At 68.3% G+C, this 56,132-nt stretch carries 50 protein-coding genes, 1 tRNA gene, 1 pseudogene and 1 riboswitch (1 of these 53 running past the window's edge); of the genes and pseudogenes, 27 read left to right on the top strand and 25 right to left on the bottom strand.

The window, feature by feature from the left end; genetic code table 11:
• The 4 genes from QZ500_RS09375 to QZ500_RS09360 form a co-directional block, all read right to left on the bottom strand.
• Positions 1-667 carry the 5' portion of a glycine zipper 2TM domain-containing protein gene (locus QZ500_RS09375; RefSeq protein WP_295854193.1) on the bottom strand. The gene continues 212 nt to the left of window position 1, outside the view, so 667 of the gene's 879 nt are visible here — the first part of the coding sequence; it begins with the start codon at positions 665-667; the stop codon falls past the left edge of the window.
• 165 nt (positions 668-832) lie between these two features.
• On the bottom strand, positions 833-3,565 hold the full coding sequence (gene metH, locus QZ500_RS09370) for a methionine synthase (protein ID WP_295854190.1): 2,733 nt from the start codon (positions 3,563-3,565) through the stop codon (positions 833-835).
• A gap of 8 nt (positions 3,566-3,573) precedes the next feature.
• On the bottom strand, positions 3,574-3,990 hold the full coding sequence (locus tag QZ500_RS09365; protein ID WP_295854187.1) for a type II toxin-antitoxin system VapC family toxin: 417 nt from the start codon (positions 3,988-3,990) through the stop codon (positions 3,574-3,576).
• Positions 3,987-4,241, bottom strand: coding sequence for a plasmid stabilization protein (locus QZ500_RS09360; protein ID WP_295854184.1), 255 nt, complete (start codon positions 4,239-4,241; stop codon positions 3,987-3,989). The genes QZ500_RS09365 and QZ500_RS09360 overlap by 4 nt, the downstream gene beginning before the upstream one ends.
• Positions 4,242-4,440: 199 nt before the next feature.
• Here QZ500_RS09360 and QZ500_RS09355 point away from each other — a divergent pair, with 199 nt between their 5' ends.
• Positions 4,441-5,571 (top strand): alanine--glyoxylate aminotransferase family protein, encoded by a 1,131-nt coding sequence (locus QZ500_RS09355; protein WP_295854181.1) that lies wholly within the window; start codon positions 4,441-4,443, stop codon positions 5,569-5,571.
• Between the two features lie 506 nt (positions 5,572-6,077).
• Here QZ500_RS09355 and QZ500_RS09350 read toward each other — a convergent pair.
• From QZ500_RS09350 to dinG, 6 genes and pseudogenes are all read right to left on the bottom strand, one after another.
• Positions 6,078-7,592, bottom strand: a complete 1,515-nt coding sequence (locus tag QZ500_RS09350; RefSeq protein WP_295854180.1) for a CoA-acylating methylmalonate-semialdehyde dehydrogenase — start codon at positions 7,590-7,592, stop codon at positions 6,078-6,080.
• A gap of 236 nt (positions 7,593-7,828) precedes the next feature.
• Positions 7,829-8,287 (bottom strand): hemerythrin domain-containing protein, encoded by a 459-nt coding sequence (locus tag QZ500_RS09345; protein WP_295854177.1) that lies wholly within the window; start codon positions 8,285-8,287, stop codon positions 7,829-7,831.
• Between the two features lie 285 nt (positions 8,288-8,572).
• A complete protein-coding gene (locus tag QZ500_RS09340; protein WP_295854174.1) occupies positions 8,573-10,093 on the bottom strand; it encodes a PepSY domain-containing protein in 1,521 nt (506 codons plus the stop codon).
• Entirely contained in the window at positions 10,093-12,228 is a 2,136-nt protein-coding gene (locus QZ500_RS09335; RefSeq protein ID WP_295854171.1) for a TonB-dependent receptor, read from the bottom strand. The genes QZ500_RS09340 and QZ500_RS09335 overlap by 1 nt, the downstream gene beginning before the upstream one ends.
• A 79-nt stretch (positions 12,229-12,307) precedes the next feature.
• Positions 12,308-12,530, bottom strand: a riboswitch (cobalamin riboswitch).
• Between the two features lie 119 nt (positions 12,531-12,649).
• A pseudogene (locus QZ500_RS09330) lies at positions 12,650-13,811 on the bottom strand (IS5 family transposase).
• 265 nt (positions 13,812-14,076) lie between these two features.
• Positions 14,077-16,308: an ATP-dependent DNA helicase DinG gene (gene dinG / locus QZ500_RS09325; protein ID WP_295854168.1), complete on the bottom strand. Its 2,232-nt coding sequence runs from the start codon at positions 16,306-16,308 to the stop codon at positions 14,077-14,079.
• An 85-nt stretch (positions 16,309-16,393) separates the two neighbouring features.
• On the opposite strand from dinG, the gene QZ500_RS09320 reads away from it, so the two are divergent.
• Positions 16,394-17,164 (top strand): hypothetical protein, encoded by a 771-nt coding sequence (locus tag QZ500_RS09320; RefSeq protein ID WP_295854166.1) that lies wholly within the window; start codon positions 16,394-16,396, stop codon positions 17,162-17,164.
• Positions 17,165-17,224: 60 nt separating this feature from the next.
• On the opposite strand, the gene QZ500_RS09315 is transcribed toward QZ500_RS09320, so the two are convergent.
• Positions 17,225-17,674, bottom strand: coding sequence for a PACE efflux transporter (locus QZ500_RS09315; RefSeq protein ID WP_295854163.1), 450 nt, complete (start codon positions 17,672-17,674; stop codon positions 17,225-17,227).
• Positions 17,675-17,774: 100 nt separating this feature from the next.
• Here QZ500_RS09315 and QZ500_RS09310 point away from each other — a divergent pair, with 100 nt between their 5' ends.
• Positions 17,775-18,683 carry a LysR family transcriptional regulator gene (locus tag QZ500_RS09310; protein WP_295854161.1) on the top strand — a complete coding sequence of 303 codons (909 nt, stop codon included), beginning with the start codon at positions 17,775-17,777 and terminating at the stop codon, positions 18,681-18,683.
• A gap of 22 nt (positions 18,684-18,705) precedes the next feature.
• On the opposite strand, the gene QZ500_RS09305 is transcribed toward QZ500_RS09310, so the two are convergent.
• The 4 genes from QZ500_RS09305 to QZ500_RS09290 all read right to left on the bottom strand — a co-directional run bounded on the left by QZ500_RS09305 (position 18,706) and on the right by QZ500_RS09290 (position 21,708).
• The gene (locus QZ500_RS09305) at positions 18,706-19,113 is read right to left on the bottom strand and encodes a hypothetical protein (RefSeq protein WP_295854158.1); all 408 of its coding nucleotides are present in this window, start codon (positions 19,111-19,113) and stop codon (positions 18,706-18,708) included.
• Between the two features lie 43 nt (positions 19,114-19,156).
• On the bottom strand, positions 19,157-19,594 hold the full coding sequence (locus QZ500_RS09300; RefSeq protein WP_295854155.1) for an OsmC family protein: 438 nt from the start codon (positions 19,592-19,594) through the stop codon (positions 19,157-19,159).
• 71 nt (positions 19,595-19,665) lie between these two features.
• Positions 19,666-20,739 (bottom strand): flavodoxin family protein, encoded by a 1,074-nt coding sequence (locus QZ500_RS09295; protein WP_295854152.1) that lies wholly within the window; start codon positions 20,737-20,739, stop codon positions 19,666-19,668.
• Between the two features lie 108 nt (positions 20,740-20,847).
• Complete coding sequence (locus QZ500_RS09290; RefSeq protein ID WP_295854151.1) at positions 20,848-21,708, bottom strand: hypothetical protein; 861 nt, start codon at positions 21,706-21,708, stop codon at positions 20,848-20,850.
• 158 nt (positions 21,709-21,866) lie between these two features.
• Between QZ500_RS09290 and QZ500_RS09285 the strand changes: the two genes are divergently transcribed.
• Complete coding sequence (locus tag QZ500_RS09285; protein WP_295854149.1) at positions 21,867-22,598, top strand: ABC transporter substrate-binding protein; 732 nt, start codon at positions 21,867-21,869, stop codon at positions 22,596-22,598.
• A complete protein-coding gene (locus QZ500_RS09280) occupies positions 22,595-23,080 on the top strand; it encodes a bifunctional diaminohydroxyphosphoribosylaminopyrimidine deaminase/5-amino-6-(5-phosphoribosylamino)uracil reductase RibD (protein ID WP_295854145.1) in 486 nt (161 codons plus the stop codon). The genes QZ500_RS09285 and QZ500_RS09280 overlap by 4 nt, the downstream gene beginning before the upstream one ends.
• An 80-nt stretch (positions 23,081-23,160) precedes the next feature.
• Here the strand turns inward: QZ500_RS09280 and QZ500_RS09275 are convergent.
• Positions 23,161-23,236 (bottom strand) — tRNA-Gly (locus tag QZ500_RS09275).
• 148 nt (positions 23,237-23,384) lie between these two features.
• Here QZ500_RS09275 and ppk2 point away from each other — a divergent pair.
• Positions 23,385-24,161, top strand: coding sequence for a polyphosphate kinase 2 (gene ppk2 / locus QZ500_RS09270; RefSeq protein WP_295854143.1), 777 nt, complete (start codon positions 23,385-23,387; stop codon positions 24,159-24,161).
• 21 nt (positions 24,162-24,182) lie between these two features.
• Here ppk2 and QZ500_RS09265 read toward each other — a convergent pair whose 3' ends face one another.
• On the bottom strand, positions 24,183-26,168 hold the full coding sequence (locus QZ500_RS09265) for a monovalent cation:proton antiporter-2 (CPA2) family protein (RefSeq protein ID WP_295854141.1): 1,986 nt from the start codon (positions 26,166-26,168) through the stop codon (positions 24,183-24,185).
• A gap of 84 nt (positions 26,169-26,252) precedes the next feature.
• On the opposite strand from QZ500_RS09265, the gene QZ500_RS09260 reads away from it, so the two are divergent.
• From QZ500_RS09260 to QZ500_RS09245, 4 genes are all read left to right on the top strand, one after another.
• Positions 26,253-27,254, top strand: a complete 1,002-nt coding sequence (locus QZ500_RS09260) for a KpsF/GutQ family sugar-phosphate isomerase (RefSeq protein ID WP_295854138.1) — start codon at positions 26,253-26,255, stop codon at positions 27,252-27,254.
• The gene (locus QZ500_RS09255) at positions 27,254-27,841 is read left to right on the top strand and encodes an HAD hydrolase family protein (protein ID WP_295854135.1); all 588 of its coding nucleotides are present in this window, start codon (positions 27,254-27,256) and stop codon (positions 27,839-27,841) included. Before QZ500_RS09260 ends, QZ500_RS09255 begins: the two co-directional genes overlap by 1 nt.
• Positions 27,842-27,911: 70 nt before the next feature.
• Positions 27,912-28,565, top strand: coding sequence for an LPS export ABC transporter periplasmic protein LptC (gene lptC / locus QZ500_RS09250; protein ID WP_295854133.1), 654 nt, complete (start codon positions 27,912-27,914; stop codon positions 28,563-28,565).
• Complete coding sequence (locus tag QZ500_RS09245; RefSeq protein WP_295854131.1) at positions 28,562-29,386, top strand: SDR family oxidoreductase; 825 nt, start codon at positions 28,562-28,564, stop codon at positions 29,384-29,386. The genes lptC and QZ500_RS09245 overlap by 4 nt, the downstream gene beginning before the upstream one ends.
• 101 nt (positions 29,387-29,487) lie before the next feature.
• Here QZ500_RS09245 and QZ500_RS09240 read toward each other — a convergent pair whose 3' ends face one another.
• The 3 genes from QZ500_RS09240 to QZ500_RS09230 all read right to left on the bottom strand — a co-directional run bounded on the left by QZ500_RS09240 (position 29,488) and on the right by QZ500_RS09230 (position 32,123).
• Entirely contained in the window at positions 29,488-30,039 is a 552-nt protein-coding gene (locus QZ500_RS09240; protein ID WP_295854128.1) for an RNA-binding protein, read from the bottom strand.
• A gap of 242 nt (positions 30,040-30,281) precedes the next feature.
• The gene (locus tag QZ500_RS09235; protein WP_295854126.1) at positions 30,282-30,701 is read right to left on the bottom strand and encodes an RNA-binding protein; all 420 of its coding nucleotides are present in this window, start codon (positions 30,699-30,701) and stop codon (positions 30,282-30,284) included.
• Between the two features lie 219 nt (positions 30,702-30,920).
• Positions 30,921-32,123 carry an ammonium transporter gene (locus tag QZ500_RS09230; protein ID WP_295854125.1) on the bottom strand — a complete coding sequence of 401 codons (1,203 nt, stop codon included), beginning with the start codon at positions 32,121-32,123 and terminating at the stop codon, positions 30,921-30,923.
• Positions 32,124-32,412: 289 nt separating this feature from the next.
• Here QZ500_RS09230 and QZ500_RS09225 point away from each other — a divergent pair, with 289 nt between their 5' ends.
• The 10 genes from QZ500_RS09225 to QZ500_RS09180 all read left to right on the top strand — a co-directional run bounded on the left by QZ500_RS09225 (position 32,413) and on the right by QZ500_RS09180 (position 42,722).
• Entirely contained in the window at positions 32,413-33,561 is a 1,149-nt protein-coding gene (locus tag QZ500_RS09225) for a homoserine O-acetyltransferase (protein WP_295854122.1), read from the top strand.
• A 58-nt stretch (positions 33,562-33,619) separates the two neighbouring features.
• Complete coding sequence (metW, locus tag QZ500_RS09220) at positions 33,620-34,213, top strand: methionine biosynthesis protein MetW (protein WP_295854119.1); 594 nt, start codon at positions 33,620-33,622, stop codon at positions 34,211-34,213.
• Between the two features lie 26 nt (positions 34,214-34,239).
• Positions 34,240-35,013, top strand: coding sequence for a FadR/GntR family transcriptional regulator (locus tag QZ500_RS09215; protein ID WP_295854115.1), 774 nt, complete (start codon positions 34,240-34,242; stop codon positions 35,011-35,013).
• 65 nt (positions 35,014-35,078) lie between these two features.
• Positions 35,079-36,062, top strand: a complete 984-nt coding sequence (locus QZ500_RS09210) for a tripartite tricarboxylate transporter substrate binding protein (RefSeq protein WP_295854112.1) — start codon at positions 35,079-35,081, stop codon at positions 36,060-36,062.
• 57 nt (positions 36,063-36,119) lie between these two features.
• Positions 36,120-37,019 (top strand): L-threonate dehydrogenase, encoded by a 900-nt coding sequence (gene ltnD, locus QZ500_RS09205; protein WP_295854110.1) that lies wholly within the window; start codon positions 36,120-36,122, stop codon positions 37,017-37,019.
• 17 nt (positions 37,020-37,036) lie between these two features.
• Positions 37,037-38,050, top strand: a complete 1,014-nt coding sequence (gene denD, locus QZ500_RS09200; protein WP_295854333.1) for a D-erythronate dehydrogenase — start codon at positions 37,037-37,039, stop codon at positions 38,048-38,050.
• A gap of 77 nt (positions 38,051-38,127) precedes the next feature.
• Entirely contained in the window at positions 38,128-39,405 is a 1,278-nt protein-coding gene (gene otnK, locus QZ500_RS09195; RefSeq protein WP_295854109.1) for a 3-oxo-tetronate kinase, read from the top strand.
• The gene (locus QZ500_RS09190; protein WP_295854107.1) at positions 39,402-40,091 is read left to right on the top strand and encodes an aldolase; all 690 of its coding nucleotides are present in this window, start codon (positions 39,402-39,404) and stop codon (positions 40,089-40,091) included. The genes otnK and QZ500_RS09190 overlap by 4 nt, the downstream gene beginning before the upstream one ends.
• A 32-nt stretch (positions 40,092-40,123) precedes the next feature.
• Entirely contained in the window at positions 40,124-41,047 is a 924-nt protein-coding gene (gene otnI / locus QZ500_RS09185; RefSeq protein WP_295854104.1) for a 2-oxo-tetronate isomerase, read from the top strand.
• A gap of 622 nt (positions 41,048-41,669) precedes the next feature.
• Positions 41,670-42,722 (top strand): amino acid ABC transporter substrate-binding protein, encoded by a 1,053-nt coding sequence (locus QZ500_RS09180; RefSeq protein ID WP_295854102.1) that lies wholly within the window; start codon positions 41,670-41,672, stop codon positions 42,720-42,722.
• Here QZ500_RS09180 and QZ500_RS09175 read toward each other — a convergent pair.
• Both QZ500_RS09175 and QZ500_RS09170 read right to left on the bottom strand, forming a co-directional pair.
• Entirely contained in the window at positions 42,704-44,050 is a 1,347-nt protein-coding gene (locus tag QZ500_RS09175) for a sigma-54 dependent transcriptional regulator (protein WP_295854100.1), read from the bottom strand. The two genes, QZ500_RS09180 and QZ500_RS09175, sit on opposite strands and share 19 nt — an antisense overlap.
• 7 nt (positions 44,051-44,057) lie before the next feature.
• Entirely contained in the window at positions 44,058-45,860 is a 1,803-nt protein-coding gene (locus QZ500_RS09170) for an ATP-binding protein (protein WP_295854098.1), read from the bottom strand.
• Positions 45,861-46,189: 329 nt separating this feature from the next.
• Between QZ500_RS09170 and ggt the strand changes: the two genes are divergently transcribed.
• From ggt to QZ500_RS09140, 6 genes are all read left to right on the top strand, one after another.
• Complete coding sequence (gene ggt / locus QZ500_RS09165; protein WP_295854096.1) at positions 46,190-48,112, top strand: gamma-glutamyltransferase; 1,923 nt, start codon at positions 46,190-46,192, stop codon at positions 48,110-48,112.
• A gap of 44 nt (positions 48,113-48,156) precedes the next feature.
• Positions 48,157-48,330: a hypothetical protein gene (locus tag QZ500_RS09160; RefSeq protein WP_295854093.1), complete on the top strand. Its 174-nt coding sequence runs from the start codon at positions 48,157-48,159 to the stop codon at positions 48,328-48,330.
• Positions 48,331-48,427: 97 nt separating this feature from the next.
• Entirely contained in the window at positions 48,428-48,796 is a 369-nt protein-coding gene (locus QZ500_RS09155) for a hypothetical protein (protein WP_295854091.1), read from the top strand.
• Between the two features lie 504 nt (positions 48,797-49,300).
• The gene (locus QZ500_RS09150) at positions 49,301-49,537 is read left to right on the top strand and encodes a CopG family antitoxin (RefSeq protein WP_295854089.1); all 237 of its coding nucleotides are present in this window, start codon (positions 49,301-49,303) and stop codon (positions 49,535-49,537) included.
• Positions 49,538-49,906: 369 nt separating this feature from the next.
• On the top strand, positions 49,907-51,115 hold the full coding sequence (locus QZ500_RS09145; protein ID WP_295854086.1) for a glycerophosphodiester phosphodiesterase: 1,209 nt from the start codon (positions 49,907-49,909) through the stop codon (positions 51,113-51,115).
• 96 nt (positions 51,116-51,211) lie between these two features.
• Positions 51,212-51,979, top strand: coding sequence for a hypothetical protein (locus tag QZ500_RS09140; protein WP_295854083.1), 768 nt, complete (start codon positions 51,212-51,214; stop codon positions 51,977-51,979).
• Between the two features lie 100 nt (positions 51,980-52,079).
• Here the strand turns inward: QZ500_RS09140 and QZ500_RS09135 are convergent, their stop codons facing one another.
• The 3 genes from QZ500_RS09135 to QZ500_RS09125 all read right to left on the bottom strand — a co-directional run bounded on the left by QZ500_RS09135 (position 52,080) and on the right by QZ500_RS09125 (position 55,234).
• Complete coding sequence (locus QZ500_RS09135) at positions 52,080-52,433, bottom strand: TfoX/Sxy family protein (protein WP_295854080.1); 354 nt, start codon at positions 52,431-52,433, stop codon at positions 52,080-52,082.
• Positions 52,434-52,479: 46 nt separating this feature from the next.
• Positions 52,480-54,741 (bottom strand): catalase/peroxidase HPI, encoded by a 2,262-nt coding sequence (katG, locus tag QZ500_RS09130; RefSeq protein WP_295854077.1) that lies wholly within the window; start codon positions 54,739-54,741, stop codon positions 52,480-52,482.
• Between the two features lie 136 nt (positions 54,742-54,877).
• Positions 54,878-55,234 (bottom strand): c-type cytochrome, encoded by a 357-nt coding sequence (locus QZ500_RS09125; protein WP_295854075.1) that lies wholly within the window; start codon positions 55,232-55,234, stop codon positions 54,878-54,880.
• Between the two features lie 131 nt (positions 55,235-55,365).
• Here QZ500_RS09125 and QZ500_RS09120 point away from each other — a divergent pair, with 131 nt between their 5' ends.
• The gene (locus QZ500_RS09120) at positions 55,366-56,055 is read left to right on the top strand and encodes a GntR family transcriptional regulator (protein WP_295854074.1); all 690 of its coding nucleotides are present in this window, start codon (positions 55,366-55,368) and stop codon (positions 56,053-56,055) included.
• Positions 56,056-56,132: the final 77 nt, after the last annotated feature.

Below are 56,132 nucleotides of genomic sequence, written 5' to 3'. Positions count from 1 at the left end.
GGGTGCGCTGCTCGATCGTGTGGCCCAGGTAGCCGCCGCCGGCCGCGCCGAGCAGCGTGGCGGCCGTGCGGCCGTTGCCGTTGCCGATCTGGTTGCCCACCACCGCGCCGAGCACGCCCCCGGCCACCGCGCCCACGCCGCTCGCCGGCGCCGGGCGGCTCACCACATTGACCGCTTCGACCCGGCCGCAGACGGTGCAAACCGGTGCGGCGGCCTGCACCACCGGCTGGGCCGTGCCGTAGCTGCCCGAATAGCCGCCGGAGCTGGAAGAGCCGTAGTACGGAGCCGGAGCCGGTGCCGACGAGGCGACCGGCCGCGTCACCGGCTTCGCTACGCTTTTAGGAGCTGCCGGCGCAGGTGGGGTCTGCGTCTGCGCCATTTTTTCTTCTGCCAGCGCGGCCTGCGCCAGGGTCGTCGGCGGGGCGGTCACGACCGGGCCGCTGGCGCCGGGCGCCGTCATCGCGGCAGCACTCTGCGCGGCGACGGGGGTGCCGCTGTCGCGGCCTTGCTGGTAGACCAGCGTACCGCCCAGCGCCACCACGGCGACGCCCAGCACCCCGATCGCGGCCCACAGAGGCCGCAGCGGCGACGACGGTTGCGATGCGGGAGCGGGCGTAGCGGAAAGGGCGGTGCCGCGCTGGGGGACGGAGTCGAGGACGGGATCCATACGGTGTGTTCCTTGATGCATGCGGCCGACGGGCCGCTCCTGTGGTCAACGGATGGGATGCATCAAAGGTACACAGCGTGCGGCAACGGGCTGTATCGGCTTTGTAAGACCGGGTAAGGCAGCGTCAGCAGGGGTTGCGGCGCGATGCGCCGCCCTGCATGCAAGTTACAGGTTGGGCGCCAGCAACCGCTCCAGCACCGCCGCATCCATGCCGCGCCGTGCCGCCATGTCCTGCAGCTGGTCCTCGCCGATCTTGCCGACGTTGAAATAGGTACTGTCGGGATGCGCCAGGTAGAAGCCGCTGACGCTGGCCGCCGGCGTCATCGCCAGGCTGTCGGTCAAGCCCATGCCGATCTCCTCGCAGCGGAGCGACTCGAACATCGCCTGCTTCACGCTGTGGTCCGGGCAGGCCGGATAGCCCGGCGCCGGACGGATGCCGCGGTACTGCTCCGCGATCATCTCGTCGTTCGACAGCGTCTCCCCGGCAGCGTAGCCCCACAGGTCCTTGCGCACCCGCTCGTGCAGGCACTCGGCGAACGCCTCGGCCAGCCGGTCGGCCAGGGCCTTGAGCATGATCGCGGAGTAGTCGTCCAGATCGTCCAGGAAGTACTGCTCCTTCTTCTCGACGCCGATGCCGGCGGTGACGGCGAACATGCCGACATAGTCCTTCAGGCCGCTCTCGCGCGGCGCGACGAAGTCGGACAGGCAGCGGCTCGGTCGCATCACCCCGTCTATCGCCTGCTTCTCGGTCTGCTGGCGCATGCCGTACCAGGTCATCGCCGGCTCGGTGCGGTTCTCGTCGGTGTAGAGCGCGATGTCGTCGTCGCGCTCGGTGTTCGCCGGCCAGAAACCGACCACCGCGTTGGCCTGCAGCCAGCGGCCCTCGATCAGGCGCTTCAGCATGCGCTGGCCGTCGGCATAGACGCGGACCGCCTCGGTGCCCACCACCTCGTCCTTCAGGATTGCGGGGAATGGGCCGGCCAGGTCCCAGGTCTGGAAGAACGGGCCCCAGTCGATGTACTGCGCGAGCGTGCCCAGGTCGAAGTTCTTGAACACCCGGCGGCCGAGGAACTTCGGCACCGGCGGCGTGTAGCCGCTCCAGTCCACCGCTGTCTTGTTGGCGCGCGCCTTGGCGAGCGGCCACAGCGGCACCTGCTTCTTGTTGGCATGCTGGTGGCGGACCTTGTCGTAGTCGGCGTTCAGCTCGTCGATGTACTTGGTCGCCTGCTCCGACAGCAGGCTCTGCGCCACGCTCACGCTGCGCGAGGCGTCGGGCACGTAGACCACCGGGCCTTCGTAGTGCGGCGCGATCTTGACGGCGGTGTGGACCCGGCTGGTGGTGGCACCGCCGATCAGCAGGGGAATCTTCTTCAGCCGGAAATGCTCGTCCTTCTGCATCTCGCCGGCGACGTACTGCATCTCCTCCAGGCTCGGCGTGATCAGGCCCGACAGGCCGACGATGTCCGCGCCCTCGACCTTGGCCTTCGCCAGGATCTCGTGGCACGGGACCATCACTCCCATGTTCACCACTTCGAAGTTGTTGCACTGGAGCACGACCGTCACGATGTTCTTGCCGATGTCGTGCACGTCGCCCTTGACCGTGGCGATGACGATCTTGCCCTTGCTGCGTACGTCGCGGCCGGCCGCCTCGTCGCGCTTCTTCTCTTCCTCGATGTAGGGGATCAGGTGGGCCACGGCCTGCTTCATCACCCGCGCACTCTTCACCACCTGGGGCAGGAACATCTTGCCGGCGCCGAACAAATCGCCGACGACGTTCATGCCGTCCATCAGCGGGCCTTCGATCACATGCAGCGGCCGGCCGCCCTTGGCCACGATGGCCTGGTAGGCCTCCTCGGTGTCGGGCACGATGAAGTCGGTGATGCCGTGCACCAGTGCATGCGACAGCCGCTCGCCGACGGTGCCGCCGCGCCATTCGAGCTTCTTGCTCTCGTCCTTGGCGCCGCTTTTCGCGGTTTCGGCGATCTCGACCAGGCGCTCGCCGGCGTCGGGGCGGCGGTTCAGCACCACGTCCTCGACCCGCTCGCGCAGCGTGGGCTCCAGGTCGTCGTACACGCCGACCATGCCGGCATTCACGATGCCCATGTCCATGCCCGCCTGGATCGCGTGGTACAGGAACACGGTGTGGATGGCCTCCCGCACCGGATCGTTGCCGCGGAAGGAGAAGCTGACGTTCGACACGCCGCCCGACACCTTGGCGCCCGGCAGGTGCTGCTTGATCCAGCGCGTCGCCTCGATGAAATCGACCGCGTAGTTGTTGTGCTCCTCGATGCCCGTCGCCACCGCGAAGATGTTGGGATCGAAGATGATGTCCTCGGGCGGGAAGCCGACCTCGTCGACCAGGATGCGGTAGGCGCGCTCGCAGATCTCGATCTTGCGGGCGAAGGTGTCGGCCTGGCCGACCTCGTCGAAGGCCATCACCACCGCGGCCGCGCCGTAGCGGCGCACCAGCGTGGCCTCGTGCTTGAACTTCTCCACCCCTTCCTTCATGGAGATGGAATTCACGATCGGCTTGCCCTGGATGCAGCGCAGGCCGGCCTCGATGACCTCCCACTTCGAGCTGTCCACCATGATCGGCACGCGGGCGATGTCGGGCTCGGATGCGATCAGGTTGAGGAAACGCACCATCGCGGCCTTGCTGTCGAGCATGGCCTCGTCCATGTTGATGTCGATCACCTGCGCGCCGTTCTCGACCTGCTGGCGCGCGACCGCGAGGGCCTCCTCGTACTGGCCGTTGAGGATCATCCGCGCGAAGGCCTTGGAGCCGGTGACGTTGGTGCGTTCGCCGACGTTGACGAACAGCGTGCCCTCGCCGATCAGGACCGGCTCGAGGCCGGAGAGTTTCATCGGGGGAGGCGTGGTGGGTGGGTGTTCGGACATGGTGTTTTCTAGGCCTTCCAGGGATCGATGACGGCGACATTGGCCGCTGCATAGGGCGAGGTGTCGCGGGACGCCACCATGAAGCCGCGCGACGCGGCGATGGCGGCGATGTAGCCGTCGGGTGTCGAGAAGCCGCGGCCGCCGCTGCGGGCCGCCACGGCGAGCGATGCGTATTGCCGGGCCGCGTCGGTATCGAAGGGCAGCACGCGCGGTCCGAACAGCTCCAGCAGCTCGGCCAGGGCCTGGTCGAGCAACTCGCGGCGCTTGCCGATCGGCAGCGCATGGATGCCGAACAGCAGTTCGGCCAGGGTGACGCTCGAGAGGAACAAGGTTTCGGCGGCCTGCCGGTTGAGCCAGTCCCGCACCGCCTCGTTCGGCTGCGGCTTCATGGCTTCGGAGACGACATTGGTGTCGAGGACGATCATGCGAACTTCGGCGGCTCGGCCGGCGCCTGGTCGCGCGCGTGGCAGGCCGCGTCGATGTCGTCGTTGGTCAGCCCCAGCCGCTGGCCGATCGAGGCCAGCGCATTGCCCAGCAGGAGGCGGTCGCCCGGCGTCACCGCGGCCGCCAGGATTTCGCGCACCTCCGCCTCGGTGCTGCGCCCGTGCTGGGCCGCACGCACGCGCAGCGCGCGGTGCACGTTGTCGGGCAGGTTACGGACGGTCAGCATGGCCATGATTCGATCCTGTGCGATTGCATTCGATGCTTTCATTATAAAAAACTGCATGCATCGAATGCCTTGTGGTGTGCTGCCAAGGGGGGTCAAAAGACCGCGTGCTAAGCTGATCCGGCTCCGAACAGGGGCGGTTTTCCGCGCCGCACGACGGTCCGACCGCCGTCCACATTCCCACGACCTTGCACTGAGACAACACCCCATGCCCGGCCTGCTGCCCGACGTCGATCCCGACGGTTTGCTCGAATTCTCGGTGGTCTACACCGACCGCGCCCTCAACCATATGTCGCGCCGCTTCGTGGGCGTGGCGCAGGACATCCTGGCGACGCTGAAGCAGGTCTACGGCGCGCGCACTGCGGTGCTGGTGCCGGGTAGCGGCACCTTCGGCATGGAGGCGGTGGCCCGCCAGTTCGCCAACCGCGAGAAGGTGCTGATCGTGCGCAACGGCTGGTTCAGCTACCGCTGGACGCAGATCTTCGACGCGGACCGCGGCCTGGGCGGCGGCTCCGTCGTCTGCCAGGCCCGGCAGGTGGGCGACGGCCCGCAGGCGCCCTGGGCGCCGATGCCGGCCGACGAGGTGGCCGCGGCGATCCGCGCCGAGAAGCCGAAGGTGGTGTTCGCGCCGCACGTGGAAACCGCGAGCGGCATCCTCCTGGGCGACGACTATCTGCGCACGGTGAGCGCGGCGGCGCGCGAGGTGGGTGCGCTGTTCGTGCTCGACTGCGTGGCCTCGGGCGCGATGTGGGTGGACATGTGCGCCACCGGCGTGGACGTGCTGATCAGCGCGCCGCAGAAGGGTTGGAGCAGTTCGCCCTGCTGCGCGATGGTGATGCTGGGCGAGCGCGCCCGCGAGGCGATCGAGGGCACGACCAGCAGCAGTTTCTCCTGCGACCTGAAGAAGTGGATGCAGATCGCCGAGGGCTACGAGGAAGGCCGCCACGCGTACCACACGACCCTGCCGACCGACGCGCTGGTGCGGCTGCGCGACACGATGCTGGAGACGCGCGACTACGGTTTCGACAAGGTACGGGCAGAGCAGATGGCGCTCGGCGCGCAGGTGCGGGCGCTGCTCGAATCACGCGGTTTCCCGAGCGTCGCGGCCGAAGGCTTCAAGGCGCCGGGCGTGGTGGTGAGCTACACGACCGACCCGGGCATCCAGAACGGCAGCAAGTTCGCGGCGGTGGGGCTGCAGACCGCAGCCGGTGTGCCCCTGCAGTGCGGCGAAGGTCCGGATTTCAAGACCTTCCGCATCGGGCTGTTCGGGCTCGACAAGTGGCACGACGTGGAGCGGACGGTGGGGCACTTGGCGGCTGCGCTGGATCGGGTGCTTTGAGGCGCTTTCTGCGTTTTGTACCCGCCTGACTTTTTTCCGAGACGGGGCCTTGGATGGTTGGATGGAGGGCGGGGTCTCGATCAGAGCTTTGTCGCGCGGGTGGGGCTTGGGGGGATGCCGGGCAGGCGGATCGCTCCGTGTCCCCCGGAAACGCCTGCGGCGTTTCCTCCTCCTGAACCTCCGCTATCCGCCTGCCCGGCATCCCCGTCGAACCGAGCGCTGGTGCGCAGAGGCCTGCGATTTAGCCGTCTGCTCGTTCGTGGCGTGACGGCTGTTGTGACGGCTGATCCTGCGCCACGCAGGACCGGGGTGGTGGGTGCTCCCCGCAGCGAAATCAAGGAGGAGGCCGCAGGCCGGGGGACATTCGCGGAGGGGAGTACCCGCCGACCCGGTCCGGACCACAGAGCACCCACCCCCACCGTACGATCGAAAACCGACCCCAGCGCCCGCCCCACCTACGCAAGCAACTACTGAATCAATAGCAAAGCCAAGCCAGCAGATCGCCCCTATTTCGCCGTAGGCATCACGAACTCCGCCCCCTTCTCCGTGCTCTCCGGCCAGCGCTGCATCACCGACTTCTGCTTGGTATAGAACCGCACGCCCTCCTCGCCATAGGCGTGCATGTCCCCGAACAGCGAACGCTTCCAGCCGCCGAAACCGTGCCAGGCCATCGGCACCGGGATCGGCACGTTGATGCCGACCATGCCCACCTCGATGCGCCGCGCGAATTCGCGGGCGACGTGGCCGTCGCGGGTGTAGCAGGCCACACCGTTGCCGAACTCGTGCGCGTTCACCAGGTCCACCGCTTCGGCGAAGTCGCGCACACGCACGCAGGCCAGCACCGGGCCGAAGATTTCCTCTTGGTAGATGCGCATGCCGGGGGTCACCTTGTCAAACAGCGTGCCGCCGGTGAAAAAGCCGTTCTCATGCCCCGGCACGGTGAAGCCCCGGCCGTCCACCACCAGTTCGGCGCCCTCTTCCACGCCGAGCGCGATGTAGCCCTCGATCCGCTCCCGGGCCTGCTGCGTGACGATCGGGCCCATCTCGGCGTCCGGCTCCATGCCGTTCTTCACCACCAGTGCGCGGGCGCGCGCGGCCAGCAGCGGCACGATTTTGTCGGCCACGTCGCCCACCAGCACCGCCACGCTGATCGCCATGCAGCGCTCGCCGGCCGAGCCGTAGCCCGCGCCCACCAGCGCATCGACCGCCTGCTCGATGTCGGCGTCGGGCATCACCACCATGTGGTTCTTCGCGCCGCCGAGCGCCTGCACCCGCTTGCCGTGGCGCGCGCCGGTCTCGTAGATGGTGTTGGCGATCGGGGTGGAGCCGACGAAGCTGACCGCCTTCACGTCGGGATGCTCCAGCAGCGCATCGACCGCCGTCTTGTCGCCCTGCACGACGTTGAACACGCCGTCGGGCAGGCCGGCCTCCTGAAGCAGGCGCGCGAGGTAGAGCGAGGCCGAGGGGTCGCGCTCGCTGGGCTTCAACACGAAGCAGTTGCCCGCGGCGATCGCCACCGGGAACATCCAGCACGGCACCATCACCGGGAAGTTGAACGGCGTGATACCGGCCACCACGCCCAGCGGCTGGCGCAGAGTCCAGTTGTCGATGCCGGTGGATACCTGGTCGGTGTAGTCGCCCTTGAGCAACTGCGGGATGCCGCAGGCGAACTCGATGATGTCGATGCCGCGCATCACCTCGCCCTGGGCATCGGTGAACACCTTGCCGTGCTCGGCAGTGATGATCGCCGCGAGCGCGTCCTTGTGTTCGTTGACCAGCGCCAGGAAGCGGTTCATCACCCGCGCACGGCGGATCGGCGGCGTGTCGGCCCAGGCCGGAAACGCGGCCTTCGCCGCCGCGACCGCCGCCGCCACGTCGGCGGGCGCGGCCAGCCGCACCTGCCGAACGGCAACGCCGGTGGCGGGGTTGAAGACCGGCTGGCTGCGGTCGCCGGTGCCGGCATGGGGCCGGCCGCCGATGAAGTGGGCCACGTCGGCGGTGTCGGTGTAGGGAGCGGTCATGGAAGGCGGTGTCCGGAAGCTGAGGCAAAGAGCCACAGTCTAGGAACGCGGCGCTCCGCTGCCTAGTCCCGGGGCGGACACCGCCCGTCGGCCCGTCGATCCATCGGATGGGGCCGCGGTGCCGGTCAGGCCGCCTTGGCGCGGCGGGGCCTGACCGTGGCGAACTCGCGCTGGAACAGCATGCCGAGCTCGGCGTTCTCCTGCGCGCTCAGCATCGACTGCAGCTTCGGATAGACCTAGCCTTCCTCGTCCTGCTGGGCGTGCGTGAGCACCGCCGTCTGCAGGCGCCGGGCGGCGTCGAGCCAGCCGGGGTCGCCCTGCTTGTGCAGCAGCATCATTTCGAGCTCGGCGTTCATCACCTTGGCATGGGCCTGGTCGAGATAGAGCTTGTCGGACTCCGGCACCAGGCCCTTCTCCGCGATCTTGGGATAGAGCACGTTTTCTTCCGCCACCGAATGCGCGGTGAGCTGGTAGCTCAGCAGGTCCTGCAGCCGGCGCTGCTGCAGGTAGGTGCTGCTGCCGCTGGCCAGCAGCTTGTCGAAGGTCGCGGCGATCAGCTTGTGCTGCGCCTTCACCATGGCGAGCCAGTCGCCGCCGGCGCGCATCGGCTGCGCGAACGCATCCTCGTGCATCGGCAGCAGGGCGGCCGCAGCGGCACCGGCGGTGAACAGCGCGTGGCGGCGGGATGGTCGCATCGTGTGCTTTCGTATGGGTATGTGAAAAAACGGGTACTGCCACGATGAGCCGGACCGCACACCGCGCTTGTGCGTGCGCGCCCGCGGCGATGTGGGACGCGGCCTTTAGAAGATTTACTTCCGACTGGCACTTCGAGCCGGTTCGTCGTCGGCACCTGCAGGAAGCGTCGCAGCGGGCTTGAGGGGCGCTGTGGTTTGGTGGCGCTGTGGCGCTGTGGGGGATGCCGGGCAGGCGGATCGCTCCGTGTCCCCCGGAAACGCCTGCGGCGTGTCCTCCTCCTGAACCTACGCTATCCGCCTGCCCGGTATCCCGGTCGAACCACGCGTGGGTGCTTTAGGCGCGAGCACGCGCCAAGCGATGACCAGAGAGGTGAGGCAGAGTGCGATGCCCACAATCGACAGCCCCACCACCAGGAAGTCACGTAGCACGGGCCGCGCCAGCAGCGGCGCAAAATCAAGGCTGTGCAGACCGTGGTACAGGACGCGCTGCCAACGCTGGCTCGTATCCGCGCGCAGCAGCAACCGTCCCGACACCGGATCGGCGTACACGTCCACACCGTCACGCCAACTCGCCTTCCAGACTGGCAAAGGCCGGCTGAAGCGCGTCTCCGTTCGATCCGGATTCCGGCTGTAGTACTGGGCGTCGTAGGAGGTCAGCATGGAGATGGTGGGCTCTCCGGCGTCTGGTCGCATCGTCGCCAGCACGCGTCGGACGTCGGCTTCGGGCAGAGATTTGACGAGCGTACCTGCCGCGTTGGTGCCGGCCGCCATCAGTCGCTGCATGTCGGCATCGCGCATCCGATACCAGGGTTGGCCATCGAAGCGGATCACCTCCAGCTCACGCGGCGCGAAGCCGCTGCGCGACGCCATCCGCAGGGCTTGGCCCGGATCCAGCAACGCAGATGACTTCGCACCGGTCCATGCCTCGCTTTCTGCCTGCGGCTGTCCACGAGCGGAAAAAACCCCGTAGGGATTCATGGACATCAGCCCGGAGAAGATCCACGTCAGCGTGACCACGCCTGCCATCAGGCCGACGATGTGGTGCCAGCGCATCCAGAACTTCCGGTACGGTATCCAGCGCGACCGGTTCAGAAAAAGCTGCCACACCCCGAGCACAAGTCCGCTCAAGGCCAGCACAACGCCTGGTATAGACAGCCAGACGACCGTCTGATTCCAGGCCTGCGGAAACTGCCGCAGCACCGTCGGATAGATCCAGTGCGGAACCGCACCCACCCAGTTCCAGAAACGCTCGGCGCGGCGCGTGTCGCGGACCACTTCGCCGCTGGTGGTCGACACATACAGCTCCAGCCCATCGCCACCGTCGAGGCCTACTTTGAATAGCGGACGGTGCGGGTTGAGCCCTTGCGGCACGGTCCACTGGTCTTGCTCCAGGAACTCGGTCGAGACGGCGCGCCTACCGCTGAAAGATTCCGCGACGCGGGCTGCTGCAGCCGCATCCAGCCGCGGCAAAGTCGTACCGTCGTAGGCGTCCACGGCGACCCAGGCAGCAGGCTTGCCCCCCAGCAGCCGCCAGACCGTACGACCGTCGTGCACGCCCAGGCGTGCCTGCGCAAAACCGACCCCTGCGCGCCGTCCTGCCTCGTCCGGTGTGAGCAATTCCCGGTCGGAGATCGGCAGGTGCGGTAATGCCGCCAGCCTTTCGGCCTGCCCCAAGCTGGGGAAGGGCACGAAGTACAAGACGATGCCGCTGACGAACCACATCAGGAAGAGCAGCACCAGTGCGACGCCCAGCCATTTGTGCAGCCAGATCAGCGCAGCCTTCGCCGGCGACACCGCGGAGGCCATCAGAACCGGGCGCGAGCCGTCAGCATCACCGTGCGGGGTGCGCCCAGCAGCCAGCGCACATTGCCGGTGCCCGACAGTGCGTAGTCTCTGTCGGCCAGATTGTTGACGGCCAGCTGCAGCGTCAATTGCGGCGAGTAGTTCCAGGCCATCGCTGCGTTGAGAACAGTGTACGAGGGCAGCGACGTGGTGTTGGCCGTATTTGAATACCGCTGACCTACGTACTGGGCGCCGAAGCCCGCCCACCATTGGGGCAGGAACCGGTAGCCTGTCCACAGGTTGGCCGTACGCTCAGGCACACCGGTCGGCACCATGCCGTTGCGACTCACCAGGCGGCCCGACACCAGTTCCTGGAAATCGTCGTAGCGGGCCCGCAGGAACGCTGTATTCGCATCGACCGTCCATCCTCGTAGTGGCTCGGCCGCGAACGCCAGTTCGATGCCGGTCGACGACTGCCGGCCGATCTGCTGCGTGATCGTCGGGTTGGTCGCGTCGCGCGACAGGATGTTGCGCTTCTCGATTCGGTAGACCGCGGCTGTCCATTCACCGCGGACCGCCGGCACGCTACCTTTGACGCCGAACTCCAGCTGCCGGCCCTTCGTGAGGTCGTAGGTGTTGCTGCCATTGGGCAGCGACAGCGCACCGCTCAGCGGATCGGTACCGGTTCCGTACTGCCCGTACACCGACAGGTCCTTCATCGGGGTCCAGACCGCACCGACGCGTCCGGTTACGGGGTGATAGTCCTTGCCCAGGTTCGTGCCGGTCCGCAGATCCTCGTTGTAGAAGTCCATCGCGTCGCGCCGTAGCCCGCCGATGAGCTTCCACTGCGGTGACAGGTCGATCGCGTTCTCCGCGAAGAGTGCGGTGGTCTCCAGCGTGGAGCGGCGGCCCGGAATCGTGGGCACAGGGCTGAGGAAACCGCCCGGTGCAAAGCCCACGAAGGGGTTTACCGTGCTGGAGCCGCCGTAAGGCGAATTGTTGGTGTGCAGCAGCTTGGTGCGGTAGTAGTCGAGGCCGACGACGAACCGGTTCCGCAAGCCTGCCATGCGTCCGTCGAATGCCGCATCGAAGCGATTGCCTGTCTGTTCCTGGTCGTGCAGGATCTCCAAGTAGTCCCCTCGGGTCACCAGGGTGCCGGGGGTGTTGAAGGTATAGCTCTCGGCATTGCGCCAGTGACGCTTCGAGGTCAGGTAGTAGGTTTCGTTGCGCAGCCGCAGTTGGTCGTTGGCCTGGTACTCGACCTTGGCGCGCCAGACCCGGTCGTTGTAGTGGACCGTGGCGTCGCCGATGTTGAAGCTGGTCCGACGCAGGCTCGGCACCAGTGCGCCATTGCGCAGGGGCGTGCCGTAGTACACCGCATCGTCGTTGTGGCCGGCATCCAGGCTCAGGTCGATGCGCAGGCCGCTCATGGGTCGGAGGGCGAGTGCTGCGGAGATGTTCTGGCGGCTGTAGCCATCGTCGTGGCGATAACCGTCGCTGCGCGCTCCGTCGATGTAGAGCGAGTAGGCCAGCACATCGTTGACGGGGCCGCGAAGGCCTATGCCGCCCTGCAGCGTGCCGTAAGAGCCGGCGCTCACGAAGGCTTCGCGTTCCGCCTTGTCGAAGCGCGGCTTCTTGGTGATGTAGTTGACCGCCGCTCCAATGGCGCCGTCGCCATACAGCACCGACGCCGGGCCGCGCAGTACCTCCACCGACTCCAGCGGCCAGGTCGAGAACGGATAGGTGATGGTGCCGGAAGCCACGATCAGCCGGGTGCCATCGACGAGCTGCGCAACCGAGTTGTGGCCATTGAATCCGCGGGCCGCCAGGCCGGTTCCGCCGTTGCCGGGTGACGGATTCTCGGTGACGCCCGGCATGCGGATGGCCACTTCCTGGGCCCGGGTCAGACCACGTTCCTGGATGTCGGCAGAACTGAGGCTGCTGATGCTCGCGGGCGTCTCGCGTGCGCTCAGACCCAGACGGGAACCGGTGCTGTTGGGTAGATCCAGGTCCAGCGATGCGCCGGGCATGACCGCGCTGTCGGTCACGAGGATAGGGGTGAGGGTCTGGGCAGACGCGTGAAAGGTACAGGCCGAGGCGCCGGCCAGGGCGACAACGCGCAGACCGCGCGACGCGCGGTGCGAAGGGAAGGAACGCATGACGGATACCGAATGAAGTCATCCTCGCCGGCATCCCCGCCGGGTCTGGACGTTACGGTCACCACACGCCTGAAAGGTATGCGGCGACCACCGTGTTGGCCGGTATCCGGGCTGGACAGAAATCCAATTCCTTGCCTTCCCAGCGTCTTGCGAGGCCAGTGGCGCGAGAGGGTTGGTGTGCCAGTGCAGGCACCTTCCGTCGACCGTTGCGGGGGCAGCGCAGCTCAGGCGGATGCCCTGCTGCTTCCCGTTGAACTGCACTCCAGAACAGGAGGGCGAGCACCAACATGCGGATTTTAGTCTCGCTGCGAGTGAGACCGGTCGGGGCGTTGGGTTGGCTTTCGCGTGCGAAAGTCGGTGCGGTTGCTAACGAAGGTCGGTTTGTTCACTGCATAGGCGTTCTAAGAGGGTACAGACGAAATCAACTAGCAAGGGCCAGCCTGCTGGGCAGGATGCGCGCCTCGGCGAGCAAGGCCCAGGCAGTGGAGATCGAGGTCTTGCGATCGTGGTGCATGACCATGCGGCGCCAGCGCTCGTTCCAGGCATGGGTCCGCTCGACGACCCAGCGTTTGGGCAGCACGACGAAGCTTCGGACAGGCTCCTGACAGAGAGATTGCTGTGGATCATGGAGGGTGCCGGTTGATCGGTTGCCAGGCCTGCGCACGACCTCGACCCGGATGCCGTGGGGTCTGCTCTATTGCTCGGGCGCACTGACCGCCTTAGGCCCCGTCGTTGTAGAGACGTTCGATGGAAGGGTCCTTGCGGCACGCCTGCGCTACGACCTCGGCAGCGCTGTCGCGGTCCTGCACATTGGCAGCAGTCACCGTGACGGCCAACAGCAACCCCACCACGAGGTGGCGCTTTCTGCATTTGACTTTTCTGCCGGCGTCGTAGCCGCACTCGCCACCCTGCGGTGAGGCGCGGTTGGACTGAGCGTCGATGACGGCCGCGCTCGTTTCGGCTTTGCGGCCCATGCGGGCTCGCCACTGCTGGCGTAACCGGTCCTGCATCTGCTCGAAGGCATCGACCTCGACCCAACGCACAAAGGCCTTCAGGCCGCCTGCCACGGTGCGAAGCTCGACGGCAGGAGCCGCCAGGCGCAGCCTGTGCGCAGCACATAGCAGCAGGCATCGACCAGGCGCCGACGCTCGCAGCATGCCGGCGCACCGCGGCTCCCCCTCGGGACGCTCGAAAAGATCGGCGACCAACTGCCATTCGGCATCGGCCAGATCGGTGCTGTATTGCCCGGCCTCACGCCGATGTGCTGCGGTGTGGCCGTAGCGCTTCGGTGAGGCGACGGGTACAACCGACTCAACCGACTTGCCCCCGGCCTGCCGCACTGGCATCGAGCGTACGATGCCCTGCACACGCAGCGTCCTGCGAATGGTGGCAGCGCAGACGCGGACACCGCCGAGGTGACTAAGCTCGTCAGCAAGTTCGTCGAGCGTCGCATGCGGCATACGGGCAACGACCTCGCGCGGCAGAAAAATGTGCTGAGGCGTCAGCGCCGCGGGCGTGCCGCCTCGGTTGACCGCTTTCTCACCATCACCAGGCCCGTGGTCTGTCATCGCCAACTCCTGCATCGAAGGCAGATGACTCGCAATGTTCAGGCCAGTTGATTTCGTCTACACCCTCTTAGAGGTCTGGGATTCGACCTTCGGTTCATGCGTGGCGCACTGTCCGTCGTCGCTGCTCAATCCCTGCGCCACGCAGGATCGGGGTGGTGGTTGCTCCCCGCAGCGAAATCAAGGAGAGGCCGAAGGCCGGGCGACATTCGTGGAGGGGAGTACCCGCCGACCCGGTCCGGACCACAAGGCACCACCCTCGCCCGCCTGAAAGACCAGGACGTCAAACCGCCGGCACAGCCCCCGCCCCAGCCGCCACCTCGATCCGCGCAAACGCCGGCAGCCCCTGCAGCAACCGCTGCCCGTACGCCGTCTGCACAAGCCGCCGGTCGTAGCAGTACACGCTTGCCTGGTCCTCCTCGGTGCGGATCGCGCGGCCCACCCACTGCGCCAGGCGGATGGCGGTCGCCGGCACCACCAGTTCCACGAACGGATCGCGGCCGACGCCGCGCAGCCATTCGGCACGCGCCTCGCCGACCGGATCGTCCGGCGGGGCGAACGGCAGCTTGGCGATGAACACCGCCTCGCACAGCGTGCCGGGCAGGTCCAGGCCCTCGCCGAAGGACTGCATGCCGAAGATCACCGACGGCCGGCCGGCGGCGATGCGCTCGCGGTGGGTGGCGAGCAGCTGCATGCGCGGCAGCGCGGTCTGCACCAGCACCCGCGGCCGCAGCGCCTCGGGCAGCGCATTGACCGCCTGGCGCAGCTGGTCGCGCGAGGTGAACAGCACCAGCGCGCCGTGCCGCACGGTGGCGATGTCGCGCAGCAGCGCCTGCACCATCTCGGCGGTGTAGCCGGCCGCATCGCGCGGGTCGGCGCGGGTCACGGCGGTGACCAGCCGGCCCTGCGCGGGATAGTCGAACGGGCTGGGCACCTCCAGCGTGGTGACCGCATCGTCGCCCTGCAGGCCCGCCTCGCGCAGGAAGAAATCGAACTGGCCGCAGCTGGTGAGCGTGGCCGAGGTCAGCACTGCGCCCCGCGCCTGGCGCCACAGGTGGTGACGCAGCGTGCTGCCCGGCAACAGCGGGCTGGCGTGGACCTGCAGCGTGGCGGCGGCGCCCGGGATGTCCGGCGGCGGCAGTTCGAGCGTGAACCACTTGGCGGCCGGCACGCCGCCGGCGGGCGCCTCGCGCAGCAGCAGCTGGGCGGTTTCGAACACCTCGTCGAGCCGCGGCGCCAGCGCGCCGATCTGGGCGTAGAGCGTGGACAGCCGGCGGGCGTTCTCGGGGTGGTCGCGCATCTCGGCGCGCAGGGCCTTGGCAATGGCGCGCAGCGCTTCCAGGAAACCGCTCGCATGGTGGGCGATCTCGGCGAGCGGGGCCTCCAGCGCCTGCGGCAGTTCGCCGCGCGGCAGCCGCAGGCGGGCCGGGCCCGGGCCCTTGCCGGACGCGGCGGTCAGGGCCGGGCCGAACAGGTCGAGCGCGATGCGCTCGGTGGTCTGCATCGCCGCGCGCATGCAGGCGGCGTGGGTCGGGATGTCGGGCGCCTCGGGCACCTCCAGCCGCATGCCGGTGCGCAGCGCGCGCTGCGCCAGCCGCTCGGCCCAGGTGTGGCGGCCCAGGTCCATGCGGCAGGCGAACTGCGCCAGCGCGGTGGCGGGCAGGTGGTGGGCCTCGTCGAGCACCAGCAGGCAGTTGTCGAGGTCCGGCAGCAGCCGGTTGCCGAGCGAGGCCAGCAACAGGTCGTGGTTGACCACGATCACCTGCGCGCCGACCAGCACCTTGCGCCGCTCGTAGTACGCGCACTGCTGGAACGACGGGCAGTGTCGGCCGGTGCAGGACGAGGCGTCGGCCGCCATTGGCGCCCACACCTCGGCGGCGGGCGGCGTGTCGAGCGTGTCGCGGTCGCCGTCCCAGGCGCCGCGGGCCAGCGCCTGCGCCACGCCGGCGTAGAAGCGGATGCGCGCCTCGACCTCGTGGGCCGGTCGCGCGGCGCGGGCGGCCCGGGCAGCAGCCTCTTCCTCGGCGAACAGGTCGTCGTCCTCGTCGGTGTCGCCGTCCTCGGCGCCGGGCGCGGCGATGCCGCTCAGCCGCTCGAGCTTCAGCTGGCAGACATAGCGCCCGCGCCCCTTGGCCAGCGCGAACTTGAACGGCTGCGGCAGCGCCGCGGCGAGCGCCGGCAGGTCCTTGTGGACCAGCTGCTCCTGCAGCGCGACGGTGGCGGTGGAGATCAGCACCCGGGTGTTGCGGGCCAGCGCGATCGCGATCGCCGGCGCGCAGTAGGCGAGCGACTTGCCGACGCCGGTGCCGGCCTGCACCACGGTGATCGCCCGGGCCGGCGCCGCGCCGTCGTCGTCCTCACCCTCCCCGGTCTTGCCGAGGGTGGCGGCGGCGAGCGTGCCGGCGACCTGCGCGGCCATGCGCCGCTGGCCGGGCCGGCCGCGGAAACCCGCGCTGGCCTGCACCACCGCATCGAACGCCTGCAGGCCGGCATCGGCCCATTCGCTGGAAGACATGCGTCGAGTGTTGCACGGGGTGCGGCCGTCTGCCGCCGGATACTGATAAAAAAACCAGTGCCGGCACGGCTTCCATAATCGCCCGGTGACCGCGCCGCCTGCCCGCCCGCACCTTCGTCCGCACCCGGACCGCCGCCGTCTGGTGGCCGCCGTGCCGCTCGTGCCCCTGCTGTCGCTCGCCGGCTGCGCCACGCCGCCGGCGCCGCACGGCGTGGTGCCGGCGACCGTGCCGCAGGCCGAGGAGCTGGTGCAGACGACCATCGACCGGCTGACCGTTCTGTCGATGCAGGCCAACCTCGAGAGCCTCTACCGGATCATGGAGAAGCTGTACCGGCGCAACCCGTCGCAGTGGCGCAAGGGCGGCGCCGACAGCGCCGACGCTGCCGCCCGCCAGGTGCAGGCCGCGATAGAAGCCCGCGCACCCTGGCCGGCGCTGCAGGGCCGCCGCGACATCGATGCGCTGTCGCTCGCCCTGTCGCCGGACTTCGCGGGCGACCGGGTCGCGGCGGTCGTCTATGCCGCGGCCGACATGCTGGTCACCGCCTACGGCGGCCGCACCCGCTTCACCATCCTCGACCGGATCGAGCCGCAGTACGTCTACAACGGCGCCCGCAACATCGAGATCCTGGTGTGGATGCTGGCCCAGCGCCGCGACGCCGCCGGCCGGCCGCTGCTGCTGGCCGACGAGATCTCCGGGCGCGGCCGCAACCTGAGCTTCGAGCGCGAATTCGGCAAGATCATCGGCCGGCTCGATCTGCTGGCGGTGTTCGCCACCGAGCGCTACCGGCGCGCGGTCATCAACTATGTGCACAGCGTGATGGCGATCGAGCTGCTGCAGTTCCTGCCCGTCCGCTGAAAATAATCGCTATCTTTTGTATAGCTGTCAGCGCATGCAGGACGGGCGCCAGAGCCCTTTTCAGGCCCGAACCGCTTCCGGACCATCGCCCGCCTGCGCCAAGGCCGGCAGACCGAAGACCGCGTCGAACGCCCAGTTGAAGACGAAGGTGTAGACCAGGAAGAACACCACCAGTCCCAGGTCCATCCACAGCGCCTGCCAGAGGCTGACGCCGAACCACCACGCGATCAGCGGCACCAGGAAGGCGATCAGCCCGCCCTCGAAACCGATCGCATGCGCCACCCGCCGGCCCAGGCTGCGGCCGCGCACCGGCTGGCGCGCCTCCCAACGCTCGAACAGCGCGTTGAACACCAGGTTCCAGACGATGGCGATGGCCGATGCGGCCACCGCCACGCCGGTCGCATGGCCGACGCCCTGGCCGGTCATCGCCGACAGGCCCGCACTGGCGACCACGATGGCGATGCCCTCGTACAGGCTGACATAGACGACACGGCGGCGGATGCCCTGCATGGTGGTTCCTCACGGACAACAAAAAACGATGGCGCCACTGTATGTGCGTGAAGCTGATATAAAAAGTCAGCTTGTATCAGTCCATTTGAAAGATCGCGCGATGGCGTTTACGACCGAATCGGTGCAGGTGTTTCTGGCGGTGCTCGACCACGGATCGTTTTCGGCGGCGGCGCGCTACCTCGGCCGGGTGCCGTCGGCGGTCAGCATGGCGGTCGCGCACCTGGAAGCGGAACTCGGCCTGGAACTGTTCGACCGCCGCGGCCGCGAGCCGCGCCCGACCGCGGCGGCCCGGGCGCTGGAGCCGCAGGCGCGGCTGGTCGGCGGGCAGTTGCGGGCCCTCGGCGCGCAGGCGCTTGCGCTCGGCCAGGGGCTGGAGCCGCGGCTGACGCTGGCGGTGGCGCCGGAGCTCATGTCCACCCAGTGGATCGCGCCGCTGCAGGCGATCGCCGCAGAACACCCGCTGCTGGAGGTGGAGGTGCTGGCCGCGCCGCAGGCCGATGCGCTGCGCCTGCTGCATGCCGGCGATGCCCAGCTCGCTCTGGTGTTCGAGCGGCCCGGCCTCGACGGGCGGGAGGCCTTTCAGGAGGTCGGCAGCGAGACGCTGACCGCGGTGGTCGCGCCGCACCACCCGCTGGCCGCGCAGCCGCCCGCGGGCGGGCTGCGCGACAGCGATCTGGCGGCGGCGCGTCAGATCGTCGTGGCGAGCCGGGCGGCGGATGCGGTCGATCCGCGCTTCGTGTTCTCGCGCCATGTGTGGCGCACCGACAGCCCGGTCGCCGCGCTCGGGCTGCTGACCGCCGGCCTGGGCTGGGGCTGGCTGCCGCGCAACTTCGTCGCACCGCAGCTCGCGGCCGGCACGCTGCAGGTGCTGCAGCTCGACAACCTCACCAACGGCACGCCGCTGTGGGTGGATGTGGTGTGGTCGCGGGAGCGGCCGCTCGGCCTGGCGGCGCGCCGGTTCGTGGAACTGATCGCGGCGGCGCGGCGGGCATCGCCGGCCGCGGGTTGACGGACCGTCCCTGCAGGACCTGTCAGCGCGCGGGCGCCGGAATCGTGGTGACCGTCTCGCGGATGATGCCGCCGCCCTGCACGCTGCCGCTCGAGGTCGTGGTGGACTTCGGATCGGCAGCCGCACCGCTGCGCTTCAGGCAGTCCTCGCGCGCGCCGCCCGACAGCGCGCTGCAGCGGTCTGTCGCGTTTCCGGCCTGCTGGCCGGGCGCGGGCGTGGTCAGGTTGCCGCGGCGGGCCTCGTCCTGGGCGGCGCCGGCCTCGCGACGGCAGGCCGCCAGGTCCTGGCCCGAGGCGCCGCTTTCGCAGCGGGCGCGCTCGGCCTGGTAGGTGGCGTTGGGCGTCTGGGCGGTCGCGGCCAGGCCCGTCAGGGCGAGACCGGCGGCGATCAGGGTGCCGCGCAGGGCGGAAGCGGTGGGGCGGAAGCGCATGGTGTGTCTCCGGTGGGGAACGACAGGGACGGTGGGGCCGGGCTTACGGGCGCAGCGTCGCGGTCAGCGTGATCTCGGGCACCGACGCCAGCGCCTTCGACAGCGGGCAGTCGCGCTTGGCGGTCTGGGCGAGTTCCTGGAAGCGGGCCTCGTCGATGCCGTCGATCGCGGCTTCCATCGTCAGGTGGATCAGGTCGATCTTGAAGCCTTCGCCGTCCTTGGCGAGCCGCACCTTGGCGGTGGTGTCGACCGTGCGGGTCGCGAAGCCGGCCTTCTCCGCCGCGAAGGCGAAGGCCATCGAGAAGCAGGCCGCATGCGCCGCGCCGACGATCTCCTCGGGATTGGTGCCCTTGCGGTCGTCCTCGAAGCGGCTGCCGAAGCCGTAGGGGTAGCGGTCCAGCGCACCAGTCTCGGTGCTGATCTGGCCCTGGCCCTTCTTGCCCGGGCCTTCCCAGTGAACGCTGGCGGTCTTCTCGATCATGGTGGTGTCCTTTCAGGAACGGTGGTGGTGGAGGAAAAGGGAAATGCGGTGACGGCAGATGGAACGGCGGCTCACTTCGGCCGCGGCGGCCGCACCTGGCGGTCGGGCTGGCGCAGGTCGCCTGACCGCAGCTGGCGCACGGCTTCGACGACCGAGACCGCGACATTGCGGACCTCGGCCTGCACGTCGGTGTCGCGGTCGAGCGTCTCGTGGCTGTCGTAGTACGGGCCGTAGTAGCCGATGTAGCGGTCGAGCGTGGACCAGTGGCCGGCGGGGATCAGGCCCATCCAGTCCAGCCAGTCGGTCAGGTTGCGCCGGTGCGATTCCACTCCCGACACGTCGCCGTGGACCACCACGCCGTAGACGCGGCCGGCCACGTGCTTGGGGAAGTCCCAGCCCTTGGCCTCGATGTCCTTGGCTTCCTGGGCCTTCTTGCCGTGCGTGCTGGACGGATCGGGGTTGCCGCCGTCGGCACAGACCAGCCGGTCGATCATCAGCTTGAGCGGGCTCGGCGACTGGTTCCAGTAGGTCGGCGCCATGATCACGATGCCGTGGGCCGAGACCCAGCGCTCGTAGATCTCGGCCATCCAGTCGTCGGCCTGGTCGAGCGAATGGTTGGGGTAGCAGCTGCAGGGCCAGTGGCACAGCGGCATCGCGGTGGACAGGCAGCCCTTGCACGGGTGGATGGTGCGGCCGTATTCGGAGGTGACCAGGCTCAGGTCGAGCAGGTCGGCCTCCATGCCGGCGTCTTCCACCACGCGGCGCGCCATCTGGTTGAAGCGCCAGGTCTTGGAAATTTCGCCCGGGCAGGTGCCGTCGTTGCGGGCGCTGCCGTTGATCAGCAGGATGCGCGGGATGGTCGCCGGGGCGTCCCAGCGAGCCTGCGCATCGGCCAGGCGGCGGTGGGTGTCCATCCATTCGGTCGCCACGTCGTAGTCCGGATCGGCGAAACCGGGGCCGGCCTTGACGGTGATCGGCGCCTTACGGCCGTCCTCGTAGGCTTCCCAGGCGATCGCCTCCAGCCGGGCAATGGCCGCGTCCTCGGTCCGGAAAGCCGGGTCGTAATAGCGCAGGCGGAAACGTTCGCCGAAGGTGGCGCGGTCCAGGTGGGGCGGTGCCTGGCCGGTGCGGGGCGTGGTGCTCATGGGGTCAGGCCCGGAGGGGCCGGGCTCTCGTTTTGAAGACCCAGCAGCTTGCCGACCGGCCGCCGCCGGCCGAGTGGGACGGCGCCGCGCGGCGCGGCTGACCGGTTCCTACAACGCGGCGCAGTCGTCCGCGTCGTCGCAGGGCGCGAGCAGGCCCTGGTCCTCGCCCTGGCGGGGCAGCGGACTCGCCTTCGCCAGCGCCATCCAGGTGGCGAAGGGCAGCGCCATCGCCCGGCGCGGCGCCGGCCGCGCGACCGACAGCCGGCTGCCGTCGTACACCATCACGCCGCATTCGAGCGGCACCTCTTCCGGCGCGGCGATGCAGCGGCCGCGCCCGTCGTAGCCGAGCACGTACCAGCATTCGCTGCTCATGTGCAGGTAGGCGGCCCGTTTGGCCGGCCGGCGCAGGTCGCCGAGCAGGTCGGCGCGGCGCACCTTGATCTCGTGGACGATCGGCTCGACGTAGTGCTCCACCGTGGTGTTGCGGATCGAGAACACGTCGGGCTTGGCGATGCACCAGCGCTGCGGGTCCTCCTCGGCCACGCCCGGCACCTGGGCGCGCAGCGACAGGCCGCGCCAGACGATCCGGCCGGCCCGCTGCATCTCGCGCGCCACCCGCTCCTCCAGCGCCTGGTGCTGCGACAGCGCGGCGCGGTTCTTCAGCAGCGTCTCGGCCAGCAGCGTGATGCCGGCGTCGGTCACCCGCAGCGACTCGCGGCCCTGGGCGTCCTGCAGCCGCTGCACCATGCCGGCGGCCAGCAGTTCGACCTCGACCAGGTCCTGGCAGGGCCAGCCCGCCGAGCGGTAGATGTCGCGCAGCCGCCGGGCATGGATGCGGCCGAGGCCGGCGCCCGGCGGGGGCGTAGCGACGACCTCTGCTGCCGGCGGCAGCGGAAGCGGGTCGCTTCCCGGCAGCGGGGAGGCCAGCGCCGGATCGGCGGACAGGTCGGCGAAACGCGAGTCGGACATGGCGGCAGAGGGTAGCGGCAGCGGCATGTCCGTGCCCGGGCGGGGCTTCCGCCGGCTGCCGAAACCCTTGCATGCGCGCGGGCGCACCGGCGGCGACCCGGATCGGCAGAATGGCAGGCCCAGCCCCTTTCTGCCCCTTCCTCCCGGCCCCGCCTTCCATGGACACCACCCCCGCCCTCCTCGCCGCCTTCGCGCCCACCGGCGTGATGCGCGCCTCGATCAACCTCGGCAATCCGGTGCTCGCCGGCCGCGACCCCTCCGGCGCGCCCTGCGGCGTGTCGGTCGACCTGGCCCGTGGCCTGGCCGAGCGGCTCGGCGTGCCGATGGAGCCGGTCGTCTTCGATACCGCCGGCCGGTCGGTCGACGCGGTGACGCACGAGCAGGCCGATGTCGGCTTCTTCGCGATCGACCCGGCGCGCGGGGCCGGCATCATCTTCACCGCCGCCTACGTCCTGATCGAGGGGGCCTACCTGGTTCCGGACAAGTCCCCGCTGCGGGACAACGCCGAGGTCGACCGGGCCGGCCGTCGGGTCGCGGTCGGCAAGGGCAGTGCCTACGACCTGTTCCTCAGCCGCGAACTGCAGGCCGCCGAGATCGTGCGGGCGCCGTCGTCGCAGACGGTGGTGGACACCTTCGTCGCCGAAGGCCTGGACGTGGCCGCCGGCGTGAAGCAGCAGCTGGAAGCCGACGCCCACCGCATCCCCGGCCTGCGGCTGCTGCCGGGCCGCTTCATGGTGATCCAGCAGGCGATGGGGCTGCCCAAGGGCCGGGGCGAGGCCGCCGCCGCGTTTCTCCACGCCTATGTGGAAGAACAGAAGGCCAGCGGCTTCGTCGCCGCCGCGCTGGCGCGCCACGGCATCCAGGGCGCTTCGGTGGCGCCGGCGGCATGACGGCGGCGCCCGGACCGCACGATCCCGACGCGATCGCGTGGATGCGCGCCGCCCTGGCCGAGGGTCGGCGGGCGCTGCCGGCGTGCCTGCCCAATCCGCCGGTCGGCTGCGTGCTGGTGCGGGACCGCGCCATCGTCGCACGCGGCTTCACCCAGCCGCCGGGCCAGCCGCATGCCGAGGCGCAGGCGATGGCCGTGCTCGACGGGCCGCTCGCCGAGGTGACCGCCTATGTGACGCTGGAGCCCTGCGCCTTCCACGGCCGCACGCCGTCGTGCGCGAAGACGCTGGCCGCGCGCGGCATCGGCCGGGTGGTGGTGGCGATGCTCGACCCCGATCCACGCAATGCCGGCCGCGGCATCGCGATCCTGCGCGACGCGGGCGTGGCGGTGACGGTCGGCTGTCTGGAGGAGGAAGCGCGGGCGGACCTGGGTCCGTACCTGGCGCTGCCGGAGAACGGCGCGCCGCCGACCGCGGCAGACTAAACCGCGCGCCCAGCAAAAAGCCACCCGAAGGTGGCTTTTTGCTTGCAGTACCGGACGGCAGGAGCCGTAAGGTGCGAATCTGGAGCGGGAAAAGAGTCTCGAACTCTCGACCTCAACCTTGGCAAGGTTGCGCTCTACCAACTGAGCTATTCCCGCGATGAGGGGGCGAATTCTAGCCCGCAAAAGCGGCGTTATCGCACCCGGCTCTAAAAATTTTTCCTCGCCGCTGCCGCAACAGGCTGCAACCGCTGCCGTAGGCCGGCCGTGCTGGAATCATCAGACACACCACTGCCCCACGACCGCCATGGCCTCCGCCTTCTCCCGCAAGGACTACGCCCACGCCCTCGAACCGCTGCAGATCGAGCTCGCCCGCATGGCCCGCTGGGCCGAGGCGACCGGCCAGCGCATCCTGATCCTCTTCGAGGGCCGCGATACCGCCGGTAAGGGCGGTGCGATCCAGGCCGTGTCGGAGCACCTGAACCCGCGCCAGTGCCGCACCGTGGCGCTGCCCAAGCCGACCGAGCGCGAAAGCACGCAGTGGTACTTCCAGCGCTACGTGCCGCACCTGCCGGCGGCGGGCGAGATCGCGCTGTTCGACCGCAGCTGGTACAACCGCGCCGGGGTCGAGAAGGTGATGGGCTATGCGACCCAGGACCAGGTCGAGGCCTTCCTGCGACAGGTGCCGGTGTTCGAGCGCATGCTGGTGGACGACGGCATCCGGCTATTCAAGTACTGGCTGACCACCGACCAGGCCCAGCAGGAAGAACGCTTCGCCGAGCGCGACGCCGATCCGCTCAAGCGCTGGAAGCTCTCGCCGGTGGACGTGAAGGCCCGGCTGCACTACGACGACTACACCGCCGCGCGCGAGGCGATGCTCGCCGCCACCCACAAGAAGCGCACGCCGTGGACGCTGGTGGACTTCAACGACCAGCGGGTCGGGCGGCTCACCTTGATCCGCGATCTGCTCGACCGGCTGCCCGACACCCGCCTGCCGGACCCGCCGTCGCTGCTCGGGCCGCTCGGCCGCAAACCCGAGCGCGAGCACTTCGGCGTGCTGCAGCCGCTGCCGCCGGCCGCCTGACGGCCTGCGCTGGCCGCAGCATCAGCGCCGAGCGAGCAGTTCCTCGGCCATCGCCAGCGCAGCGGGCCGGCCCGACAGCACCAGGGTGTCGCCTTCCTCCAGCACGGTAGCCGCCACCGGCGGCGCGGTGCGGCCGTTGGCGCGCCGCACGCCGACCACCCGCACCCCCAGCGTGTGCAGCGCCAGCGCGCCGACGCTGCGCCCGACCGCCGCCACGCCCAGCGCCAGGGTGACCGGCGCCAGCCGTTCGGTGTCGTGGTCCTGCGCGTCGTCGTCGTCGGCGCCGTGGAAATAGCCGCGCAACAGGTCGTAGCGGGCATCGCGCTGGTCCTGCACCACCCGGATCACGCGGCGCATCGGCACGCCGACCAGCGCCAGCGCATGGCTCGCGAGCATCAGCGAACCTTCGATCGCCTCGGGCACCACTTCGGTGGCGCCGGCTTCCTGCAGTTTTTCCAGGTCGCGGTCGTCCTGGGTGCGCACGACCACCGGCACCTGCGGCGCATGCGAGCGGGCATGCGCCAGCAGCTTCATCGTGCCCGGCACGTCCAGGTAGGTGACGACCACCGCACTGGCCCGCGCCAGTCCGGCCGCCATCAGCGCCTGCAGCCGCGCGGCGTCGCCGAAGACGACCGAGTCGCCCGCCGCCGCGGCCTGCCGCACCCGGTCGGGGTCGAGGTCGAGCGCGATCGACGGAATGCCCTCGCGCTCCAGCATCCGTGCCAGGTTCTGGCCGCAGCGGCCGTAGCCGCAGATGATCACGTGCTTGTGGGCGTTGATCGACTTGCGCGCGATGGTCGTCATCTGCAGCGACTGCTGCAGCCATTCGCTCGCGACCAGCTTCATCACGATCCGGTTGGCGTACATCACGATGAAGGGCGTCGCCAGCATCGACAGCACCATCGCCGCCAGCACCGGATTGAGGAGCGAGGGCGCGATCAGCCCACGGGCCTGCGCCAGCGACAGCAGCACGAAGCCGAACTCCCCGGCCTGCGCCAGGTACAGGCCGGTGCGCAGCGACACGCCGGCGGTCGCGCCCAGCAGCCGCGCGAGCGCGGTGATCAGCACCAGTTTCAGCAGCAATGGCACCAGCAGCAGCGCCAGCACCAGGCCCCAGCGCTCGAGCAGCACGTGCCAGTCGAGCATCATGCCGACGGTGATGAAGAACAGGCCGAGCAGCACGTCGTGGAACGGCCGAATGTCGGTCTCCACCTGGTGCTTGAATTCGGTCTCCGACACCAGCATGCCGGCGATGAACGCACCGAGCGCCAGGCTCAGCCCGGCCCATTCGGTGAGCCAAGCAAGGCCGAGTGCGATCAGCAGCAGGTTGAGCATGAACAGCTCCTCGCTGCGGCGCCGCGCGACGAGCGTGAGCCACCAGCGCATCACCTTCTGCCCGCCGACCAGCAGCAGCGTGACCAGCACCGCGGCCTTGGCCGTCGCGATGCCCACCTCGATCAGCAGCCGCTCGGGCGACGACCCCAGGGCCGGAATCAGCACCAACAGCGGCACCACCGCCAGGTCCTGGAACAGCAGGATGCCCATGACGCGCTTGCCGTGCTCGCTTTCCAGCTCCAGCCGCTCGGCCATCAGCTTGACCACGATGGCGGTGCTGCTCATCGCCAGCGCGCCGGACAAGGCGACCGCCGCCTGCCAGCTCATCTGCCAGTAGGCCGGCAGCAGGTACGCGACCAGCAGCGCACCGGCCGTCGCGACCGCCATCGTCAGCAGCACCTGCGCGAGCCCCAGGCCGAACACGTGCCGGCGCATCGCGCGCAGCTTGGGCAGGCTGAATTCCAGCCCGATCACGAACATCAGGAACACCACGCCGAATTCGCCGAGATGGCGCACGCCTTCGGAGTTCTGCGCCAGCGCCAGCGCGTGCGGGCCGATCAGCACGCCGGCGATCAGATAGCCCAGCATCGGCGGCAGCCGCAGGCTGCGGCAGGCGACCACGCCCAGCACGGCTGCGAGCAGGTAGAGCAGCGTCAATTCGAGCGAGGACATGGCGGCATGCTAGCAAGCACGGTGCCGCGCCAGCCCGTGCCCCGGGCCGGCGCACGGAAACGGGGCGGCCGATAAAATCCACCGATGACCGCATCGCTGCCTTCCTCCGCCGGTTTCGACGCCGCCGCGGCCCTGCGCCTGGCGCACGAGACGCTCGACATCGAGGCCGCCGCGGTGACCGGCCTGAAGGCCCGGCTCGGCGACGGCTTCGCCGAGGCGGTGCGCGCCATCCTGGCCTGCCGCGGCCGGGTGGTGGTGATGGGCATGGGCAAGAGCGGCCACATCGGCCGCAAGATCGCCGCGACGCTCGCCTCCACTGGAACGCCCGCGATGTTCGTGCACCCGGCCGAGGCGAGCCACGGCGACCTCGGCATGATCACCGCCGACGACGTGGTGCTCGGCATCTCCAACAGCGGCGAAGTCTCCGAGCTGGCCGCCATCCTGCCGGTGGTGCGCCGGCTGGGTGCGCCGCTGATCGCGATGACCGGCGGCGCGCGCTCCACCCTGGCCCGCCATGCCGACATCGTGCTTGACAGCGGCGTCGAGAAGGAAGCCTGCCCCCACAACCTGGCGCCTACGGCCAGCACCACCGCCCAGGTCGCACTGGGCGACGCGCTGGCGGTCGCCCTGCTCGACGCGCGCGGCTTCCGGCCCGAGGACTTCGCCCGGTCGCATCCCGGCGGCGCGCTCGGCCGCAAGCTGCTGACGCATGTCGCCGACGTGATGGTCACCGGCGACGCGCTGCCCGCCGTCGCGCCGGACGCCTCCTTCGCCGTGCTGATGCGCGAGATGAGCGCCAAGGGCCTCGGCGCCGCCGCGGTGGTCGGGCCGGAGCAGCGCCTGCTCGGCATCTTCACCGACGGCGACCTGCGCCGGCTGGTCGAGACCGGCGCCGACCTGCGCGCCCTGACCGCCCGCGACGTGATGCACGCCGCGCCGCGCACCATCGCCCCGACGGCGCTCGCCGCCGACGCGGCCGAGCGCATGGAGCAGCACCGCATCACCAGCCTGCTGGTGGCCGACGCGGACGGCCGGCTGGTCGGCCTGGTGCACATCGGCGAACTGATGCGGGCGAAGGTCGTCTGATGGATACGCTGCCGCCCCTCGCCCCGGTGCTGCGCTGGGAACCCGAACTGCTGCTGCGCGCCCAGGACGTGCGCGTGGCGTTCTTCGACGTCGACGGCGTGCTGACCGACGGCGGCCTGTACTTCGCCGAATACCCGGAAGACGACCCGCGGGTCGGCGGCGAACAGATCAAGCGCTTCAACACGCTGGACGGCCACGGGCTCAAGCTGCTGCAGCGCGCGGGCATCCTGCCCGCGATCGTCACCGGCCGCGATTCGCGTCCGCTGCGCGCGCGCTTGAGCGCACTGGGCATCGTGCATGCGCATTTCGGCACCGAGGACAAGCGGCCGGCCGCCGAAGCCACGCTGGCCGCGCTCGGCCTGGGCTGGCACCAGGCCGCGGCCATGGGCGACGACTGGCCCGACCTGCCGCTGATGCGCCGCGCCGCCTTCGCCTGCGCCGCGCCCGGCGCGCACGGCGAGGTGCTGGCCGTGGCGCACCATGTGACGCGGACGCAGGCCGGCCACGGCGCGGTGCGCGAATGCTGCGACCTGCTGCTCGCCGCCTCCGGCCGCTACGACGATCTGCTGCAGGCCTACGCCGGATGAGCGCCGCCCTGCGTGCTGATCGCCGGGGCCGGTGCGCGCCCGCCCGCCGTGTCGCTAGAAGGGCGACGCGATGAGTGCCGTCCTGCCCGCCCGCCGTGGCCCGGTCGCCCTGCTGCGCGACGGCGTCGACCGGCTGTCGATCTACCTGCCGATCCTGCTGATGGCGCTGTTCGCGCTCGGCAGCTATTGGCTGGTGCGCAGCACCCCCGCCCCGAGCGCCCCCGAGGTGGTGCGGCCGGAGCGCCACGAGCCGGACTATTTCATGCGCGACTTCGCGCTGCGCACCTTCGACGCGAACGGCAAGCTGCAGCGCGAGATCTTCGGCACCGAAGGCCGGCACTATCCCGACACCGACACGCTGGAGATCGACAAGCCGCGCATCCGGGCGATCAGCGCCACCGGCGCCCTGACCGTCGCGACCGCCGAACGCGCCCTGAGCAACGGCGACGGCTCCGAGGTGCAGCTGTTCGGCAACGCCATCGTGACCCGCGAGCCGATGACCGGCAAGGGCGGCCAGGTCACGCCGCGCATGCAGTTCCGCAGCGAATTCCTGCACGCCTACACCAATACCGAGCGGGTGAAATCGCACCTGCCGGTGACGTTGACCCGCGGCAACGACCAGTTCACCGCCAACCAGATGGACTACGACAACCTCGACCAGGTGATGCAACTGCGCGGCCGGGTCCGCGGCATGCTGATGCCGCGCCAGGGGGCGGCGCGATGAGCGGGGTCGTGCCAGTGGCCACCCACGACCCGCGTCCGCTGGTGTTCATCACTGGCGCATCGAGCGGCATCGGCCAGGCGCTGGCGGCGCGCTTCCACCGCGCCGGCTGGCGGCTGGCACTGGCCGCACGCCGCACCGCCGAGATCGAATCCTGGGCCCGCGCAAGCAGGCTGGGCGCCGACAGCTATGCCATCTATAGCGCCGACGTGACCGATATCGCCAGCATCGTGGCGGCGGGCGAGGCCTGCATCGCCCGCCAGGGACTGCCCGACGCGGTCATCGCCAATGCCGGCATCAGCATCGGCATGGACACCGCCGACCGCGGCGACCTCGATGTGCTGGCGCAGACCTTCGCCACCAACAACATCGGCATGGCGGCCACCTTCCATCCGTTCGTGGCGGGCATGGTCGCGCGGGGCAGCGGCCGGCTGGTCGGGATCGGCAGCGTCGCCGGCATCCGCGGGCTGCCCGGCCATGGCGCCTACTGCGCGAGCAAGGCCGGCGCGATCGCCTACTGCGAAAGCCTGCGCGGCGAGCTGCGGCCGCACGGCGTGCAGGTGGTGACGCTCTGCCCGGGCTACATCGACACGCCGCTCACCCGCCAGAACCGCTACGGCATGCCCTTCCTGATGGCGCCGGACGCCTTCGCGGACAAGGCATTTGCGGCGATCGAGGCTGGCGTGTCCTACCGCGTCATTCCGTGGCAGATGGGCGTGGTGGCGAAACTGCTGCGCCTGTTGCCCAACCCGCTGTTCGACCGACTGCTGACAGGCCGCGCGCGCAAACCGCGCCGGCCGGGGGCTTCGACGCCCTCTTCCTGAAACGCCGTGCCCATCGGCACCGCGCACGATAGGTCGACAGCCGGCGAACGCCCACAAAAAAGGCCCCGCAGGGCCTTTTTTGCTGAAGGGGTCAGGATGGCTCAGTAACCGCCGTTGCCGTAGCCGCCACCACCGCCGCCGCCATAACCACCCCCGCCGCCGCTGCGGCCACCACCGCCACCGCCGCGCGGGCCGGAACCGTAGGGGCTGCGGAAACCACCGTCACCGCCGCCACCTCCGCCGCCACGTCCACCGTAGCCACCACCACCACCGCCGCCGCCGTAACCACCACCGCCGCTGCGGCCGCCACCACCACCGTAGCCACCACCGCCGCCGCCGCCGTAACCACCGCCGCCGTAACCGCCACCGCCACCGCCGTAGCCGCCGGAGCGGGGCGGACGTGCCTCCATCGGACGCGCTTCGTTTACGACCACGGCCCGGCCGCCGAGCGGCTGGCCGTTCATGCCGTTGATGGCGGACTGGGCTTCCTCGTCGCTGCCCATCTCGACGAAGCCGAATCCCTTGGACCGGCCGGTGTCGCGTTCCATCATGACCTTGGCGCTGGTCACGGCGCCGAACTGGCTGAAGGCCTGTTCGAGGTCGCCGTCGCGGACGGAGTACGGCAGATTGCCGACGTAGAGCTTGTTACCCATTGCAGGGAAATCCTCAAAAAATCACGGACACAAAGACGACGGAATCCCGAAAACGCAATCAGCACCGGCCAAGCGCCACCGACGGATCACCGCGAAACGGCACGCCCGGACGGGCATGTCGCCGCATTATGTTCCACGGGTTTTGAGAAAAAGCAAGTGTTTATTCGGCGTTACATACAGAGCAGAAAAGCCATGATAAAAGGGCCCGAAGGCCCTTTTATCGTAGTCGGCGTGCGACCGGCTCAGTAACCGCCGCGGCCACCGCCGTAGCCGCCACCGCCGCCGCCGTAACCGCCGCCGCCACCGTAGCCGCCTCCACCGCTGCGGCCGCCGCCGTAGCCGCCGCCGCCGCCGCCGCCGTAACCACCGCCGCCGCCGCCGTAGCCGCCGCCACCGCTACGGGGAGGACGCGGCTCCATCGGACGGGCTTCGTTCACGACCAGGTTGCGGCCGCCGAAAGAGGCGCCATTGGTGCCTTCGATGGCGGTCTGCGCTTCCGCATCGCTGCCCATCTCGACAAAGCCGAAGCCCTTGGAACGGCCGGTGTCACGCTCCATCATGACCTTGGCGCTGGAGACCGAGCCGAACTGGCTGAACGTCTGCTGCAGGTCTTCGTCGCGGAAGGAATAGGGCAGGTTGCCCACGTAAAGTTTGTTGCCCATCGAAGGACTCCTCAGAAAAAAACACCACGCGATGGAGTCCGGGCCACGCTACCAGCAAACCAGTGACGACTTCAGAGACGCGAAACTGACCAAACACCGCAAATCCGCCTGCACTAGGAGCGCAGGCGCGCGGTCATTATGCGCGAGATCGGTGTTTGTCCACGACGAATTGACGCTCGCGCACTACGGACTTACACCCGGTCGTCCGCTCGTCGGACGTCACCAGTTCGCTTCGCGCTCGGGCGTCGCACTGATCCGGTGTACCGACAGGTCGGCGCCGTCGAACTCTTCCTCGGGGCTGAGCCGCAGGCCGACCAGCAGCTTGAGCAGACCGTAGACGACCGCGCCGCCCAGCAGTGCCCACGCCACGCCGAGCACAGTGCCGATCAGCTGCGCGCTCAGGCTGACACCGCCCAGTCCGCCCAGCGCCTGCTGGCCGAAGATGCCGGCTGCCACGCCGCCCCAGGCGCCGCAGATGCCGTGCAGCGGCCATACGCCCAGCACGTCGTCGATCTTCCAGCGGTTCTGGGTGAGCGTGAACAGCACGACGAACAGCGTACCCGCGATCGCGCCGACCACCAGCGCGCCCAGCGGATGCATCAGGTCCGAGCCGGCGCAGACCGCCACCAGGCCGGCCAGCGGGCCGTTGTGCACGAAGCCCGGGTCGTTGCGGCCGCAGGCCAGCGCCGCCAGGGTGCCGCCGACCATCGCCATCAGCGAATTGACCGCCACCAGCCCCGAGATCTTGTCGATGGTCTGCGCGCTCATCACGTTGAAGCCGAACCAGCCGACCGTCAGGATCCACGCGCCGAGCGCCAGGAACGGGATGTTCGACGGCGGATGGGCGCTCATCGCGCCGTCCTTGCGGTAGCGGTTGCTGCGCGCCCCCAGCAGCAGCACCGCCGGCAGCGCCAGCCAGCCGCCCATCGCATGGACCACCACCGAGCCGGCGAAGTCGTGGAAATCGGCGCCGGTGACGCGTGCGATCCAGTCCTGCACGCCGAAGTGGCGGTTCCAGGCGATGCCCTCGAAGAAGGGATAGACGAAGCCGACGATCGCCGCCGTGGCCACCAGCTGCGGCCAGAAGCGCGCCCGCTCGGCGATGCCGCCGGAGATGATGGCCGGGATGGCGGCGGCGAAGGTCAGCAGGAAGAAGAACTTCACCAGCTCGTAGCCGTTCTTCGCGGCGAGCGTTTCCGCGCCGACGAAGAAGTGCGTGCCGTAGGCGACGCCATAGCCGACCGCGAAATACACGACGGTCGAGACGCTGAAGTCCACCAAGATCTTCACCAGCGCATTGACCTGGTTCTTCTTGCGGACGGTGCCGAGTTCCAGGAATGCGAAGCCCGCGTGCATCGCCAGCACCATGATGCCGCCGAGGAGGATGAAAAGTGCGTCCACGCCCTGTTTGAGTGCGTCCATGAAAATTATGACCTGTTTTGGTGCCTTGAAGGAAGAGCCTCCGCTGCAGAGAAGTGCATCGATGCGCGGTCGGCACCAAGACATAGCAATAACTGCGCCAATAGCGTGCAGTTTGTGCAAAACGGTGCAGATGCGGTTTTCAAAGGACGCGGCGTATACTCGTCCGACGCGCCGATTTGCTCCAGCTTGCGGGCGCTTAACAAGTTCAGCTAAAGACGGACCGCAGCGCGCCTGATCTCCAGCACAGCCCGGCCTCGTTTTCAGCGTCGCCGGGTTTTTTGTTGCCGCCATGCCGCTCATTGCCGTTTCCCAGTCGATGCATTTCGCCGAGGCGCTGCCGCTGCAGAGCGGCGCCTCGATCGCCGGCTACACGCTGGCCTACGAGACCTACGGCACGCTCGACGCGCAGCGGTCCAACGCGGTGCTCGTGTGCCATGCGCTCAACGCCTCGCACCATGTGGCAGGCGTCTACGACGGCCAGCCGCGCTCCGAAGGCTGGTGGGACTCGATGGTCGGGCCGGGCAAGCCGGTGGACACCGACCGGTTCTTCGTGATCGGCATCAACAACCTCGGTTCCTGCTTCGGCTCCACCGGACCGGCGCAGACCAACCCCGCCACCGGCAAGGCCTGGGGCGCGGATTTCCCGGTGGTCACGGTCGAGGACTGGGTGGACGCCCAGGCCCGTCTGCTGGACGCCCTCGGCATCCGCACGCTGGCCGCGGTGCTCGGCGGCAGCCTGGGCGGCATGCAGGCGCTGTCGTGGACGCTGCAGTATCCCGACCGGGTGCGGCATGCGGTGGTGGTCGCGAGCGCGCCCAACCTGAATGCCGAGAACATCGCCTTCAACGAGGTGGCGCGCCGCGCGATCGTGACCGATCCCGACTTCCACGGCGGCCACTTCTACGAATTCAACACGGTGCCCAAGCGCGGCCTGCGCATCGCCCGGATGATCGGCCACATCACCTACCTGAGCGACGACGTGATGAACGAGAAGTTCGGCCGCCAGCTGCGCGCGACCGACCGGGCCGAGGCGGCCTACCGCTACACCACGCAGGACGTCGAGTTCCAGATCGAGAGCTACCTGCGCTACCAGGGCGACAAGTTCAGCGAGTATTTCGACGCCAACACCTATCTGCTGATCACCCGGGCGCTCGACTACTTCGACCCGGCGCGGCTCTACGGCGGCAGCCTGGCGCGCGCCTTCGCCCGCTGCACCGCGAAGTTCCTGCTGGTCAGCTTCACCACCGACTGGCGGTTCGCTCCGGCGCGCAGCCGCGAGATGGTGCGTGCGCTGCTCGACAACCGGCGCGACGTGAGCTACGCCGAGATCGACGCGCCGCACGGCCACGACGCCTTCCTACTGGAAGACCCACGCTACCTGGCGGTGGTACGCAGCTATTTCGGCCGCATCCCGCTCGGCGCGGAGGTGGCCGCATGAACGCCGCCCTGTCGCCCCGAGACGTCCGCACCGCAGGGCGCAGCACGGAGGTTCTTCCATGAGCGATTCGGTCACCCAGCGCCTGATCTCGCAGCTGGTGCCGCGCGGCGCGCGCGTGCTCGACCTCGGCTGCGGCGACGGCGCGATGCTCGACCTGCTGGCGCGCGAGCGCGGCTGCACCGGTTACGGCATCGAGCTGGCCGATGCCAACGTGCTGGCCTGCGTGCAGCGCGGTGTCAACGTGATCCAGCGCAACCTCGAGGACGGGCTCGACCTGTTCGACGACCACAGCTTCGACGTCGTGCTGCAGCTCGACACCCTGCAGCACCTGCGCAATGCCGAAACCATGCTGCGCGAGACCGCACGGGTCGGCCGCTTCGGCATCGTCGCGTTCCCCAACTTCGCGCACTGGCCGAACCGGCTGAGCGTGCTGCAGGGCCACATGCCGGTCACCCGGCGGCTGCCCTACCAGTGGTACGACACGCCCAACATCCGGGTCGGCACCTTCCGCGACTTCGCGGCGCTCGCGCAGAAGAACGACCTGCGGGTGCTCGACGCCTTCGGCCTGCAGAACGGCCGCGAAGTGCGCGTCTGGCCCAACCTGCGCGCCGCGACCGCCGTGTTCAAGCTGGAGCGGACGCCGCAGCCGTAAGCGCCGACGCCTTCAGCACGACCACCATGGCCCTCGCCCCGTTTGCATCGCTCGTCCCCGGCGCCCGGCTGTCGGACCGGGTGGCCGACGCGCTGGAGGCCGAGCTGCGCGGCGGCCGCATCGCCGCCGGCGACCGGCTGCCGACCGAAGCCGCACTCGCCACCCAGTTCGGCGTGAGCCGCACCGTAGTGCGGGAAGCGGTGTCGCGGCTCAAGTCGGTCGGGCTGGTCGAATCGCGCCAGGGCAGCGGTGTGTACGCCCGCGCCGCCGGCTTCTCGCCGCTCAACTTCGATGCGCGCCACGCCGGCTCCCGGGCGGCGGTGGTACAGATCGTCGAGGTGCGCCGCGCACTCGAATCCGAGGTTGCGGCGCTTGCCGCCGAGCGCCGCGACGCGGCCGACCTGCAGGCGATCCGCGGCTGCATCGACGCGCTGGACGCCGCCGTGGCGGCCGGTGGCGACGGCGTGGACGAGGACGTGCGCTTCCACCGTGCGATCGCCGACGCCGCCCGCAACCCCTTCCTGATGGGCACGCTGGACTACCTCGGCCAGTTCCTGCACGGTGCCACCCGGGTCACCCGGGCCAACGAGGCACGGCGGCTGGATTTCGCGCAGGCGGTGAGCGCCGAACATGCCCGCATCGTCGACGCGATCGCGGCCGGCGACCCGGCGGCTGCACGTCAGGCCGCCGCCGACCACATGCACAACGCGATCCACCGTATCGAGCAGGCCGATCCGGCGTTCTGGACGCAGCAGGGCGAGGCGCTGGCGCGTGCACTGACGGTCGCCCCTCCGACCTGAGACGGTCGAGACGGCCTGGGAGAAACCCTTGCCTGGGGTCACACACTAATTTGTATGATGACCATATGAATCTGCCGCACTGCTCTCTTTCGCGCCGTGGTCTGCTCGCCGCAGGTACGGCCCTGATCGCCGGCCCAGTCCTGGCGCAGGCACCGGCCTGGCCCGTCCGCCCGATCCGGCTGGTGGTGCCCTTCCCGCCCGGCGGTTTGATCGACACGATGGGCCGGCTGATCGGCACCCGGCTGGCGCAGGAGCTCGGCCAGCCGGTCGTGGTGGACAACAAGCCCGGCGCCGGCGGCAACCTCGGCGCGGCCGAGGCGGCGCGTGCCGCGCCGGACGGGTACACGCTGCTCATGGCCTCGCCCGCGCTGACGATCAGCCCGGCGGTCTACCGCAACCTGCCCTACCAGCCCGCGCAGCTGGCGCCGGTGGCACTGCTCGGCCGGGTGCCCAACGTGCTGCTGGTGAACCCGGTGAGCGGCCTCCAGCGGGTGCAGGACATCGTCGCCCGCGCCAAGGCGGCGCCCGGCAAGCTCAACTACGCCTCCAACGGCAACGGTACCTCGCTGCACCTGAGCGCGGAACTGTTCAAGTCGCGCACCGGCATCTTCGTCACGCACGTGCCCTACCGCGGCGCGGCGGCGGCGATCACCGCGCTGCTGTCCAGCGAGGTGGACTTCATGTTCGACAACCTGCCCTCGGCGATCGGCCAGATCCAGTCGGGACGGCTGCGGGCGCTGGCGGTCACGACGCCCGAGCGCAGCCCGGCGCTGCCATCGGTGCCCACGCTGGCGGAGTCCGGCGTGGCCGGCTTCGACGTGAGCGCCTGGTTCGGCATGGCCGCACCCGCCGGCCTGCCGCCCGCGGTGACGGCGCGGCTCGGCGAGGTGCTGCAGCGCATCGTGCGTCTGCCCGAGGTCGCGGCCGCGATGCAGCGCCAGGGCGCCGAGCCCGCCTTCCTCGACGAGCGCGCCACCGCCCGCTTCCTGGCCGCCGACGCGGCGCAGTGGAAGCAGGTGGCGGCCTACGCCAAGATCGCGCTCGACTGAGCCGGCGACCGCGCCCGTCCCCTGACTGTTTCTTCGACTCCACCGGAATCCTCTCGCATGCCTTCCACCATCGGACTGATCGGCCTCGGGGCCATGGGCCGCGGCATGGCGCAGTCGCTGCGCCGCGCCGGCTTCGACCTCGCCGTCTACGACATCCGCACCGAGGCCGCCGAGGCCTTCGCGCAAGACGGCGGCACCGCCTGCGCCACGCTCGCCGACCTGGGCGCCCGCTGCGACGTGATCGTCTCGGTGGTGGTGAACGCCGCGCAGACCGAGGCGGTGCTGTTCGGCAACGACGGCACCCCCGGCTGCGCCGCGAGCATGCAGCCGGGCAGCGTGTTCGTGATGTGCTCCACGGTCGACCCGAACTGGTCGATTGCGCTGGAGGCGCGCCTCGCCGCGATGGACATCCTGTACCTCGACGCGCCGATCTCCGGCGGCGCCGCCAAGGCGGCCAGCGGCGAGATGACGATGATGACCGCCGGCAGCCCCGCCGCCTACGCCAAGGCCGGCGCCGCGCTCGACGCGATGGCCGGCAAGGTCTACCGGCTCGGCGATGCTGCCGGCCCCGGCAGCAAGGTGAAGATCATCAACCAGCTGCTCGCGGGCGTGCACATCGCCGCGGCCGCCGAGGCGATGGCGCTCGGCCTGCGCGAAGGCGTGGACCCGGCGGGTCTGTACGAGGTCATCACCCACAGCGCGGGCAACAGCTGGATGTTCGAGAACCGCATGGCCCATGTGCTGGCGGCCGACTACACGCCGCTGTCGGCGGTCGACATCTTCGTGAAGGACCTGGGCCTCGTGCTCGACCTGGCGCGGGCCAGCAAATTCCCGCTGCCGCTGTCCTCCACCGCGCACCAGATGTTCATGCAGGCCTCGACCGCCGGCTTCGCGAAGGAAGACGACAGCGCGGTGATCAAGATCTTTCCGGGTATCGAGCTGCCGCGGAAAGCCTGAAGATCGCAGGCATGGCACTGAACATCCTCATCACCGGCGGCTGCGGCTTTCTCGGCGCACGGCTCGCCCGCACCCTGCTCGCGCAGGGCTCCCTGTCCCTGGCCGGCGCCGATGCGCAGCCGATCGGCCGCATCGTGCTGGCCGACCGCGCGCCGCCGCCGGACGACCTGCAGGCCGACGCGCGCATCGCCTTCGTCGGCGGCGACCTGCCGGCGCTGCTCGCGGCGGGGCAGCTGCCGGTCGCCGGCGTGCAGCTGGTCTACCACCTGGCGGCGGCCGTCAGCGGCGAATGCGAGGCGGACTTCGACCTCGGCATGCGCAGCAATCTCGACGCGACCCGCGGCCTGCTGGAGGCCTGCCGCGCCGCCGGCCACGCGCCGGTGTTCGTGTTCTCCAGCTCGGTCGCGGTGTTCGGCGACACGCCCGAGCAGCCGCTGCCCGCGGTGATCGAGGACACCACCCTGCCGACGCCGCAGAACAGCTACGGCATCCAGAAGTTCGTCGGCGAGCAGCTGGTCGCGGACTTCGGCCGCAAGGGCTTCGTGCAGGCGCGCAACGTGCGGCTGATGACCGTCTCGGTGCGGCCGGGCCGGCCCAACGGTGCCGCCTCGGGCTTCCTGAGCGGCATGCTGCGCGAGCCGCTGGCCGGCGAGCGGGCGGTCTGCCCGGTGCCGCCCGACACCGCGGTCGCGCTGGCCTCGCCGGCGCGCACCGTCGAGGGCCTGATCCGCGCGGCGACCGCATCGCGCGCCGCATGGGGCGCCCGCACCGCCGTCAACCTGCCGTCGCTCACCACCACCGTGCGCGAGATGGCCGCGGCCCTCGAACGCGTCGCCGGCCCCGCGGCCACGGCGCTGATCGACTGGCGGCCCGACCCGCAGGTCGAACGCATCATCGCCAGCTGGCCGAGCCGCTTCCGGCCGGCCCGGGCCGAGGCACTCGGCCTGCGCGCCGATGCGAGCTTCGAGGCGATCCTGCGCGACTACGTGCAGGAGAACCCCGGCGCGGTGCGCCTGGCCATCCGCGACTGACCGGCCCCGTGTGGCCGGTGGTCGCCGCAGCGCCGCCGCCCGCGACCCGCCCCTCCTTTTCCCCGGACCTTCCCGCCATGACCCAGACGATCCTGCTCGGCTGCATCGCCGACGACTTCACCGGCGCCACCGACCTCGCCAACAACCTGGTGCGCGCCGGCATGCGCGTGGTGCAGACCATCGGCGTGCCGGCCCTGCCGCTCGACGTCGACGTGGACGCGGTGGTGGTCGCGCTCAAGTCGCGCACCATCGCGCCGGCCGACGCGGTGGCGCAGTCGCTCGATGCGCTGCGCTGGCTGCAGGCGCAGGGCGCGCGGCAGATCTACTTCAAGTACTGCTCCACCTTCGACAGCACGCCGCAGGGCAACATCGGCCCGGTGACCGACGCGCTGATGGACGCGCTGGATGCGCCCTTCACCATCGCCACGCCGGCCTTTCCGGACAACAAGCGCACCGTGTTCAAGGGCTACCTGTTCGCGGGCGACGTGCTGCTCAACGAGAGCGGCATGCAGCACCATCCGCTCACGCCCATGACCGATGCCAACCTGGTCCGGGTGCTGCAGGCGCAGACCGCGCGCACCGTCGGGCTGATCGACCATACGGTGGTGGCGCAGGGCGCCGACGCGGTGCGTGTGCGCATTGCGGCGCTGCAGGCCGAGGGCGTGGCGATCGCGGTGGTCGACGCGGTCACCAACGACGACCTGCTGCGCATGGGCCCGGCCTTTGCCGACCTGCCGCTGCTGACCGCGGGCTCGGGCGTGGCGATCGCGCTGCCGGCCAACTTCGGCATCGCGCCGTCGGCGGCCGCCGCCGCGCTGCCGCCGGCCACCGGGCTGCGGGCGATCGTCTCGGGCAGCTGCTCGGTCGCGACCAACCGGCAGGTGATGGACTTCGTCGGCCAAGGCGGCGCGGCGCTGGCGATCGACCCGCTGCAGATCGCCGCGGGCGTGGACGTGGCCGGCATGGCGCTCGCCTGGGCCGAGGGCCGGATCGCTGACGGATCGGTGCTGGTCTATTCGACGGCCGAGCCGTCGGCGGTGAAGTCGATCCAGGGCCGCCTGGGCGTGGAAGAGGCCGGCGCGATGGTCGAGCGCGCGATCGCCGCCATCGCGCGCGGGCTGGTCGAGCGCGGTGTGCGCCAGCTGATCGTCGCCGGCGGCGAGACCTCGGGCGCCTGCGTGCAGGCGCTCGGCATCGAGCAGATGCAGATCGGCGGCCAGATCGACCCCGGCGTGCCGTGGTGCCATGCCCGCACCGACGTGGACGGCGGCGCGGCGCTGCATATCGCGCTGAAGTCGGGCAACTTCGGCACCGACGACTTCTTCACCAAGGCCTTCACGGCACTTCAGGCATGAGCGGTTCCGACAGCGCGGCCCTGCGCGAGGAGATCTGCCGCGTCGGCCAGAGCCTGTTCGCGCGCGGCTACGTGCACGCCACCGCCGGCAACATCAGCGTGCGGCTCGACGACGGCGGCTTCCTGATCACGCCGACCGACGCCTGCCTGGGCTTCCTCGACCCGGCCCGCCTCGCGCAGGTCGATGCCGGCGGCCGCCAGGTGGCGGGCGACCGCGCGAGCAAGACGCTGGCGCTGCACCGCCGCATCTACGACAGCGCCACCCGTTTCGACGCGCAGACGCGCTGCGTGATCCACACCCACAGCACGCACTGCGTGGCGCTGACGCTGCAGGCCCCAAGCGCTCCCGGCGACGACCGCGAACTGCTGCCGGCGCTCACGCCCTATTTCGTGATGAAGGTGGGCCATGTGCCGGTCATCCCCTACCACCGGCCGGGCGCGTCCGAGGCCGCCGAGCAGGTGGCCGCGACCATCGTGCGCTACGGCGAACGCGGCACACCGATCCACGCGGTGATGCTGGAGCGGCTCGGCCCCAACGTGTGGCACGACACGCCCGCCGCGGCGATGGCGACGCTGGAGGAGCTGGAGGAGACCGCGCGGCTCCACTACCTCGACGGCGGCCGCGCCGCGCCGCTCGGCGCCGACCGGATCGACGAACTGCGCACCACCTTCGGCGCGCGCTGGTAGCTCTTCCCCTTTTTCTTCCGACACATCCGCCCATGCCCCGCTTCGCCGCCAATCTTTCCTTCCTGTACCAGGAACTCGATTTCCTCGACCGTTTCGAGGCCGCCGCGCGCGACGGCTTCGGCGCGGTCGAATACCTCGCGCCGTACCCGTTCCCGGCCGCCGAGATCGCCGCGCGGCTGCAAGCCCACGGGCTGCGGCAGGCGCTGTTCAACGCACCGCCGAGCGGCGGCGACGCCGAGGCGGTCGCCACCGCCTGGAACCGCGCCGAGCGCGGCATCGCGGCCCTGCCAGGGCGCGAGGCGGAATTCCGCGAGGGCTTCGCGCATGCGCTGGCCTATGCGGATGCGCTCGACTGTGCGCAGATCCACGTGATGGCCGGCCTGGTGCCGGCGGGCACCGATCCTGCGGCACTGCGCGCCACCTACGTCGCCAACCTGCGCTGGGCCGCGACCCAGGCGCAGAAGGCCGGCCGGCAGGTACTGATCGAGCCGATCAACACCCGCGACATGCCGGGCTACCTGCTCAACCGCCAGGACGACGCGCATGCGGTGCTGCAGGCGGTCGGCGCGCCCAACCTGCAGGTGCAGATGGACCTGTACCACTGCCAGATTGTCGAGGGCGACCTGGCCGCGAAGCTGCGCACCTGGCTGCCGACCGGCCGCGTCGCGCATCTGCAGATCGCGGGCGTGCCGGCGCGCCACGAGCCGGACACGGGGGAGATCCACTACCCGTTCCTGTTCCGGCTGATCGACGAACTGGGCTTCGACGGCTGGATCGGCTGCGAGTACAAGCCGGTACGGGGGGCGGTGCCGAACGGGACAAGCGACGGGCTGGGATGGATGCGGGCGGCGCTGGGGGGGTTAGGCGGCAGGTTTTTAGGGGCAACTGCTGTTGCCTCGCTTTGGAAGGCGCCTGTCTTATTCGCAGAAGCTGCTGGGTGGGGAGTGCTTGCGTGAAGGGGTGTGCGCGGGGACGCCGGGCAGGCGGATAGCTCCGTGTCCCCGGAAACGCCTGCGGCGTTTCCTCCTCCTTGACCTACGCTATCCGCCTGCCCGGCATCTCCGTCGAGCCGAGCGTGGGCGCAGAGAGGCCTGCTGTTCCGCGGTCACTCGTTCGTAGCGAATGGCTGCGTTTGTAGCGCTTCACCTGCACAGACACAGTTCTTCGGCAAAAAATCGAGGCAGGTAAAAGACGTCGATGCGGCGCCTTATTCGCGCGCAATCTAGAGCTATGCGGGCGCGAGATGGCTTGGCATCATGAACCGCGCAGAACCGTCGTTGATACGATGATCGGGCGACCGCTTTCGGCCTAAAGCGGACGTTTTGCTTGCGTAAGCTCCTACATGTCGCGCGTTGCTTGCGCCGCTGCCGACTTCATCGGATACGACCCCATTGAAAGTGCTCGCTACCCTACTTTTCGCCGGACAGATTGCAGCGGATAGCAGGCTTTAGATCTGTGCTCCGACGACAAGTTGGCATTCAGGTAATGACCGACACCACCTTGATACGGACGTATGTGTGCAGTTTCACGACCGACAAAGTTTTTTGTAGCTCCTAAGTGATCTCTCACGACCCTTGTGTGTCATTGATCTTGTCAAATCTGGAGCAACAGAAGCTTTTTGCTGACAAAACGACTTCTTGCGCGATGGTCGGTATGCTCATAGATATGCGCCACTGTGCTTCCACACTTGTTTTAGCTGGCCTACTCTTCATGTCACTAGAAGCGTCGGCAGCAACGCGTCAAGAGATCGACAGCCCGACCCTCAGCAAGATCCAACAGTCCAACGTTGTGGCCATCGGCTACCGCGAGGGTTCACCGCCGTTTTCATATCTCGACGACCGTCAGCGTCCGATCGGTTATTCGATCGACATATGCATGCATGTGGTCGATGCGATCAAAACCCGGCTGCAGCTCAACAGAATAGATGTGCGCATGGTCCCCGCCACGCCGGCTAGCCGTATCGCGCTGGTTCGCAATGGCACGATCGACTTGGAATGCGGTGTGTCGACGAACACAGCAGAACGTCAGAAGCAGGTTTCATTCACCGTCACAACTTTCGTGACGAGTGGCAAGCTGCTTTGGAAAAAGTCCTCTGGCTTCTCTACGGCGATGGACCTACGGGGACGCACTGTCGTCTCTACTGTCGGTACGACCAATATCCAGCAGCTGGCTTCCTTCAATGCACGCAACGGCCTAGACATTCGCATTTTGGCTGCAAGCGATGATTCGCGAGCTTTTCGACTGGTCCAATCCAGCCGGGCTGCTGCCTATGCCATGGACGAGGTCTTGCTGCGCAGTACGGTTGCCGACGCGCCGGACGGGAACGACTACGTCATATCGGAAGACACTCTTTCGATCGAGCCTTATGCAGTCATGCTGCGCAAAGACGATCCGGGATTCAAGCAGTTGGCCGACGACGCAATCAAAACGCTCTACCGAAGCGGCGAAATTCACAAGATATACCGTCGCTGGTTCGAGAGTCCTATCCCTCCTCGCGGAGTTATTTTGAACATGCCGATGAGCACCCAATTGGAGCGAGCCATCCGGGCGCCAATCGATTCCGGCGAACCGGCCGACTATCTGACATCTACACCGCCAAAAGCTGAAGGTCCTCAAGGTTCGATGCGGTAGTCATCGAGCACGATGGCGTGACGGGCGATCTTGTCGTAGAAGGTTTTTCGAGCGATTCCCAAGGCCTCGCTCACTTGCACGGGACGGCCACGATGCAGCCGTAGTGCCTGCTCAATCAGTGCCTTCTCGACTTGATCCATCTGCTCCGCGAGACTGCGCACAGAAGCAGTGTCTGCAGCAATGTCGTCTCCTTGAAGACCAAGCACAAACCGCTCAGCCGCATTTCTCAACTCGCGCACGTTGCCTGGCCAATCGTGGGCTACCAGCCTCTGCAACTGGGCTGCGGTGAGCGTAGGCACGTCCCTGCCGTGGCGGGCTGCGGCTTGCAAGGCAAAATGCTCGAAGAGCAGCGGAACATCCTCGCGGCGTTCGCGCAGCGCAGGCAGATGCACCACTGCCACATTGAGGCGGTAATACAGGTCACTGCGGAACTCATGCCCAGTGGGGCCCTTCGGACTCAAGTCGATCTTGCTGGCTGCCACCACACGTACGTCTACCTCGATCTCATCGTTGGATCCCAGGCGCTCGACCTTGCGCTCCTGAAGCACCCGCAGGAGCTTGACTTGGAACGAGGGTGGCATGCTTTCGATTTCGTCGAGCAGCAGGGTGCCACCATCGGCGTATTCGATCTTGCCGATGCGCTTGCGTGCAGCGTGGGTAAAAGCCCCTGCTTCATGGCCGAACAGTTCGCTCTCCAAAAGCGATTCGGGAACCCCACCGCAATTAATGGCCACGAAGTTCCGTGAGCGTCGGGGGCTGAATTGGTGAAGGCAGCGTGCAACCAGTTCTTTGCCGGTTCCTGTCTCCCCAAGCAGCATCACATCTACAGATGCAGGCGCCAGTTGCAGGATTTGCTGGCGCAACACGGACATGCAGGTGCTGCGCCCGAGCAGCATGGACTCAATGCCGTCGCGGCTTCCCAGTTGCTGCCGCAGGTTCTGCACTTCCACCTGCAATGCTCGCTTCTCGATCGCGCGGCGAGCGATGTCTACCAGCCGGTCAGGTGCAAAAGGCTTCTCCAAAAAGTCGTAAGCTCCTGCCCGCATGGCTGATACGGCAAGCATCACATCGCCATGAGCTGTGATGAGGATGACGGGAATGTCTGCGTCCACGGCAACCACGCGCCGCAGGAGTTCCAGACCATCCATGCCGCCCAATCGGATGTCGCTGACCACAATACCTTGCATCCCCGGTCCGATCGACCGCAAAGCAAGCTCGGCGGAGCCAAAAGCCTCCACGGCCAACCCCGCGAGTTCCAGTGTCTGGGTGAGGCTCGTGCGGACCGCCGGGTCGTCTTCCACGAACACGATCTTGAAATCGTCGATCATCTGTTTCTCAAGAAAATGAAAGCTGCGCCGCAGCCGATGCAAGAGCCAGATCGAATGCGAAAGCCGCGCCCACCGGCACGTCGACGGTGCGAAGTTCACCCCCGAATTCCCGCACGATGCTTGCAGAGATCACCAAGCCGAGCCCCAGACCCTCTCCGGCCGGCTTTGTCGTGAAGAACGGTTCGAAAAGGCGACGCTGCAGTTCTTCCGGAATTCCAGGGCCATTGTCAGTCACCGTGATGACCAAGCGACCTGCAGCTTCCTGAGCGCGAATTTCGACGCAGGGTTGCTCGCGACCACGCACGGCATCCATTGCATTCGCCAGTAGATTCACCAGCACTTGCTCCAGTCGGTTCGCGTCGCATCGCACCATCGCTCGCGCGGGCGTGTTGACCCGCAAGTGCACTTTTTCCTCACGCAAGCGCACCTGCATCAAGCTTCGGGCCGCATCGATCGTAGGGTTGAGCGCGATGTCAGCCGGATCTCCTGCGGTCTTACGCGCGAACGACTTCAGCTGCGACGTGATCCGGCCCATGCGTTCGACCATGTCCGAGATGCTGTCAATATTCGCCGTTGCTTCCGCGACCCGGTCACGCTCGAGCAAAAGTCGGGTATTGCTTGTCAAGGCTCTTAGAGCCATGAGCGGCTGACCCAGCTCGTGGGAAATGCCTGTTGACAGCTGACCGAGAATGGCCATCTTGCCTGCCTGAAGCAATTCAGCTGTGCGCAACTGCACGGTGCGTTCCAGTTCCGCATATGCGTACTCCAGCTGTGCGCGAGCGGCCACTTTCTGCGCTGCGACACGTCGTCGCTGAATCAGATACATCAGCAGAACGCTCGAAGAAATGGATAGCGCAACGGCTATCCAAGCCGCGCTTCGCGCGCTGCGAGCGACCTCCGAGGCATCGGACACGAGCATCATGTGCCAGCCATATTTGGGAACCGGCAGCCGGTTGAGTACCGCCAGCCGCTGCCCTGTACCCGGCTTCTTCCAACGGATCAACTGACCCCCGTGGCTCAGCGGGTCTCTGAAGACGACTTCCTCGCCGGAACCGTCAGCGCCCTCAAACACGGCCCCGCGCGGTTGCGCAGACGACGCCGTAGACGTAAGTTTTTGGCCTTTCCAAGCTGCGACGGACGAGATCACCACACGTCCACGTGCATTCACTACGAAAGGCTTTTCGCTCTCTGCAGGAAACGCGAGTCCGGTCCATGTGGCCTCCAGCGGATCCAGGCTGATGCACACCACAGCCCGTCCAACCATCTGGTCAGCGATGGCGACGGATTGAGAAAAACAATGATCGGATGCAACTCCAACATCACCCGGCAGCCAAATGCCTTCGGTCAGGGGCGAAGTGCGAGCGCTATCGCCGTCCTCGCGGGTCGGCGAATCCAGTGACAGTCGCTTGCCAACCAGGGTGCCAGGGCGATACCAGTCACTGCCGGCCAATACAAAGCCGGCGCCGTCGACGACGAAGGCAACCGAGATGCCCGACATTGCTGCGAAACGCGCAAGCTTGCGATTGGCTACAGCCTTCAATGCCTCGTCTTCAGGCTGTGTCAGCGTGGCCAACACATCGCCGTCGATCTGCAGCAGCCGCGGGAGATAGTCATAGCGAGCGAGCTCGTTCTCGAGCACCGATGCATAGAGATCGAGTTGCCGAGCAGCTGCGTCGTCCAGTCGTTCGAATGCCCGCGCTTCAGCCCAACGGTAGGACCAAAAGGCGGCCAGACATGCCAGGGTAATCATTGCGATCCGCAGCAGCGTGAGGCGATTCCGTGCAGTCAGTGCGAAACGGCTTGGGAACATGAAAGAGGGACCGATGTACGCGCGCTACATGCGAAAAGAACGCGATCCTGCGGTATGCGTCTACGGGCCGTCAACCTATCGGACGTTGATTGAAACGCACTGTGCGGTGGACCACACACCACCATAGGCCTGAAGTGTGGAATCCCATACTCATTACCAAGCCTGGTACTACCAGTAGAGAAAAATAACCAATGGCGACAATGCCTTGCAGATGCATGAGCAAATGCTGCATGTCGGCACGCGAGTTGCGAAAGAGCGATTGGTTTGCTCGCTGAGCCAGTCCTGCCGGGACGAGAGCGGGCACCGTTGTCTCTTCATCTGGAGTTCAAATGCTTCGCACCCTTCATCGCCATCGCACTGTCGCTCGGCCTGCGCGCCGTCTGTCTCAAATTGCCAGCGCAACGCTGGTCGCCGTTACCCTCGCTGGCTGCGGCGGCGGCGGTGACGGCGGATCTTCCGTTCCTTCGCCCGGTGTTTCGATCCAGGAAACCGGTTATGCCGGTGGTGTCGTTGCGGTATCGCATCCCCTTGCTGCCAAGGTCGGTCAGGACATGCTGGCCTCCGGCGGAAATGCCGTCGATGCAGCTGTCGCCATGCAGTTCGCTCTCAATGTCGTCGAGCCGCAAAGCTCCGGCATCGGTGGCGGCGGCTTCATGATGGTCTATTCCGCCAAGGACAAAAAGACCACCATCATCGACGGACGTGAACGTGCACCGGCGGCGGCTACTCCGACCATGTTCGGTTCGCTCTCCTTCGAGGACGCCTCCACGACCGGCATCTCCGTTGGGGTTCCGGGCACGTTGCGCCTCGTCGACACCGCCTTGAAGACGTTTGGCACCCGAACGCTGGCACAAGCCATTGCACCCGCGATTCCGCTGGCCGAAAGCGGCTTTGCCGTCACTCCTTCCCTTGCGGCGGACATCGTCAACACGACGGACCGCGGCTTCGCCATCACCAATCTGCAGACCGAAACGGCCGCGATCTTCCGTCCGAACGGTGTGCCGCTGAAGAGCGGCGAGTTGTTGCGTCAGCCCGATCTGGCCAAGACGCTGCAGCTGATCGCCAATCAAGGTCCGGACGTGTTCTACAAGGGTGAGATTGCCAGCGCGATCGTCAATGCCCAGACCCGCTCCACGACCACCGGTGCCGCAGGCGCAAAGCTGACCTCCGGCGCAGGCGGCAAGATGACGGTGGCCGACTTGGCCAACTACACCGTGACCATGCGTGCTCCCTTGAGCGGCAGCTACCGCGGCTACACCGTGCAGGTGACTCCGCCACCGTCGGGCGGCGGCATTACGGTGCTGCAGGAACTCGCCATGCTCGAGCAGTTCCCGCTCGGAGACACCAGCAAGGGTTTCGGTTTCGGTGCGAAGAACACCCTCAACGTGCTGATCGACAGCATGCATCTGGCCTTTAACGATCGCAACTTCTGGACAGGTGATGCCGATTTTGTGTCTGTGCCGATCGCCGGTCTGCTGAACAAGAACTATCTGGCGACTCGGGCTGCATTGGTCAAACAGGACACGGCGCTCAAGGCTGCCGACCTCAAGCCAGGCAATCCGCTGCCCTTCAACGGCGCTTCGGTGCCGATGACCGCGCAAGATCCCAAGGAAGGTTCCAACACCACGCACATGGTGGTGATTGACCGTGAGGGCAACATCGTGACCTGGACGACGACCGTTGAATCGCTGTTCGGCAGCGGTATTACGGTGCCGGGTTACGGTTTCATCCTCAACAACGAGATGACCGACTTCAACTTCCCGCCCACCTTGGACGCATCGAAAGGTGACATCGGCGCCAACGATGTCGCACCGTTCAAGCGTCCCCGCAGCAGCATGACCCCGACGATCCTGTTCAAGGATGGCCGGCCCTTTGCTGCCCTGGGTTCCGCAGGCGGCTCGAAGATCATCAATGCCGTGGTTCAAATCACGTCGAACATGATCGACCACAAGATGGGTGTGCAGGCCGCGGTAGATGCTCCACGTATCCATGCTGGCGCCAGCGGTACGACGTTCTGCGAAGTGGGACCGTTCACCCCGACGGGCTTTACGCCGACGCCTGCGTTCTCTCCCAGCGTGATCGCTTCCGTCAACGCGATGCGCGAGTCGTCTGTAGGCGTCCCTGCATGCTCGGGTAATGAAGCCAACGGAGCCAACTTGTCGGCGCAAGCTGCAGTGATCGACTTGAATAACGGTCTGCGTTATGGCGGGGCGGACAAGCGTCGCGGCGGTACCGTACTGGGTGTGCAGTAAATTTCGGACAGGGGGCGCCGAGGCGCCCCCTTTTTCACAATGACATGGAAGAAGAACCGACAAATACTGCAACCGACGGCGACAGTGCTGGATTTACGATAGATGAAACGCTGGCGCCATCAGAAGAAACCGACAACATTTTAGAACTAGTGCTCTGGACAATCACTGGAGTGATATTTTTCATCGCTGCGATTTGCATAGCATTATCAGTAGATTGAGCGGCAAACAAGCTGGCTGGAAATAGGGTGGGCCATACCGCCGGCAAAAGCAGAAATCTAACTTACCATTTTTCATCAAACAGCAGTGGATCGACCTATGGAACAAGATACGCTCTGCAGCGGCCAAATTGCGTCTATGCTGAGGCCCTATTTCATACCGCACGTATCCCTGGGTGCATCGCTGGAAGAATTTGAAGGCAGTGTCGTCGCAATTTTGGAAAATAGGAAAGTTCCGAAGCATGGTGAATTTTCTAGCCCAAGTGGCCGCTTTACCTTTGATTTTCAGCCAAGTATTGAAAGAAAATTAAAAAGTTGCGGTATTTCGCAAAATTCCGCTTTCCTGCACAGAATATCGATGGCGCTTCTGGATGCCATCAATAGCTCTGGACGCGACGGTTTTCACTGGCGCAGACGCATTATTATCATCGAAGCGACGCCCGGGGTTTATACTCATGTATACACCTGAAATGTCGCCGCAGATTTAATGAAAACCCAAATCACCACATGGCACTCGGCGAGGCCGCCAATATTCTAATGTTGGCAGTTCTGCACAAATTGTCTCCTGTTCAAGAGCATTTATGTAGACTCTGCTGCTGGCGCTTAATTTGCCAATTTTTAATCCAGCCTTAATTTGCTAATATATTCGGTGGCTCCGCATGCAGCGTCGAATATTGTTTCTAAATAATAAAATATTTTAATAGGACATGCACTCAATAGAAATTAATTTAATTGCGAGCAAGTGCCCATTTTTGAGAAGTGTCGGGTCGACGTCTGAAATGCGTAGTCCGCTGTGAGCTGTACGCTTTGGACCCAAGGCGGACGCTAGCTGCGATGACCGCTATGGGCCCAAACCGGACGTTCATGCAAGCCCGTGCTCGGCCGAACTGCAGACATCTGTGCCGTTTGACTCCTGGGGCAATCTGGTCCGCCCGATCTGTGCCCGATACATAAACGCAAAGAAGAAGCGCTCATGAAGCACATACCTAAACTCACCACCGATGCCGACGCCGAGGCGTTCCTCGAAACCGATTTGTCGGGACTCGACTTCGGGCAGTTCCAACCCATGCGCTTCGAGATCGCGCAGAAAGAGGCGGTAATGCTGGATGCCGTCCGGGCCGAAGCGCAACAGGAGGTCGTTCCTCACGACCGGCATGTCCGCGCGGTGTCCGAAGCCGACCTGCAAACGCCGAATAAGGGCGAGCGCTGACCCCTGCGCCTACGCGGCGCGATGCGCCCTTGGAAACAAGCTCAGGACCAACGGCGGGACGATAAAAAAGGCTTTCCATGCCTGACCGATGAGGCAGGACCGGGGTGGTGGGTGCTCATCGCAGCGAAATCAAGGAGGAGGCCACAGGCCGGGGGACATTCGCGGAGGGGAGTACCCGCCGATCCGGTCCGGACCACAGGGCGCCCACCCACGCACCTTACGATCAAAAACCGAACCCAGCGCCCGCCCCACCTGCGCAATCAGCTACTGAATCCATAGCAGAAGAAGCCGACGGCGTGTCCATCAGGCGTCAAGCTACCGACATCCGCCGCCCCTAGCATCGGCACTCCCCATCCGCCGGAGACCGCCATGCCGCATGCCCACCACCCCGCCCCGACCCTTTCGCGCCGCACCCTGCTCGCCGGTGCCGGCGCCGCCCTGGCTGCCGGCGGCTGCGCCGGTACCCCATCCGCGCCGCCCGTCGCCGGCCTGCCCTGGGAGCGCGCCGGGGTCGCCGGCGCCTGGCCGCCGCGCCCCACGCTGATCGCCCACCGCGGTGCCTCCGCGCTGCGGCCGGAACACACGCTCGCGGCCTACCGCCAGGCGATCGCCGACGGCGCCGACTGCATCGAGCCCGACCTGGTGCCCACCCGCGACGGCGTGCTGGTCGCGCGGCACGAGAACGCCATCGCGATCCTGAACGCCGACGGCAGCGTGAAGGAGGCCACCACCGACGTCGCCGACCGCCCCGCATTCGCCGCGCGCCGTACCACCAAGACGATCGACGGCGCACCGGTCACCGGCTGGTTCACCGAGGACTTCACCCTCGCCGAACTGAAGACCCTGCGCGCCCGCGAGCGCATTCCTGCCCAGCGCCCCGCCAACCGGCGCTTCGACGGCCAGTTCGAGATCCCGACGCTGCAGGAGATCGTCGACCTCGCCCGCACCGAATCGCAAGCGCGCGGCCGCACCATCGGCGTCTATCCCGAGACCAAGCATCCGACCTATTTCCAGTCGATCGGCTTGGCGCTGGAGCCCCGGCTGGTCGCGCTGCTGGACCGGAACGGCCTGAACCACCGCGACGCGCCGGTGTTCGTGCAGTCCTTCGAGGTAGGCAACCTGCAGCGGCTGCGCGGCATGACCGCGGTGCGCTTGGTGCAGCTGGTCGGCGCCAGCGGCCGGCCGTACGACTTCGTCGCCCAGGGCGCGGCCGAGACCCGCCGCTATGCCGACCTCGTCACCGCCGAAGGCCTGCGCGCGGTGCGCCGCTATGCCGATGCGGTCGGGCCGTACAAGACGCTGGTGGCGCCGGTGCAGGGCGGTGCGGTCGGCGCGCCCACCCGGCTGGTGGCCGACGCCCACGATGCCGGGCTCGCCGTCCACATCTGGACGCTCCGGCCCGAAAACGCATTCCTGCCGGCCGCCTACAAGCGCGCGCCGGTGGACGACGGCGCCGCGCGCGGCGACAGCGCGGGCGAGATCGCGGCCTACCTGCGGGCCGGCATCGACGGCTTCTTCACCGACGATCCGGCGGTGGGCCGCGCGGCGATCGACGCGACCGGCCGCACCGGGCGCTGACCACCGCGCCGGTCCCAGCCAATCCGGGCCGGCCGGCGGAGGGCGTGCTACGGTGCGCGTCTTCCGTCCCACTCCGCGCGCGAGCGCACTTCCTCCATGTCTACCCTGTCCGTCGAACTGCTGCGTCTCTACCCGCCCCCGCCGTCCGCCGGCACGGTGCGGCATGCGGTGCTCGCGGTCGCGCAGCCGGCGCCGTGGTCGGGACTGTCGGCGGTGTGGCGCGGCGTGCAGGCGGACCTCGGACTGCCGGCGCCGGCGATCGCGGTGTCGGGCGCCGACACGATGCAGCTGTGGTTCTCGTTTGCGGTGCCGGCGCCGGTCGCGCAGGTGCGCATGTTCCTGGCCGGGCTGCAGGCGCGCTACCTGGGCGACGTGCCGGCGCGTCTGGTGCGGCTCTGGCCGCAGGCGGCGGACGGGCCGGACGACGGCACCCGGCCGCCGCTGCCGCCCCGACAGGTGGCCGACGACCAGTGGTCGGCCTTCGTCGCGCCGGACCTGGCGCCGGTGTTCGAGGACACGCCGTGGCTCGACATCCCGCCCGGCGACGACGGCCAGGCGGCGCAGCTGCGCGGGCTGCGCGCGATCGCGCCGGCGAGCTTCGAGGCGGCGCTGCCGGCGCCCGGGACGGTGCTGCCGGCCGGTCGCGCGGCGCCGCTCGACGACCCGGCGCCCGCCCCTGCACCGGCGGCCGCGCGGGCCGCACCGGCGACGGAATCCGGTCTGCCCGCCGAACCGGCGACGGCCGATGCCGCGCACGACGCCGCCCGCCGCTTCCTGCTGCAGGCGATGCACGACCCGGAGGTGCCGATGGCGCTGCGGATCGACGCCGCCAAGGCGCTGCTCGCGACGCGCGAGCGCTCCTGAAACAATAGCTGCCTGCGCAGCAGGGGCCTGCGCAGCAGGGGCCTGCGCAGGCAGCACTTTTTCATCGGATTTCCGCCGTTGTCGAGGCGGCGTCCTGGCGTCAGGCGCGGCGGGTCGTACCCGACCGCACCGCCGCTTCCCATGCCCGTCCGGCCCACAGCCGGGCGGCCTCCGCGTCCTCGAACATTTCCGGCGGGGCTTCGCTGTACGACAGCTGGACCGGCTTGCCGTGGCGTTCGTAGCCGAAGGGCGCCAGCCCGCGGGCATCGAACGCGCCGCGCGACGTGGCGTCGGTCTTCAGGAACAGCCGGCCGTCCACCACCAGGGCGAACATGCGGCCCTCGTGGTAGACGCCGTGGCCGCCGAACATGCGCCGCAGCACGATACGTCCGAACGGCGCGAACACCTCCGGCAATGCCTCGGCCAGCGCATCGGTGCGGGCGCGGGTGGCCATGGGTCGTGGTCGTGCAGCGGGGCGCGGTCCGGCGGGCTCGGCGGCGTCAGGCGGCCTGCTTCTTCTGCACGTCGAAACGATCCAGGTCCATGACCTTGGCCCAGGCGGTCACGAAGTCGCGGACGAACTTCTGCTGCGCATCGGCGCTGGCGTACACCTCGGCCACCGCACGCAGCACCGCGTGGGAGCCGAACACCAGGTCGACGCGGCTGCCGGTCCAGCGGGCTTCGCCGGTCGCACGGTCGGTCCCGGCGTAGCTTTCCTTGCCGGTCGCCTTCCAGGCGGTGCCCATGTCGAGCAGGTTCACGAAGAAGTCGTTCGTCAGCGTGCCGGGGCGCTGGGTGAAGACGCCCTTCGGCGAGCCGTCGGTGTTGGCGCCGAGCACCCGCAGGCCGCCGACCAGCACCGTCATCTCGGGCGCGGTCAGCGTCAGCAGCTGGGCGCGGTCGATCAGCAGCGCCTCGCCGGGCACGCTGAAGGTGGTGCTCTGGAGCCAGTTGCGGAAGCCGTCGGCCCGCGGCTCCATCGCCTCGAAGGAGGCGACGTCGGTCTGCTCCTGCGACGCATCGGTGCGGCCGGGGGTGAAGGGCACCTCGATGGTCTGGCCGGCATCGGCGGCGGCCTTCTCGACCGCGGCATTGCCCGCCAGCACGATCAGGTCGGCGATGGACACCTGCTTGCCGCCGGAGGCCGCGCCGTTGAAGTCGGCGCGGATGCCTTCGAGCGTCTGCAGCACCCTGGCGAGCTGCTGCGGCTGGTTGACCGCCCAGTCCTTCTGCGGCGCGAGCCGGATGCGGGCGCCGTTGGCGCCGCCGCGCTTGTCGGAGCCGCGGAAGGTCGAGGCCGAGGCCCAGGCGGTAGAGACCAGCTCCGCCACGGACAGGCCCGAGGCCAGCACCTGCTGCTTGAGCGCGGCGATGTCCTGCGCGTCGATCGGTGCGCCGGTGGCTTCGGGGATCGGGTCCTGCCAGATCAGCACTTCGGCCGGCACTTCCGGGCCGAGGTAGCGGGCGCGCGGGCCCATGTCGCGGTGGGTCAGCTTGAACCAGGCGCGGGCGAAGGCGTCGGCGAACTGGTCGGGGTTCTGGTGGAAGCGGCGCGAGATGGCCTCGTAGGCCGGGTCCATGCGCAGCGCCAGGTCGGAGGTCAGCATGGTGGGCACCAGCTTCTTCGACGGGTCGTGGGCGTGCGGGATGGTCGCGTCGGCGCCCTTGGCGGTCCACTGATGGGCGCCGGCGGGGCTTTGGGTCAGTTCCCACTCGAAGCCGAACAGGTGGTCGAAGTATTCGTTGGTCCACTGCGTCGGCTTCGTGGTCCAGGTGACTTCCAGGCCGCTGGTGATGGTGTCGCCGCCCTTGCCGGTGCCGAAGCTGTTGTGCCAGCCGAAGCCCTGCGCCTCCAGGTCGGCGGCCTCCGGCTCCTTGCCGACGTGCTCGGAGGGGCCGGCGCCGTGGGTCTTGCCGAAGGTGTGGCCGCCGGCGATCAGCGCCACCGTCTCCTCGTCGTCCATCGCCATGCGGCCGAAGGTGTCGCGGATGTCGCGGGCCGAGGCGACCGGGTCGGGCTTGCCGTCCGGGCCTTCGGGGTTGACGTAGATCAGGCCCATCTGCACCGCGGCGAGCGGGTTCTCCAGGTCGCGGCTGTGGTCGACTTCGCTGTCGTCGTCCTTGTCGATGACGCCGTGGCCCGCGACGCCGGGCGAGCCGTGCGTGTAGCGCTTGTCGCCGCCGAGCCACTTGTCCTCGCGGCCCCAGTACACGTCTTGGTCGGGTTCCCACACGTCGGCCCGGCCGCCGGCGAAGCCGAAGGTCTTGAAGCCCATGGTCTCGAGCGCGACGTTGCCGGTCAGGATCAGCAGGTCGGCCCAGGAGATCTTGTTGCCGTATTTCTGCTTGATTGGCCAGAGCAGGCGGCGCGCCTTGTCGAGGCTGACGTTGTCGGGCCAGCTGTTGAGCGGCGCAAAGCGCTGCTGGCCGCGGCCGGCGCCGCCGCGGCCGTCGCCGATGCGGTAGGTGCCGGCGCTGTGCCAGGCCATGCGCACGAAGAGCGGACCGTAGTGGCCGAAGTCGGCCGGCCACCAATCCTGCGAATCGGTCATCAGCGCAGCCAGGTCGGCCTTCACCGCGGCGAGGTCGAGGCTCTTGAACGCTTCGGCGTAGTCGAAGCCCGCGTCCATCGGATCGGACTTCTCGGAATGCTGCTGCAGCAGGTCGACACGCAGCTGGTGCGGCCACCAGTCGCGGTTGGTGGTGCCGCCGCCGGCGGTCTGGTGGAAGGGGCACTGGGCGGGAGACGTGGGGCTGCTCATGGGGGGTGTCCTGATCGTGGTGAGGGATGAAGGGGCACGAATGCGCAGCGCGATTCTGGCGTGCCGCATGTCAGGAAGTGATGACAAAGTTTTATGCCGGCGATAGCCTCGGCCGGCGGTGTCTGCCGCCGTCGGCTCAGGGCGGCGGCGCCGGTCGGGCCAGTACCCAGGCCGCCAGCCGCTGCGCGTCGGCTTCGGACACCTGCGGCTGCCGCGGCATGATGACCCGGCCCCAGGTGCCGACGCTGCCGTGGCGGATCTTGCCGGCCAGCCGGTCCGGCGCTCCGGCATCGCCCCGGTAGCGCTCGGCGATCTGCGCGAAGCCGGGGCCGACCTGCTTGCGCACCAGGCCGTGGCAGGCCAGGCAGCCCGACGACCGCGCGAGGGCGGCGACCTCGTCCGGCACCGGCGCGGCAGCGGAGGCGGCCGTCGGCACGAGGGCCACCGCCGCCCAGAGACCGACGCTGCAGGCACTTTTCGCTATCGATTGCATAGCTGCTCCCGCCCGCAGGACGGGCGCAAAAGCCTGATTTTGATTCGATTCCGCCATCGCCGGGTTTTCACGCGGTGGCTTGTCCAGCATCAACGTATACATTAACGCATACGTCATCGCTGCCTTTTGCCATGCTTCCCGCCCTGCCTCTTCCCACCGCCACCCCCGCACCGCGCAAGGACGCGACCTACGACGCGCTGCGCCGCCGCATCCTCGACAACGCCTGGCCGCCCGGCCACCAGGCACTGGAGCAGGAGATCGCGCTGGAGCTCGGCGTGAGCCGCACGCCGGTGCGCGAGGCGCTGATCCGGCTGGAGCGCGAGGGCCTGGTGCAGGTGATCCCTCGGCGCGGCATGCGGGTGCTGCCGATGTCGGCGACCGACATGCGCGAGCTCTACGAGATCCTGACCGCGCTGGAGAGCCTGGCGGCCGAGACGCTCGCCAACCGCAAGCCGTCCGACGCCGAGCTGGCCCCGCTGCTGCAGGCCACCGATGCGATGGAGCAGGCGCTGGCCCGCGACGACCTCGACGCCTGGGCCGCCGCGGACGAGGACTTCCATGCCCGGCTGGTCACGCTGGCCGGCAACCGGCTGCTGGCCGAGGCGGTGTTCGGCCACTGGGACCGCGCCCACCGCGCCCGCATGTTCACGCTGCGGCTGCGGCCGGCGCCGGTCCATTCCACCCAGGAGCACCGCGCGCTGGTCGAGTGCCTGCGGGCCGGCGACTCGGCCGGCGCCGCGGCGGTCAACCGCGCCCACCGGCAGCGCGCCAGCCGCGAACTGCTGGCGATCTTCGAGCGCTATCGGCTGCAGCAGCTGTAGCGGGCCGCGCGCCGCCAATGCCCGCGCCGGACGCCCTGCCTGCAGCGGCGGCTCCCTCGCTTTACCTCTCCTTCTCT

It is taken from the genome of uncultured Xylophilus sp. (assembly GCA_913776965.1).
Classification (GTDB): domain Bacteria; phylum Pseudomonadota; class Gammaproteobacteria; order Burkholderiales; family Burkholderiaceae_C; genus Xylophilus.
The sequence above is the reverse complement of the archived record's forward strand: the minus strand, read 5'-3'. Positions and strand labels throughout refer to the sequence as shown.

Bases quoted from the DNA above. Each gene is read 5' to 3' on its own strand.
- QZ500_RS09215 (WP_295854115.1), top strand. From the start codon at position 34,240: ATGGCCCTCGCCCCGTTTGCATCGCTCGTCCCCGGCGCCCGGCTGTCG.
- QZ500_RS09265 (WP_295854141.1), bottom strand. From the start codon at position 26,168: ATGTCCTCGCTCGAATTGACGCTGCTCTACCTGCTCGCAGCCGTGCTG.
- QZ500_RS09340 (WP_295854174.1), bottom strand. From the start codon at position 10,093: ATGGCCTCCGCGGTGTCGCCGGCGAAGGCTGCGCTGATCTGGCTGCAC.
- QZ500_RS09230 (WP_295854125.1), bottom strand. From the start codon at position 32,123: ATGGACGCACTCAAACAGGGCGTGGACGCACTTTTCATCCTCCTCGGC.
- ppk2 (WP_295854143.1), top strand. From the start codon at position 23,385: ATGGCCTCCGCCTTCTCCCGCAAGGACTACGCCCACGCCCTCGAACCG.
- metH (WP_295854190.1), bottom strand. From the start codon at position 3,565: ATGTCCGAACACCCACCCACCACGCCTCCCCCGATGAAACTCTCCGGC.
- QZ500_RS09360 (WP_295854184.1), bottom strand. From the start codon at position 4,241: ATGGCCATGCTGACCGTCCGTAACCTGCCCGACAACGTGCACCGCGCG.
- QZ500_RS09350 (WP_295854180.1), bottom strand. From the start codon at position 7,592: ATGACCGCTCCCTACACCGACACCGCCGACGTGGCCCACTTCATCGGC.
- QZ500_RS09305 (WP_295854158.1), bottom strand. From the start codon at position 19,113: ATGCGCTTCCGCCCCACCGCTTCCGCCCTGCGCGGCACCCTGATCGCC.
- QZ500_RS09225 (WP_295854122.1), top strand. From the start codon at position 32,413: ATGCCGCTCATTGCCGTTTCCCAGTCGATGCATTTCGCCGAGGCGCTG.
- QZ500_RS09170 (WP_295854098.1), bottom strand. From the start codon at position 45,860: ATGTTCCCAAGCCGTTTCGCACTGACTGCACGGAATCGCCTCACGCTG.
- QZ500_RS09150 (WP_295854089.1), top strand. From the start codon at position 49,301: ATGAAGCACATACCTAAACTCACCACCGATGCCGACGCCGAGGCGTTC.
- QZ500_RS09245 (WP_295854131.1), top strand. From the start codon at position 28,562: ATGAGCGGGGTCGTGCCAGTGGCCACCCACGACCCGCGTCCGCTGGTG.
- QZ500_RS09335 (WP_295854171.1), bottom strand. From the start codon at position 12,228: ATGCGTTCCTTCCCTTCGCACCGCGCGTCGCGCGGTCTGCGCGTTGTC.
- QZ500_RS09315 (WP_295854163.1), bottom strand. From the start codon at position 17,674: ATGCAGGGCATCCGCCGCCGTGTCGTCTATGTCAGCCTGTACGAGGGC.
- QZ500_RS09140 (WP_295854083.1), top strand. From the start codon at position 51,212: ATGTCTACCCTGTCCGTCGAACTGCTGCGTCTCTACCCGCCCCCGCCG.
- QZ500_RS09240 (WP_295854128.1), bottom strand. From the start codon at position 30,039: ATGGGTAACAAGCTCTACGTCGGCAATCTGCCGTACTCCGTCCGCGAC.
- QZ500_RS09295 (WP_295854152.1), bottom strand. From the start codon at position 20,739: ATGAGCACCACGCCCCGCACCGGCCAGGCACCGCCCCACCTGGACCGC.
- QZ500_RS09310 (WP_295854161.1), top strand. From the start codon at position 17,775: ATGGCGTTTACGACCGAATCGGTGCAGGTGTTTCTGGCGGTGCTCGAC.
- katG (WP_295854077.1), bottom strand. From the start codon at position 54,741: ATGAGCAGCCCCACGTCTCCCGCCCAGTGCCCCTTCCACCAGACCGCC.
- QZ500_RS09145 (WP_295854086.1), top strand. From the start codon at position 49,907: ATGCCGCATGCCCACCACCCCGCCCCGACCCTTTCGCGCCGCACCCTG.
- otnK (WP_295854109.1), top strand. From the start codon at position 38,128: ATGACCCAGACGATCCTGCTCGGCTGCATCGCCGACGACTTCACCGGC.
- QZ500_RS09190 (WP_295854107.1), top strand. From the start codon at position 39,402: ATGAGCGGTTCCGACAGCGCGGCCCTGCGCGAGGAGATCTGCCGCGTC.
- metW (WP_295854119.1), top strand. From the start codon at position 33,620: ATGAGCGATTCGGTCACCCAGCGCCTGATCTCGCAGCTGGTGCCGCGC.
- QZ500_RS09300 (WP_295854155.1), bottom strand. From the start codon at position 19,594: ATGATCGAGAAGACCGCCAGCGTTCACTGGGAAGGCCCGGGCAAGAAG.
- QZ500_RS09120 (WP_295854074.1), top strand. From the start codon at position 55,366: ATGCTTCCCGCCCTGCCTCTTCCCACCGCCACCCCCGCACCGCGCAAG.
- ggt (WP_295854096.1), top strand. From the start codon at position 46,190: ATGCTTCGCACCCTTCATCGCCATCGCACTGTCGCTCGGCCTGCGCGC.
- QZ500_RS09345 (WP_295854177.1), bottom strand. From the start codon at position 8,287: ATGCGACCATCCCGCCGCCACGCGCTGTTCACCGCCGGTGCCGCTGCG.
- otnI (WP_295854104.1), top strand. From the start codon at position 40,124: ATGCCCCGCTTCGCCGCCAATCTTTCCTTCCTGTACCAGGAACTCGAT.
- dinG (WP_295854168.1), bottom strand. From the start codon at position 16,308: ATGTCTTCCAGCGAATGGGCCGATGCCGGCCTGCAGGCGTTCGATGCG.
- QZ500_RS09280 (WP_295854145.1), top strand. From the start codon at position 22,595: ATGACGGCGGCGCCCGGACCGCACGATCCCGACGCGATCGCGTGGATG.
- QZ500_RS09210 (WP_295854112.1), top strand. From the start codon at position 35,079: ATGAATCTGCCGCACTGCTCTCTTTCGCGCCGTGGTCTGCTCGCCGCA.
- ltnD (WP_295854110.1), top strand. From the start codon at position 36,120: ATGCCTTCCACCATCGGACTGATCGGCCTCGGGGCCATGGGCCGCGGC.
- QZ500_RS09290 (WP_295854151.1), bottom strand. From the start codon at position 21,708: ATGTCCGACTCGCGTTTCGCCGACCTGTCCGCCGATCCGGCGCTGGCC.
- lptC (WP_295854133.1), top strand. From the start codon at position 27,912: ATGAGTGCCGTCCTGCCCGCCCGCCGTGGCCCGGTCGCCCTGCTGCGC.
- QZ500_RS09355 (WP_295854181.1), top strand. From the start codon at position 4,441: ATGCCCGGCCTGCTGCCCGACGTCGATCCCGACGGTTTGCTCGAATTC.
- QZ500_RS09135 (WP_295854080.1), bottom strand. From the start codon at position 52,433: ATGGCCACCCGCGCCCGCACCGATGCGCTGGCCGAGGCATTGCCGGAG.
- QZ500_RS09125 (WP_295854075.1), bottom strand. From the start codon at position 55,234: ATGCAATCGATAGCGAAAAGTGCCTGCAGCGTCGGTCTCTGGGCGGCG.
- QZ500_RS09365 (WP_295854187.1), bottom strand. From the start codon at position 3,990: ATGATCGTCCTCGACACCAATGTCGTCTCCGAAGCCATGAAGCCGCAG.
- QZ500_RS09175 (WP_295854100.1), bottom strand. From the start codon at position 44,050: ATGATCGACGATTTCAAGATCGTGTTCGTGGAAGACGACCCGGCGGTC.
- QZ500_RS09285 (WP_295854149.1), top strand. From the start codon at position 21,867: ATGGACACCACCCCCGCCCTCCTCGCCGCCTTCGCGCCCACCGGCGTG.
- QZ500_RS09235 (WP_295854126.1), bottom strand. From the start codon at position 30,701: ATGGGCAACAAACTTTACGTGGGCAACCTGCCCTATTCCTTCCGCGAC.
- QZ500_RS09255 (WP_295854135.1), top strand. From the start codon at position 27,254: ATGGATACGCTGCCGCCCCTCGCCCCGGTGCTGCGCTGGGAACCCGAA.
- QZ500_RS09160 (WP_295854093.1), top strand. From the start codon at position 48,157: ATGGAAGAAGAACCGACAAATACTGCAACCGACGGCGACAGTGCTGGA.
- QZ500_RS09155 (WP_295854091.1), top strand. From the start codon at position 48,428: ATGGAACAAGATACGCTCTGCAGCGGCCAAATTGCGTCTATGCTGAGG.
- QZ500_RS09260 (WP_295854138.1), top strand. From the start codon at position 26,253: ATGACCGCATCGCTGCCTTCCTCCGCCGGTTTCGACGCCGCCGCGGCC.